Source organism: Pseudomonas sp. (assembly GCF_048269965.1).
Classification (GTDB): domain Bacteria; phylum Pseudomonadota; class Gammaproteobacteria; order Pseudomonadales; family Pseudomonadaceae; genus Aquipseudomonas.
In genome coordinates this window covers 223,920-281,590 of the sequence record NZ_JBLWTV010000004.1, presented here as the reverse complement: position 1 = coordinate 281,590, position 57,671 = coordinate 223,920, and the positions used below count along the sequence as shown (strand labels likewise).

The following is a 57,671-nucleotide window of genomic DNA, read 5'->3' as shown; positions in this document are numbered from 1 at the left end:
TCATCTAACAGCTGGGCGCGGTCGTACTCTTCTCGCATTGCAGACGCCTCCATCCCAGAATAGAAACGGCACTACAGCGGGTGAAAGCCCCTGACGTATCCGGTGCCGTCATACAGTACGGGTCGCGCGCATATGCATGGCTGCTTAAAGGCTCTTGACCATTTTCAGCAAATGCAGCCCATGCAACTGCTCATCCCACAAATAGCCTGCTAGCTTTGAGATGCTAGCGAACCACTCTCCGCGCTCACCCTCAATCAGCAACATAACCCGCCGATTGCTGACAAAGTCCCCGTCCCAGGTCATCGAGTACGTGTCGATCTGGAGCTTTTGACCGGGCCCAATGACTGCGTCCGCAGCAACACCATCGACAAACGCACTCCCTGCTGCTCGGTATTCATCAACGCCATCGTCTGTACTCGCAAAGGCGTAAAGGGATTGCCGGACGTAGGTAATTCGCTGCGCTGTTCGATTCATCAGCCAAACAGGTTGCTTGTCAGAACACCGAGCGAAGTACGGTATAGCGACATAGATCCCTTCCTCGGCCTCTTGCTCAAAAGCTTCAAGATTGGCCTGAGCAATCACGTCGGCAATCTGACTACGCCGTTGAGCGAGTAGGTAGAAGACGTCTTCGTCCGCTGGAGGACGAATGCCGTCGAACGTCTCTAATGCGTCGCATGCGGATGTTAATCGCGCATAGCGAGCCAACTCATCAGCGTGCCTTTCTGCCACCGCAGGATGGCATTTTTCTCCCAAACGCTGGGCTCGACGCATGACTTCATCGCGGATGGGCTGATTCAACATCAGATCCTCACTGTAGACGTTGTGGCGCCGGGTGAACGCCCTGTTCACGAAGCTTGAGAAACGCCTCAAGTGACTGCCACCCCCCGTGCGGATGAAAGCTGACAATCACATAAAAGCTCCCGCTGAGCGTTCGAAGAATCCAGTACGGCCCCAGCTGCTCCGCTTTAAGAATGTCCGACGTTCTCAGCCGGTGGCCATCTTGAAACCGACCAGACAGCTCGGCTTTAACATGCCGATGCATCACGCCGAAACCACAGCAAGACACAATCACCGCGTCGGTAAGGTATGCCGTTACAGGCTCACCGAATGGGTAGTTGAACGCTTCTGCCAGAGACCCAGAGTATGTGCTCACGGTGATCGCTCCCATGACTACAGCGTTAACACCAGGTTGGCGTTGAAGCCCGTGTCTTCGCCGGGGTATCCCCTGGGGTTACACACCACGCGAGTGCCCGCCACTTCATAGTCGACTGCCGTGTGCGAATGACCGTGAACCCACAATGCCACCTGATCGCTTCCCATCAGGTCTTCCCAACGATTGGCATACGCAGCATCCATGTGGCCCCCAGCATGGGGGTTGTCCTGGAGCGAGCGCAGGGTAGGAGCGTGATGGGTGATCACCACGGTGCGTCCATCAAAAGGTTCAGCCATTTTGGTGCGCAGCCAATCGCGGGTTTTCACAGACTGCTCTACCAAGTCAGCGGGCCGGATGCGCCGATAGTTGTCCGTGCGAATCTGCCGGAAATCGTTCATGGCATTTTGCGCACTGAGGGAGGCAATGGGTGGATTGCCGGTCGCGGCAAAGTCCGTCCACATCGTGGCGCCGAGAAACCTCACCCCCGCGATGATGACCGCGTCGCGATCCAGTACCCGAGTCCGATCATCCTGAGCCGCGCGCATCTTCGCCAAGGTGTGAGTGAGATGGCCGCCATAAAATTCGTGGTTGCCGGGGACATACAGCACCGGGCCAGAAAATGCGCGCTTGGCCCAGGCCACACCCCGCGCTTTGACATCGATATCGCCAGCCAGAATCACCACGTCAGCATCAAGCACCTGTGGGTCAAAAACTCTGAATTCGTTGTGCAAATCGGACAGCAGGTGAATACGCATCATCATGACCATGGCGTGAAAGTAAGTTATGACTCACCGAAAAAGTCATCGTGTGCGACCCGGCCAAACATCAGGTCATCTTTTGGTTGGTCATCATCAAAAATCGTGTGAATGCGGCGCTGTTCGCGCAGATAAGCCAGCGTTTGGAAGAAACAGGACTCACACAGCTCAAGCCTGTAATGTTCACCATCGTGAGCAGCACCATAGCCCCATCTAGCGGACAAGCTTCCGAACTGGCAGCCGTACCCGACCATACGGGTGTTGCTTGCACACACGGTGCAGTGGATGTCGGAATCGCTCTGGCCTTGCTCGCTCATCATGATCACTCCTCATGTCCTGAACGTATTCGGCAGCCCTGGGTCGTACCGCCCTTTAACGGATTCGGTCTTATGCGAAGCGCGGTTCGAATCCCTCAGGAAATCCGCCCGACCATCTCCAGGGCCACACGTTTGCGCTGCCCCTCACCGAGCAACACGTAGAGCGTGCTCCAGGTCTGGAACAGACCCTCACCATGCAAAACGTGTAACGGCGATGTCCGCACAAAGTCCCCCACGTCCCAGCGCCTGGCACTGTCGTAAACGACGCCATGCGCATACACCAGCACCGGCTGACGCCCCGTTCTGCTCAGCTGCTCGCGCTCGGCTGGCGTGACCACTAAATCCAGCCACAGCCAATCGCGTACAAGACAGAACTCGGTAAAGGGAAAGCGCTGACGCACCATGGCCATGGCTTCATCGTCAGTCAGGGATAAGCCCGACATGGGCGTGCCAGGGCCATACAACAGGTCGGTCACCGCACTCAGCTCGTCCATATCTACCCCTGCTACTGAAGGCACCAGCGCGACTGCGCCATCCGCGCCGTCTCATAGAGATCAATCAGATGGCGCAGTGACTGAAGTCCACCCGGCGCAAAATTCACAATCACGAAACAGTCGAAATCTTCTGTGTGGATCAACCAGCGCGCCCCATAGCGCACCACCTGCGAGATCTCACCCGAGGTGAGCACGGCATGCTCCGGATAGCGGCGTACTCTGTAGGCATGCCCCTGCACACAGTTGCAGCTGACAGTGGCATTCACCAGGTAGCCGGTGATGATCTCGTCGGGGTAATGCTCCAGCAACGCTTCGAGTAAAAGGCGTTGCGTCCGCGCCGGCAGACGGGAGCTGATTCGGTCAGGCACAGTGCACCTCCGACGCTTGGCAAAACTGATCCACTACCGCCTTTAGTTCATGGTTTTGGCTCGTGCGGGCGCGAGGTTTGGATGGCCGTGACCAGGTCGGAGCTCGATCAGAAGCGATGTTCACTAATGCATCGACCGAGAGCAAAGGCCCGCTCTCAAGCTCTTTCCGGGGGCTCGTCACCAGTGCGCCTAGCTTCCTCATTGGCTCTGTAAGCCAAACTGACTGGCTGCCGAGTCGAGCTGCCGCATCTGCTAACACCGCATAGGTGGAAAGGAATGCAATCAGGTCGGCCAAACTGATGAATGTCCGATATTTCTTGCCAGGTTCAGCACGTGCCCGCAGGTAGCCGGCATCAATCCAACCTTTGATGGTCTGGTGCTTCCACTTCGTAATTTTGGTCAGGTCAGTGATGGTGAACTCAATGCCAGTGGAATGCTGAGCCGACACGTCCGCCAGCGTTTCTTCGTCAAAGCGAAACGCTGCGAACCCCTGGATGCCACGCACACGGCCTAGCGGTTGAAGATCACCCGCGAATACTCGCTTAAGCAGGTCATTGGCTTGCGCGTTGGAAAAGCGCTTACCACTGATATCCGCAAATGACAGGCTGCGCTTGGGCTCATCGATCTCGCCGCTGCTCTCGGTCAGCCGCTCAAGCAGTGCCAGCGCTTCACTTTTGCGATAGTCCCCCCGTGCAAACAGCGGGCGCTGCATCTCCGACACCGGGCTCAAGAGCCCAGTTTCCGCAAAGCGGTCTCGGGTACGTCGACTGATGCCGAGAAGTTTGAGCAAATCCTTGCCGTAGAGGAAATCCGCAGCCGCTTGCTGGTGTGCCTCAACCTCTGTGCGCTTAACCAAGCAAAATTCACTGGTCGCGCCCTGCAAGATGGTTCCACCCAACGCCCCCGACTTCACCAGAGCCACAATGCGATCTGCGGAGCTCTTCAAGGTACGCGCGGCCTCGGCAGCCGTGAGAGTCGCTTTCAACCCAAGCAGCTCGGCGCCGAGCTGTTTCATCTTGCGATTGATCGGAGCATTGGCCCGCTCAAGAATCAGCCGGTGGGCAATCTCGCGGAGGGGGGCATACACCTCACCCGCAAATTCTGTGTTCAGCTCGCGGTACCAGGAGCCCAGGTTGAGCATGAATCGGCTGGACGCCATTTGATTGGCCGCTTCAATCTTGGCTTCGACGAAGTCCCTGAAGCGAGGCAGTAAATTGCTGCCGATTTGATGACTGGCTTGGCACACCGCCAAGGCTTTGTCCGTATCGATGGGCGCATTTTTCCGATGCGGTTCCGCCAACGTCAGATTCGCCAGAAACAATAAAAAGGCATCAACGTCTTGGGGCAGCGCCTCCAGTCCCGGCAGCGAAATGCCACTGGCAGGCCACAAGAGGCTGGCCACCCAGAGGCTCGCGGGATCTGCTGGCGCGACATGCGCAGTGGTCAGGTCGTGCCCACACCGGCAGGTTGTAATCGAGTGGCGCTTGAGGTCTAGCGGTGCCGAACACTCGGGGCAGGCCTGCAACAGTGAGATTTGGTGTTCAGGGCATGCCATGAACAACTGGTGATGCCAGGCTTGGCGGATGTAAGCGGATGCACGCAAACAATCCACACAGACCGGAACCGCTGCGGTGCGGAGAAAGCGCCCTTGGCTGAGTGAACCCGATACCCGTGGGAAATGGCCGATCAGTTGGATCGCAGAGTCCTCCAGGCCCAGCGTCTCGCTGATGGCATTGAGCTCAGTCTCACTGTAACGGGCTTTGAGTCGAACCCCTGCCTCGCGGAGCAGGCCGGTAGAGGAGTCCATGAAGTTCTCCTCAGCCAACCGCAGGAGGTAGCCGTTTACGCTTTCATCAGCGAGGGGAGTCAAGGGGAATGCCAACATGCTGAGTCCTCACACCTTCACGCCAGCTTCGGCCATGACCTTGGTGTACACCAAGGCCATGTGCTCGATCTGTACCGTGATCCGCATGTCAAACGGATTGAAGTCGATCAGGCGTCCGATGACTGCCGCCTCATAGGCGTTGGCAAACTCGGGGTACAGCGCGTCGCCGACCTGCAAACAGGCCTCCACTTCGCGAACGAGCTTGACGATCAGGCCAAAACGCCCCGCACACGCGATGTACATGCGCTTGGCAAACTCGGCATCCTTGAGATGGAACGTGCGCCAACCGTTGCTCGCCAGGTATTGCAGCGCTGTCGCCAACGCCGCCCGAAAATGCGTGTAGTCCGGGCCCTGCCAGCCATACGGATAAAATTGGAATGGTCGCCTGACGCGATCCGCCAATTGCTCATTGTCCTGGAACAGTTGATTAAGCGATGGCAGACCGGCCAGGACGATACTGGCCTTCAGTGTTCCATCGAAAAGCTTAAAAAAGTCAGCTGCCGCCCGCACTGTGGTGCTACTGCCACGCTCTAGCATGTGTTGGCACTCATCAAAGATGATGAGCTCTGTGTTCCGCTTATTGGCTGCTTTGATAAAAGCCTCAGTCGCTGCCACATGGTTCTTAAAGCCCGCGGTGCTCATACCAATACTGCTCAGGCAAGCATCTGGCAGGGCTCGTGCCGTCAGATGCTTGGGACTGACCACCGAGATAACGCTCTGCGATCCGAAAGCGGAGGTGCGCACAACCTCTTGGATTGCACGAGCCAACACCCTCGTCTTCCCCACGCGTGTGGGCCCGACGACCGGCTGAATTTGATAATCCTCATCACGCGCACGCTCTACCGCAGCCAAAATCACAGCAAGGGCGGATGAGAACCGCTCATGCTGAACAAGCTGATCGTAAATACAGCTCATGGCTGGATGACCTCGGCAGGTGCCGGCACAAAGTCATTATCCGGCTCGACCGGCATGACAGCACGTGCGACAGGAGCAGCCGCATACTGGTCAAGCTGCGCTTGTACGTCACGGTGATAGCCCTCACGGGCTTTTTTCTGACCTGCACGGTTATGGTCGGAAATCTTTGAGCGACGCCGGGTGCTGTCCGTCGTCCACTTGTTCAGCAAGCGCGCATACACACGATGGTAGTCATGACCAGTCATGGTCTGCGGGTCACGCTCATACTGCTTACGAACCTCTTTGATGACCTCGAACGAGGCATTTGGAACGTCGCGCATCTTGCAATCGAGCTTGATCAACTCGCCGCTACGCGGATCAACGGCATAAATCGCCGCGCATTCGGCAGGGTTAAACAGAATCGTCACTGGCTTCTGAAGATAATCCCGCGTCACGTCCCGAAAGGCATAGCTGTTGTACTGAAAGCCCTCGAAATCAATCCCGTAATGCTGAACAATTCGAGTCTCCTTATTTTTATGCAAAATCAGACGCTGAACTTGTTCAAGGGATGGTGGCGGTGGCGGCATAAATCTCTTGAGCTCTTCATCCAACGCCTGCTTAATGGTCATATTCTTTCCATGGCGAAATCCGAGCTTCACGACAGGCTCATGGACGTAGTAGTCCCCAATGAAATTAACAACATCTTTGTACACTTGTTCGACGGTGTAGCAAGCCTCGTTCTCTGCTCGTTCATGTCGATTCTTGATTCCTTTCTCAGCACTTTTCTTAGAACCTGGCATCCGGTGAAATACCATTTTATCCAGGGTATTAAATAGTGATTCAACATGAGGCTTATCGTCACCGCGATAAGCGCGGGCATAATGGATATCAATCCCAAGATCTCGAACGAGCTCTAATGACACACCCGCCGCATTTTCAGACGCGTTATCCAATAAAACTTTATTCAAGCCGCAGGGTGCAGGCCAATCTGAAATCAATTCAAAGCGCTCTTTGAATTTCTCGTCTTTCGGGGAAAAGAAAAACTCAAAAAGCTTGAGCAATGAGTATTCACTAGGTGTCCCGGCTGTCACATAAATGCCCACGGGAAAGCCTGTCCGGCTACACACCATTGAGTACAAGGTGATTTTTGAAAATCGCCGACCGAACTCATCGACAACATACATATCAATCGTCTTGGCGTCGATTTGCACCAGTTCAAGGGCATGCTCAACGTAAAACTCATTTACCGCTTGCCGCGACAGTAGACGATAAGTTCTAGGATCAATTCGCCCATTTAAGACGATATCCCGAGGCATTTCTTGAAGCACTCGGGACACCAGTTTCACGCTGATTGGCTGGTTACCCTGAACCTGGCAATCTGAGCCTTTCAGGCGGTCATTCACAATCCGCGCTGTTGCTGCCAGGTTCAGCTTGTCATCCTTGGCATAGGTCTCCAGGATAGCTGCTCGGACGAGCTCTTTAGCTGCCGCCTTTACCCTCCAACCTTTACCGCCTCGCGCGCGGTAGTTCGGAATCAGGGCTTCAAAAGCTCCTTTTGCATATTTTTTCTGGTACTGCCTGATGGTTTTTGGACACGGCACCTTTTTTTCGTGCTCAAGTCCAACTTTAACCAGTAGCTCATTTTTTTCGCTTTGCGCTGCTCGCCGATATTGTTCGCTATCAACTAACTTGATGATGTCTCTGCGGAAAATAGCTTCCGCATATTCTGAAGGCTCCCAAGTCTTACCTTGGCGCTCAGTCGCATATCCTGGGATCTTGATGACTCCAGTTGCCAGTTCATTATAGAACTGCTGAAAGTCCATAACCCGCTCAATGCCACCCTTGCCGCGCAGGACAATATCTTTCAAATCAACTTGCAGCGACTTGATAATGAAGGGTTGCCCGGAAATATTCACAACCCCGTTTTCTCGGATTGGATTATTCACTGATATGAACCTCAAGCAGGGCCAAGTCTCCATTCCCTGGGTACACGTCAAAATCCATAGATTGAATTAGCGCTTTATTTAGATCCATCCTCAAAACGCCGCTCAGCAGACCTGCCAGCAAAAAGTGATTTTTCGGCTCCAATCCACAGAATACGTCTCTGACGTGCCCCGTCTTATTTTTAATCTGGCTGACTTGCTGCGCCCAAGCTGGCAGTTGTTGAGTGCATTGCCTAGCGAATTGATGAAGCACACTCACATTGGTCAAGAACGCTTCGGTGAAGTCCTCTTTGCACAACACTCTGAACTTCATACCGTTGCGTAAACAAAAATCGCTCACTCGATCAAATAGCCCTTTATGCTGTGAGCAGTAGCGCTTCGGCTTCACCTCGAAAATATGCTCAATGCCATCAATCACATCCGAAAGATCGGGTGTGTAGTACTGACTATCTCTGTGCTTGGCGGTGGGTAGGGCGGTCAGCACCTCGCCCCGAACCAGGTCAAAGGTCATTGCCTGAGCCCGCAACCGGCTGCCTCTCGGATCCAGATCCAGGACTTTCGCCAGCGCCAGCTCGTCGCGCGATTCCAAGCGAATTTCCAGGCCGCTTTTCAGCGACTTCATTACATACGCCTTGCGGCCACGGTTATTGCGACGCGCAACGTCGCGGGTCACAGAGTGGCTTTGGGAATCTCTCTTCATAATGTACAGCGTACCCATTAGGTAGATGTCATATCTATAGCGATGGTCATGGAGCCCGTCAAGAATTTTTTGGGTACAGCGTTACTATGATGCTAGTGTAGCCTAGGAATTTCACAAGGAAAGCAGGTATGCCGCGCAAGGCCCAAACGCACTGGTTCGGCCTCTATCGAACCCTACGCCCGAAAATCGACGCTCACGAAGGTGACGAGAGCATCCATCAACTCATTCGCCGTGAAGCCGAAGCCGCAAACTACGACGAAAAAGTCCTCAAACGTATGCTCAACGCGGGGGCATTTCTTGATCGCATATCTGAAACCCCGCTCTTGGTGGAACAGGTCAAGTGTGGGTTCGCCCATGTCGAGTTACTAGAGCGCCTTTACAAGCTGAACGCACCGGACGCTCAAGCTCGCATCACCGCAATCCTGAACAACCAGGTGACGCAGAAGCAAATCCGCGAAGCCCTAGACTCCATGGCCGCAGAATCCGGGCATGCGCAACTCACAGCGCGCTCCCGCGCACGCCAACGTGTAGCTGAACATCAGCGCCTGTGCCTTCAACTCGCCCAGCGAACAGGGCCAAGCTTTTTTGGAAGCCCTGACGGCGAAATGGTGCTGGTGAAGCGCTTCCGAACACTCAGCCATTTCATTCTGATCAACGACCCTGATCAGCCAATTGCTGTTATTCCGCGTCTGGGTGATAGCTCGATGAAAGAGGGGCCCGCCGCTGAAGAACTGCTCACGCTAGCCATGTCGGTGAAACGCTATTTCCAGCGTATCTGGTTGCTGCTGCCATCGAACTCAACCCTGGCCCAAGAGCTGGTTGCGCGTGCCGAGCAGATCGGTGCGTTCGAAAGCTGGCTGTATCTGGCAACGCCTGACGAGGATTCATCGGCATTAGTCCCCTATCGCAATCGACGACGCGCCCTAGAAAAAGATTTGCGGGGAGACGATGACTGCGCGTGGGAAGGGGTTTCGCTACGTGATGGCCGAAAATTATCCGGCAGCCTCGACCCCATAGAGAAAAGTTGACCATTTGCGCGCGGGCCTTCTGCCAAGCGTCTCCGTACCGTAGGCCCTGTAGCGATTCCGCTACTCACACTGGAGATGCAGCATGACTCGTCACACGCTCAAACCAACCGCACATATGGCCAAAAGCAGTAGCGGAAAAGCCTCTGGCACAGCAGGGAAAGGGACTTCCCAACCAGCGACCAGCAATCCGTTCCCCGGTGGAAACTTGCCCAGCAAAGTACACGGCCACAAATCTGGTGGGAACCGTGGGCAGGGGCCCAAAGCCTGATCGCCAGGGTAATGTCCGCTGCTAGCAGCGGACAGTTAACACGGATGGAGAGAGTACAGCTGCAATGCCGAAAGCAGAAAACACCCTACTGCCGCCTTACCCTCGCTTAGGTGAATGCTACCGTCTTCTCGCCAAGGCCCTCGATACCAAAGCGAGTAACCGCCATGTCGATCAGTTGGCCAGGAAAGGTGATTTTGACTGGCAGTTGATCACGCAATTGCGCCATGAGCTGATCGAGGCGCCCCTGCTGGCCAGGAGCAATCAAGACTTCACTGAGTTCGTAATGACCTCGGTGGACACCTTTTACCAAGGCTATATAAAGCTGATCAAAACCGTTCAACTGGATGCCCTTACCCGCCAGCAAAGCCTACCCGCCCTCATTACCCATTTGTTTGCCCCTTTTGCTGCATCCTTCTTGCTGAAAATGCAAAGAGCAGTCGCGAGTCCCCCTATCGCCATGCTGCTCGACGATCAGCAACATCCGGTGGCGGTCATCTTTTCATGGTTGGAGCATGAGCTCGGAGTTGAACCCCATCGATTGGGTCATCAGCTGTATCCAGACGCCAGTGGTGAGAATAAGAACGGACGGGAACTGATGCAGCGGTGGCGTCAGGGGAAACAGTTACCCACGCTGCAACGCATCAGCCTGTTACAGAAAACGCTGCTGGGCGTATTCCCCGTCCGAGAGCGCCTAATCAAGGCATTCACTGAGTGGCTCATCATTGCGCGAGCCCTATCGGTGTTCGACGAGGCCGCTGCCGCGCACCTGAAACTGCGCGACTGCATCCTGCGTGAAGTACTCAGCGATGTGCCGCCCGACGATATCGGGGCAAAGCTGGCAGCACTGAATGTTCAAGCCTCGGCACTCAAGCAGGACATGGTCTGCCAGGGCCTGGTACTAGACGATCAGTTGAAACGCACCACCCATAAATCCGCCGGCCAACAAGCTCGAACGCGCTACGCCCTGGATCAATTCCGGCACCAGACAGCAATCCACGAGCCAGAACCGGTCAGCACTTACTTTCTCGAATTTCTGGAGGGTCGCTGGCACGTGCTGGCCGGCCAGCTAGAGACGGCGCTAGGCCATTACGAGCAGGCTGCTGACCTGGCGCTGTATCGTTCTGGCGAAACACAAAAAACCATCCTCAGGGAAGCTTTACTGCTTGCGGCCTATCAGGGAGATCTGCCGCTCTACAAGCGCTTGAAGCATCGCGCCTTGGTCATGGGTTTCAGCTTTCTACCGGCCTGGGACAAAGCGGTGGCCACCACCCAAGAGCTGAAGATGATTCGAGGCAACTTCGAAGAGCGATTTCCTGAGCATGGGCGCTTCCTAGAAGCGCGGATTAGCGTCCACTAATCCCAGGTCTGCGAGCAGGGGATCCCCGTCTGCCTGGCGATGCACCTGCCCCCCCCAGTCTCGCCAAAGGCTCACGGATCGACGAGCTGAATCACGGCCAAGCATCCGTGCACAGAAGAATCCAATCGGCACTGACCACTTAACAGCAACCAATAAAGTTGCAACTTTTGTTGCCAAGTATCAACCTAAAAGCTATCCTGCCGCTACCGCCACCAGCCCAGGAGTCACCATGCTTCCTTACCCAGCATCCCCCGAATTCCCAGCGGCCCTGAAAGCCCGTCGGGAGTCCCTCGGCTTGAGCCGTTCCGCCTTGGCGCGGGCAGCCAATATTCATGGGGTAATGCCCCGACGCTACGAAGAGCCCGATTGCAGGGAGTTCGCGAAGCCTCGCGCTGACACCTGGATTGCGCTGAATAAGGCGCTTGGGTATGACGTTCCTGACGAAACTCTGGCAGCGCTGGCACAGGAAGAGCCTACGAACTCAACCGACATGGATACACCATCAACGGTTTCAGGGGTTATCAAAGCATTGACCTTAGCGGAGGCAAAAGCCGGCCTAGCGATTACTTTCGGAGTAAACATCGACCAAATCGAAATCACCATCCGTGGCTAGTTCATGCCAATCCACCATCACCAGAACCAAAAAGGTTATGACTTTTAAGGAACTTTAGAATGCACCATATGCAAACGTCGGATTGGGACAGGGCTTCGGACACACTGAAGAGAAATATTTCTGCAATGCCGCTCGGCCAAGCGAGCAAGATTCGCGACATCATTGGGGAAGTGGCCTGGGCTCCGCTGCAACGGACAACACGCCACCGCTTCGGTAAGCACGTGCGAGCCAACCTTGAGCACTACGGATTGGTATTTGCGGGCGTGGCCGGGCGTATTGCCGTTTATAAAAAGTCGGCCATTTGAGATCGTCAATCTGGGCTCAGAGCATCTCAGACAATGGGGTTGAGCTCATTCGCGACCGCGATTCTTTTGTCGTAATGCAGATTGCCTGCCCCTGTGCGTAATAGGACGTTTCGTTAAATACACCCCCACAGCTCAACCTGAGTCGGTGACCGCTAGACCGATGGCGGTATCCGGCCTGCTGCCCTGCGCTATACCAGATCCCTGGGTACTGGTTTGACGCGAGAGCAGGGGGCGCCATGAAAACAGCCATCGAGCAGGAGACGTTGCAGGCACTGGTCGAAACCGGCGCCGCGCGGGAATTTCGCGTGCTGCGCGAAGGCGAGGCCTGGCGCCTGGAGCTGCGGCTCGGGGTGAAATGGCTGCCCGTGCGCTCGCGGCGTGAACCGGTGCGGCTGTGGCGTTCACTGACGGCGGTGGGGCGTTTTTGCGCAGGAGTGGGAATCAAGGCTCTGACGGTGGAGCTATAGCTGCTCCCTTTGCTTTCATCTCGTTAATGTACTCAGTGAGTTTTGCCAAAGAAGACTCAACATAGCCACGAGACAATCCACCTACTGCACGTTCCTCACTAGCAAATGAGAGCATATAAGCAGACATGCCTCGAAGCTCATCAGCTCGTGTGGCATATTGCTCAGGGTTTATTTTTGCCTGGTGCAGTTCTGCTCGAAGCTTTCGCCTTTTCTCCCTTGAGGGCTGAGCCCACTCATTAACAACCACCCCGGTTACAACCTGTCGGGATGATGGGCCAAATACTCTAGTTTTATCCTTATTGACCTTTAGCTTTAGCTTGGCAAGAAGACTTTTTGACTTCTCGACAGCGTTGCATACCGCATCCTTATCACTACCACTGAACGTAATATCATCCGCATAGCGCGTATAACTGACGCCAACTGCCTTGCAGTAATCTGAGATTGCTTTATCAAATGGATAAAGAACCACATTCGACAAATGCGCGCTAGTGGGTGCTCCCTGCGGCAGCCCTCCCTGATAGGAAGTGATCCGTGCGATTAAATACGCTGTTTTATCCTCCAAACCACCCATGACAAGGGCCCTGTGGACTAGCGGCGACTTTATTGATGGAAAGAAATCTTCCACATCAATGTTTGCCACATACCTTTTGCCCACATGAGGTATCGCATTGGCCTTGACCGTGCAACCACGACTATATGCAGTTGCAGAAACATGCACAGGGAGATTATATAGAAGATAATCCAACAAAAAATATTGAACCACTTTCATCATGGTTCGAGGTGATTGAATTGCTCTTACCTTTCCATTTGCTTTGGGTATTTCAAATGTTCGGTAATGCCGCTCTGGCCTGTGAATGAGTAACCCAATGAGCTGGGGGCTTATTCCAATTGCTAAGGAAATCTCGCCGAGACCTATGCCATCTTGCGGAATTTCAGCTGAACCATTGGCCTGAGCGCAAGCCTTGATGGTTGGAAAAGATAGAAAGCGGAAAAAGGGGCCAGAAGCGCGGGAGGAAGAGCCAACAAAAAGTTGCTTTGCGAGTAGCGGCCAACAGGCGCGGGCCGTACGACGAGCTACGCGAGGCGGGCGGCCCGCGCCTGTTGGCCGCTCGCTCTCTTGTAGTGGATGGTCAACAATTACGGCTGACGAAGCATCAGCCTTCTCTGGTTCACCGGCTTCTGGCAGGTTCAGCTTAGCGCTTCGTAGCTCCTTCAGCAAGAATAGACGCGTACGATCACGCAGCCTACGCTCTTCTCGATTTAATAGTGAATCACCATGCCTTGTCAGAGTGTAAAGTTTAGATTTTTTGTGGACACAGGCTACCTCACCGTCAGCAGACCATTGATCAAAAATATCCTGAACGGAATTCTCAGAAATTAAATTCGCATCGTATTTAAAAGCTTTCATTAAGAAAGCTTTTACGGCGCTTGCATCAGCAGGTTGTATACAGCCCAAAGCCAACCTGACTATTCTGCTGTTTATAGTGATAGCCATAATCAGGCTCCCTCTGCCGGTCGGCCACGACCGCTACTGAAGTAGCTTGACCTCCGGCCTCGGAGACGACTCAGAACAGGTTCAGTATTAAAACTTTTGAAATCGACATAAAGGGTTTTTCCAAAGTGATCGGCAGCTTTCGCAGGCCCCTCATTGAAATAAGACTTATCATCTTTAAATTTTTCATCAACAAGGAGGATCAAATCGCAGCCATGATTATTTTGTACCCAATGTACAAAAAGCCCTAACTCACAAAAGGAACCAACACTTCCGGCTACTAGAACAATCGCGCCACATTCACTTTTTATAAATTCAAGCTCATTGTCATGGGCATACCCCTTAGTAAATTGCTGGCGCAAATTTTCAAGGCCATCATCTTCACCCAATACAACTTCGAAACCATCCTGAGTCAGCTCGTCCATAAGCTGCTTTCGCAGAGCAGCAGCAGGGTTCGTTAAGTCACTCAGGGTAGGGCCGCAAAGAAATACAACCATCCGATTGCTGCTATATAAGTCCATAGCTGCCTTTGCGAACCGCTCTACAGATGGTAATAGCGCCATTTGCCTTTATCCCAAAATTTTAATAATTCTTCTACACTCAAAGATATATCCTAATCGTTCAAACCGCATCCCCAAACACCGCCCGCTCCAAGACCTCATGCTGCCTCCGCCAATCCGGCATATGGCTGGCCACCAGCGCCCAAAAGGCCTTGGTATGGTTCTTTTCCACCGTATGGCAAAGCTCATGGACGATGACGTAGTCCTGCACGCTTGCCGGTAGCTCCATTACCCGAGGATGAAACTCCAGGATGTGGTTCGCATCGCAGCTCGCCCAACGGCTTTGGAAATGACGAATACGCACACCCGCAGCCAGCAGCCCGGTCTCACGCTGCCAGTGGCGAACACGTAGCGGCAGCTTCTCATGAGCCCGATCCCTGTAAAACTGCTCCAGCATGGGCATCAGGGCATCGGGATGAATACTCAAACCTTCAGGGTTATCAACGATGAAGCGTGACGCAGTGAATGCCAACCGAGGTTTGAGGGCGTCTGGCACGTGACGAACTTCGGTGTAATAGGTGCGCCCTGCATAGCGCAGGCGACTGCCCGTCACGATGGGTTCGCAGGCAAGGGGCTGATTCACCTGGGCCAGTTTTTCACGAATCCAGCGCGCACGACGCAGCACCAAAGCCTCTTGCTTAAGCTCATCCACCTGCGGCCCACGCAATAGAACAGGCCGACCCCGTTCTACGGTCACGTAATGGCGCTTAAGTTTGCTATCGAGCTGGAAGTACCACTCGATAGACGTTTGGCCGTAATTCAATACTGGCATGGATGGCGCCGCTTCAGTTTTTCAGCAGGATATCGAAGATTCGCTTGGCGTGATCGCGCGCCACTGAACGCTCCCAGCCTGCCAGGGGCATCAAGACTCTGCGAAGGTGGTCTCTAAAATCAGGGTGCGTATCCGGCATTTTCTTCCAGTTTTCAGTCGTCAGCGCACGGTTCAGCATTTCATCTTCGAACAGCTTGGTCGTTGCCACTCTTGCCGTGTCCTCAGCCAGTTGGGCGGCAAGGTAGTGGTAAACGGCTGAGTGCGCTGGCTTATGAAAACCGGTGTTGTCCTTGTCCTGAATACGCTGGCTGAACAGCTCCAGTTGCTCCAAAAACTTGGCTTGGGTAATGCGACCCGCCTTTTCCTCTTCCAGCAGCTTTTCCAGCTCCTCGGCGATCTTGTCGAAGAATGCTGGATCCTTGTCCTTACCGGTGACGATGGTCTGCTTCAGCTGGTTTTTCATTACCAGGGCGCGACTACCGGGGCTCGCCAGTTTCTTCAAACGCTCCATATCACTGGCATCTAGAATCGACACCTCATGACCCAGCAGGCTCTTCGCCGGGCTGGCCGCGATGTACTCATCCAGCAGCTGTTGCAGCAGCGCGGACTCCAGCTTGGTGATGCGCTCCTTGTAGGTACTGCCCGGCAGTTTGTCGCGCAACATCAGGCGAATCTCACCTAGCAGGGTGAAATAGGGCTTGAACGGTACGCCACGTACGTCCGGCAGGATGATGTCCACTGAGCGGTTGAACTGCTTCACCAAATCGAGGAACTCTTCGACCATGTCCAGCCGGGTGGCAGGATCAAGGAAGCGCTCGGCGTCGTCTTTGTAGGCATCGCGCTGTGCCACCGGGTCATTCTTTTTCGGCAGCAACTTGAGGATACGGTCGAGCGTGGCTTGCAGCTTAGGCAGTTCGGTTTCAACACCTTCCCAGACCTGCGAAGGCTTCACCTCGCCGCCGTATATTTTCAGGGCGTGATCAAGGTGATCGACCACTCCGTGGTAATCCACGATGTAGCCAGCATTCTTGCCAGGCAGGGTGCGGTTCACCCGTGCGATAGCCTGCAACAGAGTGTGTTCTTTTAACGGCTTGTCGAGGTACATGGTGCCGACAATCGGGGCATCCCACCCAGTCAGCAACATGTCAGAGACGATGATCAGCCCGACGTTGTTCGCCTTCGGCTTACCATCAAGCCCCTTAGTCTCGTCGCCGTAGGGCAGGGGAAACAGCTTGCTGACAAAGTTGCCGATCTGCTCGGAAGGCATGGCCACCGGAGTTTTTCCGGCTTTCAACTCGGCCTTAATCCGCTCCTCGATGCTGCGAATCTTGTCGGCCTCTACTTCATACTCTGCTGCCTCTTCCATGGCGGAAGCGCCCGTACGGGAAGAGGTGATGCTGGCCAGAGATATCACCACCTTGCTGTCAAAAGTGGGCAGCCCTTTGTTCGCCCGCTCTAACATGATCGCATCGAGCAAATCTTTGTAGCGTACCGCCATGTCGCGGCCATCGCACACCAGCATGGCCTTCAAACCTTTGGCTTTCACGTTGCTGAGGAAGTGCTCGACCAGATGCTCCGCAACCTGCTTCATACGGTCACCGGCCTGACGCCAGCGGCGCAGCAGCTCACGCTTCAACTCGTGCTGGCGCACCTCACTCTGGTCGGCGAACTGCTCTTTGAACGCGGCATCCAGCTCCGTATTGGCCGACAGCGCCACCCAAGCATCCTGGTATTTGATTGGCAGGGTTGCGCCATCTGCCACCGCTTCATGCAGGCGGTATTCGTCGATGTAATCTCCACCGCCAAACTCGCCCAGCGTGTGTTTGTCCTCTTGCAGTAGCGGCGTACCGGTGAAGGCGATGAATTTGGCGTTGGGCAAACTGGCGCGCATAAAGGCCGCTAGGAAGTCGTACTGGCTACGGTGAGCCTCATCGACCAGCACGTAGAAGTTAGGCTTGGTGCTCAGCACTCGGAAGTGCACCTTCTCCCGGCTGATCTCTTTCCACTTGGCCTTTATCGGTGCACCGTTCTCATCCACCGCTAGGTGGTGGACATTGCGCTCATGCACGATGAAGAAGTCCTTTTCCTCACGAATCCGCCGGTGGCGGATCGCTTGTAGGGCATCATCTTCTTCGTCAGGCGTCTCGGCAGCCTGATCAGAGGGCTGATCGTTCTCCTGGAACTTCTGCACCGTGCTGGTAAACACGCTGCCGTAGTCGTTGGACAACATCTTCAACAACCCATCAACCGACACAGCCTGAGCTGCCGTGATACCTACTGCATGGAAGGTATCTAAAATCTGTTTGTCGAGGTCTTTACGGTCGGTCAGTACCAGCACAGTAGGATTGTTCAAACCCGTGCTATCGGCCCTCAGCATGCGCGCGAGCAGGGCCATGGTCAGTGACTTGCCGCTACCCTGGGTATGCCAAACAACACCTCCCATGGGTTTCGGCGCGCACAGCCGGTCTACCGTTTTGCGAACGGCCCTCCATTGCTGATAGCGCGGCAGCTTCTTCACGGTCTTGCCGTCGCGGGTTTCGAACAGAACAAAATGGGTGATCAGTTGCAGGAAGCGGCTCGGCTCGAACAATGCCCACAGGAGACTGTCCTGCTCACTTGGAGCTTCTCCTAACAGGGCGATAACAGCGGAAGTCTCCAGCGCCTGCAACCGATAGCGGGCGTAATAGGCAGGCTTGGTCAGGATCGCCCCATACAGCCCTTCACGTCGATTAAGCCCAACACAGACCTGGTTGAATACAAACTGGGTAGGGAAGGTGCTTTGGTAGCCATCCAACTGGCCTAGGGCTTCATCCAGGCGGTGATGGCTGGCTTTGCACTCGATGATGGCCAGCGGCAAGCCATTCACAAACAACAACAGGTCAGGGCGGAAAACTTCCCCGTCTGCATTGCGCCCCACGTACTGGTCGACCACATGGAAGTCGTTGTTGCTGGCATCACTGGCATCGAAGAAACGCACGCTGCGCGGCTTGCCCTCGACATCCTTCACCTGAATATCCGAACGTTGAACCACCTGTTCCCAGAACGCTTTGTTGGCAGGCAACAGCTCATCATTGACGCGCTTGCGTAGCTCGATCAGTGCCGCGCTGATACCACCGTGGGCGCTCGCCAGCCATGGGTTGAGGATGAGCAGCCGAGCCTGCAACACATCATCCAGCACCGGAGCCAGGTGGCGATGCTCAACTTGTACCAGGGTACCAGGCAGATGGATGTAGCCCAACTTGATCAGCCAGTTGATAGCGGGCAGCTCGACCCCGACCTTCTCTGGTGACTGGCTCATTGCTTACTCCTGTTCCTTGGAGGTTTCCCTCGGGCGACTGCGATACCAAACCACCGTGGGGCCATTATCGGCTTGGCTTTGTTTACGAATTTCGAACTGCTGCGACGTATGGATGACATGACGCCAGCTGCCGCAGCCATAGCGCTTGGGCGTCTGCTCGGGGTAGGTCTTGGCTATCCAGTGAATGGCTTCGAAAAGTGGCGTCCATCCTGCCTGAGCCAGCTTGGTTTCCGCTTCACGCAAGCAATTAGTTATACCGCTGCTAGCCCATTGTACGGCGCCATCCGGCCCAATACCGTTGATAACAAAATCCCTGTACTCCGGGGTCTGCATAAAAGACACCATGAGCTGTCGAGCCTCATCCATGGATTTGGCCCAATCGCGCAGCGTCAGGTAATGGCCGTCAATGGTTTCGTTACTTTCATCGAGATAAGACTCGGCGGCTATACAGCCATCGACACTCCAAAGGTCGAAGCGCTGAAGAAAGTGGTGCACCAACTCGTTACGCAGGTCAACCAGCTCCTTGAGCGCAGCCTTGGTCTCGACGTAGCGCTCCTCGGGTAACTCCATCTGACAGCGGAAGCTGATCCATATCTGATCAATAGGCTCCGCCTGCTCTGGCTCATCAGTTAAGTCCGGCAGCTTCAGATAGCTCTCGGTCAGCATCCCCACCAAGGTGCCCAGGGTCTTTTTATGGGCACAGACAACTTTCTCGTCGTGAATCGACTGAAGCCGTTCCGGAGGGCCACTCAATTCGCTGTGGGCAACCATGGTTTTGAGCAGCCGCTCGTACTGCTGCAACTGCAACATGCAGCGTCCGAGCTTACGCTGCACAGTGCGCTGAAGGTCAGACACAGGATCCGGGAGCAGTTGGGGGATTTCGTCCATGAATAGAAACTCAGGCTGTGCCGGTAGGGCTGTCGAGCTTGACCCGCCACTCGCCGGTTAGCAGCTTCTGCATCAGGCCGCGTTTGAGGGATTTAACAGCTGATTGCTTCGATTCTAGCAACTTAAGTTTGTCCTCAACGCCATCGAGAATCTGACTAATCTTCTGCTGCTCAGCTAGAGGAGGCAGTGGAATGGAGATGTTGGCCAACGCACTTAAACCAAGGGTTTTGTTTCGACCCGCACCACCTGGAGAGGCCAATGAAAGCGAGGCGATCCCAGCAGGTGTGATCAAGTATCTATAGATGTAGGTAGTATCGGCCCGAGACTTGTCCACAGTACATGTGATGTACCTATGCGACCCATAGCGACCATCATCTTCGGGCTTTGCTACTGCTACGGCACCTTCCCAAGCAAACACATTTGAAAATAGGAGATCTCCAGCTTTGATTTCGAATAGCCGTTTGTTTCCAACCTCACATCCGAGAAGTGCTGGCTTATGGAATGTCCCCTTTCCATAAGAGCGGAGGCCAAGCTCGGGATACGTCGCATCGGGACGAATTTCTACTGGCCGGCGAATTAGCGGGGCAATATCGCCGAGCCGTACTACATCCCATGAGGCAGGTATATCCAGCGACAGCACTGATTTCATTTCCGCATGAAGTACCCACCGGCCACTGGCATCTTGGGTGCCCACGCCCCGACTGAACAGGGTTTGCATCAGGCCCTGCTTGAGGATCTGTGTGCTTTCAATCTGGCGAGCTATCACGTCCAATTTTTCGTCCACCGCAGTGAGGATAGCGGCGATTTTCTGTTGTTCTGGAGGCGAGGGAAATGCTATCGAAAACGATGATACATCCTTAAGGCTGATATTCGCCTGCGCTGAACTCACGCTAATTTGCGAAATATGACTTAGTTGAGCCTCGCTCGACAGAACAAAACGGAGATAGGGGGTATGTATTAGATCTCTTGGTCTAACTATAGCAAGAGCTTGATTTGTATTTGCCGGTAGATGCTGTGCTTGAACTATTGCTGTTCTACCAATTGCGCCTGCAATTGAATATAGAATATCTCCTTCACGCAACTTTGAGCGATTGAGTGCGTCGTGGGCCTCTTCAGAAATATACGCAACCTTTTTCAGGTCTATATTTCCAATACCATCAATTGACTCAACTTTTACGAAATTGATACCTGTTGGTTGGTAGGAAAAACCAACTGTAGTAGGAGTAGTACCTTTCGTAATGAGGGAGCAGAGGTCACCAAGCCGTTTTACATTCCAATCCCATGGAATCCATCCGACAGCGGTTTCCTGATATCCCGGCCTCCCCGCCAAACTCATGCCTCAGTCTCCAGCAGCCCCAACTCGGCTAGATAGCCCCTTAAACGCCTATCAATCTTAGCCTCGTCCTCGGACAGAGCCCCTAGCTGCGCCAAGGTTGCAACCAGATCGACGGTATCTTCAGTCTCGCCGTTGTCTATATATCGGGCGATGTTGAGGTTACCGTCGTTGCTGCGAATTTCGTCTAGCGTGACGACACGGCAGTAGCCTTCCACCTCAGACTGCTGCTCGAACGCGGCCTTGTGAGTGCTAACGATACGGGAGACGTCTTTAGCGCGCAGACTATTCTGCACCTTGTCACTACTAAAGTCGGCGCTCGCATCAATGATGATTACCTTGCCCTTGAGCGCCTTCGGCTTCTGCTTGTTCAGAACTAATATGCATGCCGGAATAGGAGTGTTGTAAAACAATGCAGGAGGTAGCCCGACGATTGCTTCAATCAGGTCTCCCGGCTGATTGCCGCTGGCGGTGTCAGTGCCGAAAAGTAACCCCTCACGAATCTTGCCTTCCTCGCCACTGCGGAACAGCACGCCATGGGGCAGGATGACACCCATGCGACCGTCAGCCTTGAGGCTAGCCAGCATATGCTGGGCAAAGGCGAGGTCGGCATAACCCCGTGGAGGGATGCCATAGACCAGCCGACCATAGGGATCGCTAACCTGCTTGTAGTTGGGTGCTTTGAGCTTTTTTCCGCTGTCCTGCTCGTTCTCGTTGCTCAACTCCAGCGGAGTCCACCAGGACTTGGCCGAGAACGGCGGGTTGGCAATCACCCGGTCAAAGGTCTTCAGGAAGTCACCATCGAGGTGCTTGGGCTCTACCAGCGTGTCGCCACGCTCAATGGCTGCATGCATGTTGTGCAGGTAAAGGTTGAGCTTGGCGATGGCCCAAGTGCCCAAGTTCTTTTCCTGCCCGTACAGCAGCACATTAGGCTTGCCCATCAGGGTGCCGTTGGGCAAACCGGATACATGGTGGGCGCTCTCTACCAGCATGCCGCCACTGCCGCAGGTGGGGTCATACACGCTGTGGCCGGGCTGCGGGTCGATTAACTCAACCACCAATTGCACGACAGCCTTGGGCGTATAGAACTCGCCGCCTTTTTTACCGGCGTCGTCGGCAAACTGCTTGATCAGATACTCGTAGGCATCGCCCAGCATGTCGGCCTTGTACAGGTCGTCATTGCCCAGCTTGTACTGGTTAAAGTGACGCAGCAGACGCTGCAAGGTAGCATCCGCCAGCACCCGCTTATCGCCGTACTGCGTAGCGGTCAACACATGTTGCAGTTCAGGATTGTTGGCCTCGATGGTCGCAAACGCCTTGTCGAGGGCTTCGCCGATATTCTCGGTGCGCGAAATCAGATCGAACCAGCGGGCGCTGATCGGAAACTTGCCATATTTGTCCTCGATCTCATCCTGAGCATCGCCAAAGCTCAGGCCTTCGTCCTTCATCAGCTTAGCAATGCGCTCTTCGAACACATCGTTGTAACGCTTGAGGAAGAGCAAGCCAAAGATGTAGTTCTTGAAATCGGAGGAGTCGATGGAACCACGCAGAATATTGGCGGATTCCCAGAGCCAGGACTCCAGCGTTTCGAGTGACAGCTTGTCAGCCATGGGTAAATCAATCCCTATAAAAAGCACGACGCCCAGCACCTGGCGATTGCTGCCATGCCGCCTAGGCGCATCAGAAAAAATGTGGGCTCGATTCTACAAGTCGACGCCACTTGAAGCCCGAAAAATCAATTCCCCCTGAACGACAAAACCCCGGCAGACCTTTCAGTCAACCGGGGTTTCCAGGAGGAGGGCAGCAGGCAATTAACTTTGGCCTAACCCTCTAACTTTGGCCGAATGGGCAAATAACTTTGTCTACCTACAGAGGGCATCAGAAGTCCAGGTTCGACACCGCCAGGGCATTGGACTCGATGAAGTCGCGGCGCGGCTCCACGGCGTCGCCCATCAGGGTATTGAAGATCTGGTCGGCGGCGATGGCATCTTCGATGGTCACCTTGAGCATGCGGCGCACTTCCGGGTCCATAGTGGTTTCCCACAGCTGATCCGGGTTCATCTCGCCGAGACCTTTGTATCGCTGGATGCTGTGACGCTTGGTGCTTTCGGTCATCAGCCAGTCCAGCGCTTCCTTGAAGGTGCTGACCGGTTTCTTGCGCTCGCCACGCTGCACGTAGGCGCCTTCTTCCAGCAGGTTGTTCAGCTGATCACCCAGGGTGGTGACCGTCTTGTAATCGTTGCTGGCGAAGAAGTCGCGGTTGAAGGTGGTGTAGCTGGAAAGCCCGTGAGATTTCACTTCCACTTCCGGCAGCCACAGGTGGCGTTCATGATCTTCGCGAAGACTGGCACTGTAGGTCTGGCCAGACTTCTCGGTAGTCTTCAGACGTGCCGCAAAGCCTTCCAGCCAGTTCTGCATGAAGACCTGGTCAGCGAGCTGCTCCACCGAAATACGGGGCAGATAGACGAAGTGTTCGGTGATGTCCTTGGGATAAACACGCGACAGGCGGTCCAGGGTCTTCATCACGCCACGGTATTCGCCGACCAGCTTCTCCAACGAGCTGCCAGAAAGACCTGGGGCGTTCTCGTTGACGTGCAGGCTGGCGTCTTCCAGGGCCGACTGGGTCATGTATTCATCCATGGCCTCGTCGTCCTTGATGTACTGCTCCTGCTTGCCTTTCTTCACCTTGTACAGCGGCGGCTGAGCGATATAGATGTAGCCACGCTCGACCAGCTCCGGCAGCTGGCGGAAGAAGAAGGTCAGCAGCAGGGTACGGATGTGCGAACCGTCGACGTCAGCATCGGTCATGATGATGATGTTGTGGTAACGCAGCTTGTCGATGTTGTATTCATCACGACCGATACCGCAGCCGAGCGCGGTGATCAGCGTGCCAACTTCCTGAGAGGAAATCATGCGGTCGAAGCGCGCGCGTTCGACGTTGAGGATCTTGCCCTTGAGCGGCAGGATGGCCTGGGTCTTGCGGTTACGGCCCTGCTTGGCAGAACCGCCCGCGGAGTCACCCTCCACGATGTAGAGTTCGGACAGTGCCGGGTCTTTTTCCTGGCAGTCGGCCAGCTTGCCGGGGAGGCCGGCGATGTCCAGCGCACCTTTGCGACGAGTCATCTCACGCGCTTTACGGGCCGCTTCACGGGCACGAGCGGCATCGATCATCTTGCCGACCACGGCCTTGGCTTCGTTGGGGTTCTCCAACAGGAAGTCGGAGAAGTACTTGCCCATTTCCTGCTCGACCGCGGTTTTCACCTCGCTCGATACCAGCTTGTCCTTGGTCTGCGAGCTGAACTTCGGGTCCGGCACCTTGACCGAGATGATCGCAGTCAAGCCTTCGCGGGCATCGTCACCGGTGGTGGCAACCTTGAACTTCTTCGCCAGGCCTTCGGACTCGATGTAGTTGTTCAGGTGACGGGTGAGGGCGGAACGGAAACCAGCCAGGTGCGTGCCACCGTCTCGCTGCGGAATGTTGTTGGTGAAGCAGAGCAGGTTCTCGTTGAAGCTGTCGTTCCACTGCAGGGCCACTTCGACACCAACGCCGTCTTCTTCGCGCTGGATGTTGAAATGGAATACCTGGTTGACCACCGTCTTGTTGGTGTTCAGGTATTCGACGAAGGCTTTCAGGCCACCCTCGTACTTGAACAGCTCTTCCTTGCCGGTGCGTTCGTCGCGCAGCAGGATGCCCACACCAGAGTTGAGGAAGGACAGTTCGCGCAGACGCTTGGCCAGGATGTCCCAGCTGAAGTGGATATTGGCGAAGGTCTCTTCGGACGGTTTGAAGTGGATCTGCGTGCCGGTACCGTCGGTGTCACCCACAGCGGCCAGAGGCGCTTGCGGTACACCGTGGACGTAGGTCTGTTCCCAGATCTTGCCGCTACGGCGGATGGTCAGCACCAGCTCCTTGGAGAGGGCGTTCACCACCGACACACCCACGCCGTGCAGGCCGCCGGATACCTTGTAGCTGTTGTCGTCGAACTTTCCGCCAGCGTGCAGCACGGTCATGATGACCTCGGCCGCCGAAACGCCTTCTTCCTTGTGCATGTCGACCGGAATACCACGGCCATTGTCACGCACGCTGATCGACTCATCCGGGTGGATGGTGATGGTGATTTCGCTGCAATAGCCTGCCAGCGCTTCGTCGATCGAGTTGTCGACCACCTCGAACACCATGTGGTGCAGACCACTACCATCGTCAGTGTCACCGATGTACATCCCGGGACGTTTGCGTACGGCGTCCAGTCCTTTCAGCACCTTGATGCTGGAGGAGTCGTACGTTTGGTTCTCGCTCATGCCTTCACTCCCGATGGTCTTGGGTCTGGGTGATACGGCCATGTTCCACGTGGAACATGGCAACCGGCGTATCCGTCTGCCAGCCTTCCCTCAACAATTCATGATCCACACAGGTGATGAACACCTGGCAGCGCAAATCTTCCAGCAGCCGGCACAATGCCTGGCGATGCTGCTCATCCAGCTCCGACGGTAGGTCGTCCACCAGATAGATACACTGACCACGCTTGGCTTCGTTAACCAAGTGGCCTTGGGCGATGCGCAATGCGCACACCACCAGTTTCTGTTGTCCTCGCGACAGAATCTCTGCCGCGTTGTGCCCCGCAAGTCGTAGGCGCAAATCGGCGCGCTGCGGCCCGGCCTGGGTATGCCCAAGCTGCTGATCGCGGAGGAGGGATGTGGCGAGCACGTCGCTCAACTCCCGATCCTTGTCCCACCCACGGTAGTAACTGAGGGTAAGCCCTTCCAACTCCAGCAGCTCGGCCAGGGTCCGTTCGAACACCGGTTTCAACGCCTGTATGTAGGCCCGTCGGTAGGTGTCGATTTCCTCGCTGGCACTGCACAGCTCGCGGTCCCATGCGGCCTGCGAAGCACCGTCAAGTGTACCATGGCGCAGCCACGAGTTCCGCTGCCGCAGGGCTTTCTGCAGGCGTTGCCAGGCGCCGAGAAAGCGATGTTCCACGTGGAACACGCCCCAATCGAGAAACTGCCGGCGAATCTTAGGAGCCCCCTCCAGCAGGCGGAAGCTGTCCGGGTTGATCAACTGCAAGGGCAACAGATCGGCTAGCTGTGCAGCACTCCGCGCGTTCTGCCCATCGATACGAATCTGCAACTCACCCTGACGATCGCGAGAGATACCCAGATTGCTGGAACCGCCTTCGGCCAACTGCACCTGGCCGAAAATGGTGCAGGCGGGTTGTTCGTAATGGATGACTGGCTGCAGACGTGTGCTGCGGAAGGAGCGGGCGAGGCCGAGCAGATGGATCGCCTCAAGCACGCTGGTCTTGCCGCTGCCGTTGGCGCCGTGGAGGATGTTGATGCGGGAGGAGGGGGAGAGGGTCACCGGGTGCAGATTGCGCACCGCGGTGACCGTGATACGGCTTAGGGACATTAAAGACGCATCGGCATGACAACGTAGGCAGAATCGTCGTTGTCGGCTTCCTGCAGCAGGGCACTGCTGTTGGAATCGGAAAGGATCAGGCGTACCTGCTCGGTGCCCATCACGCCCAGCACGTCCAGCAGATAGCTGACGTTGAAACCGATCTCCAGGCCGCTGCCTGCATAGTCGACAACGATCTCTTCCTCGGCCTCTTCCTGCTCCGGGTTGTTGGCCTGAATCTTCAGCAGACCAGACGCCAGGGTCAGGCGAATACCACGGTACTTCTCGTTGGACAGAATCGCGGTGCGGCTGAACGCTTCACGCAGGCCCTGACGATCCGCCAGCACCAGCTTGTCGCCACCACGCGGCAGCACGCGCTCGTAATCCGGGAACTTGCCATCCACCAGTTTCGAGGTGAAGGTGAACTCGCCGGTGTTGGCACGGATGTGGTGCTGACCGAGAACGATGGCCACTTCGGCGTCCTGCTCGGTGAGCAGACGAGCCAGTTCGAGAATACCCTTGCGCGGCACGATGACCTGATGCTTGCCTTCCTGCTGGATGATCGCTTCCATCGAGCACATGGCCAGACGGTGACCGTCGGTGGCGACCGCACGCAGCAGGCCGCTCTGTACTTCCAGGAGCATGCCGTTGAGGTAGTAGCGCACGTCCTGCTGGGCCATGGCGAAGCTGGTGCGCTCGATCAGGCGGCGCAGCTTGGCTTGCGGCAGGTTGAAGGTCAGCGACCCCGGACCTTCCTCGACGGTGGGGAAGTCGTTGGCCGGCAGAGTCGACAGGGTGAAACGGCTGCGACCGGCCTTGACCAACAACTTCTGATCATCGACACGAATGTCGATCAGCGCGTCGCTCGGCAGGCTCTTGCAGATGTCCATCAGCTTGCGTGCCGGCACGGTGATTTCACCGGGTTCGGCGGCATCTTCAAGCGTGACCCGGCCAACCAGCTCGACCTCGAGGTCGGTACCGGTAAGCGACAGCTGCTGGCCTTCGACCACCAGCAGGACGTTGGATAGTACCGGCAGCGTCTGGCGTCGTTCCACGACACCGGCGACCAGTTGCAGGGGTTTCAACAGGGCTTCGCGTTGAATGGTGAAATGCATGGTCTAGTCCCTTGCCTCGTGGATATGCGTAATTAGAACCTGTAAAAAGTCTCGCGAGCTAGAGCCATGCAAGGCGAAAACAGGGGAGGAAGCGGAGTGTACTTTTGTACATGAGCATTCCTAGCCTGTTTTCAACGCAGCAGAGCCGACGCGCAGCAGACTTTAACTGGTTCAGGTAGTCAGGGTGCGCAGCAGGTTCTTGTAGTCCTCGCGGATGTCCGCGTCGGATCCCCTAAGTTCAGCAATCTTACGACATGCGTGCAACACCGTGGTGTGATCGCGACCGCCGAAGGCCACGCCGATTTCCGGCAGGCTGTGATTGGTCAATTCCTTCGACAATGCCATGGCCACCTGACGCGGCCGGGCGATCGAGCGCGACCGACGCTTGGAAAGCAGATCGGTGATCTTGATCTTGTAGTACTCGGCGGTGGTGCGCTGAATATTGTCGATGCTGACCAGTTTGTCCTGCAGGGCCAGCAGATCCTTGAGCGATTCGCGGATCAGTTCGATGGTGATGTCTCGGCCCATGAAGTGCGAGTGAGCGATCACACGTTTCAGCGCGCCTTCCAGCTCACGCACGTTGGAGCGAATACGCTGGGCAATGAAGAACGCGGCATCGTGCGGCAGATCGACCTTGGCCTGGTCGGCCTTCTTCATCAGGATTGCCACGCGAGTTTCCAGTTCGGGCGGTTCGACCGCCACGGTCAGCCCCCAGCCGAAGCGCGACTTCAAGCGCTCCTCCAAACCTTCGATCTCTTTCGGGTAGCGGTCGCTGGTGAGGATCACCTGCTGACCCCCTTCGAGCAGCGCGTTGAAGGTGTGGAAGAACTCCTCCTGGGAGCGCTCCTTCTTGGCGAAGAACTGGATGTCATCGATCAGCAGCGCATCGACCGAACGGTAGAAGCGCTTGAATTCGTTGATGGCGTTGAGCTGCAACGCCTTGACCATGTCGGCGACGAAGCGCTCGGAATGCAGGTACACCACCTTGGCGTTAGGGTTCTTCGCCAGCAGGTGATTCCCCACGGCATGCATCAGGTGAGTCTTGCCCAGGCCGACGCCGCCATACAGGAACAGCGGGTTGTAACCGTGCTTGGGGTTGTCCGCCACCTGCCAGGCGGCAGCACGTGCCAACTGGTTCGACTTGCCCTCGACGAAATTATCGAAGGTGAAAGTACGATTGAGGTAGCTGGTGTGCTTCAGGCCACCTTCGACCTGTACGGTACGTTCGGTGCGTGGCGCAACGGCTGGGGTCGGCGGTTGCGGCGTGGAACCTGCCATGGAGTCGAAGCTGGCACGCGACGGCTCTTGCTGCGCTGGCGGCGGCACTGGCTTGCTGACGGCTGCTGCTGCCTGCACCTGAGCGGCACGCGCAGCAGCAGGCAACGGGGCCGTTGGCGCAACACGGGCAGTGGCGGCGCGCTTGCTGCCTATTAATAAGGAAAGCGCAGGCACCAGACCGCCGGCACGCTCACCGAGCAACTCAAGCAAACGGCTCAGGTATTTCTCGTTGACCCAGTCGAGTACGAAACGATTCGGCGCATACACGCGCAGCTCGTCGCCTTCGGCTTCGACCTGCAGAGGACGGATCCAGGTGTTGAATTGCTGGGCCGGCAACTCGTCGCGCAAAAGCTCGACGCATTGCTGCCATAGTTCCACTGACACTGACTATCCCCTATCCAGGCGGCGATGCAAAAAACAGCAGCCATTGTAACGGCCAACGACCGAGTTATCCACATAGCAGGGGCTAGATGGCCAAGTAAAATCAAAGCCTTAGTCCCATTCATCAGACTTATCAGATACCCCATGAGCCTTGTGGATAAGCACCCGATAAGCTTCTGCAAAAGCCTGGGGATGAACGGCCGGATAACCCGGCTGTGGGTAACCCGGCATTCTATCCTCAGGCTGTATGCAGGACACGCACAGAAGAACCACGCCTTTTGGACAGACTTATCATCGCCGCATGAGCAAGCAGAGCGCTGCTGTCAGCGGGTTGTCCACAGACATTGGCAGCACCATTCAACATAAACATAGAAAGAGAGCTTTAAACCCTTTTCCTTCTTTCTATTTCTATCTGGCGAATAAGGCTGGTTGGAAATTGACCTACCGCGCGGCTTTCTCTAGAATTGCCGGTCTCTTAAAACCGGGGTCATACCGACCCTAGTCGATCACCCAGGTAACGCACCATGAAACGCACTTTCCAACCCAGCACCATCAAGCGCGCTCGCACCCACGGTTTCCGTGCCCGTATGGCCACCAAGAACGGCCGTGCCGTCCTTTCGCGTCGTCGCGCCAAGGGCCGCAAGCGTCTTGCTGTCTAATTGATCCAGACAGGTGGTGAGTCGAGGCTTCGGCCGGGAAAAGCGACTGCTGACTCCCCGGCAATTCAAGGCAGTCTTCGACTCCCCAAGCGGTAAAGCTCCGGGCAAAAGTGTCCTGCTGCTAGCGCGCGATAACCAGCTTGATCATCCCCGCCTAGGTTTGGTGATCGGCAAGAAGAGCGTCAAGCTCGCCGTCGAGCGCAACCGCATCAAGCGTCAAATCCGCGAGTCCTTTCGCCTCAATCAGGACAACCTGACAGGCTGGGACATCGTGGTGGTCGCCCGCAAAGGGCTAGGTGATCTGGAGAATGGCGAGCTCGCTCAGCAGTTCGGCAAACTCTGGAAACGCTTGGCCCGAAGCCGGCCCAGTCGCGACGCAGACTTATCCCCCGGGACAAGCGACAATCCCCATGCGTAAAGCGGCTCTAGCCTGTATCCAGGTTTATCGCTACGCCATCAGTCCGCTGATGGCCAGTCATTGTCGCTTCTACCCCAGCTGCTCCTGCTATGCCTACGAAGCCATCGAGCAACATGGCTTCCTGCGTGGTGGCTGGCTGGCAGCACGCCGTCTCGGTCGCTGCCACCCCTGGAATGCCGGCGGTTTCGATCCGGTTCCACCCGTTAAAACATCCCGTTCCCCTTCGATGGCCGAATAATCATGGATATCCAACGTTCGATCCTGATCGTCGCCCTGGCAGTCGTGTCCTACCTCATGGTCCTGCAATGGAACGAGGACTATGGCCAGGCTGCCTTGCCAGCCGAGGTTAGTACCTCGACCGCTGCGACGCCTGCCCTGCCCGACACACCTGCTGCAACCGCCAGCGCCGGCGGCGACGACATCCCAACTGCCGTGGCCGAGCCGACTGCAGCTGCCGTTGCGCCTACCGCTGCTGCCAGCGACGAGCTGATTCGCGTCAAGACCGATGTGCTGGACCTGGCCATCGACCCGCGTGGTGGTGATGTCGTGCAACTGCGTCTACCGCAGTACCCGCGTCGTCAGGATCGCCCGGACGTGCCGTTCCAGCTGTTCGACAACGGCAACGAGCGTACCTACCTGGCGCAGAGCGGCCTGATCGGCCAGAACGCCCCGGACAAATCCAGCGGTCGCTCCCTGTGGAGCAGCGAGAAGCAGAGCTACGAACTGGCCGAAGGCCAGGACAGCCTGGTGGTCGATCTCACGTTCAGCGAGAACGGCGTCAACTACATCAAGCGCTACAGCTTCAAGCGCGGCCTCAATCCGCAATGCTCGACGCGTGAGCAACAACTGAAGAAGCCTGGCTGCATCGATCCGTCCGCCTATCAGGTCGACGTGCGTTATCTGATCGACAACCAGAGCGAGCAAGCCTGGAGCGGCAACCTGTTCGCCCAGCTCAAACGCGACAACAGCGGCGACCCGTCCTCGACCACCGCAACCGGCACCGCCACCTACCTCGGCGCCGCACTGTGGACCACCGAAGAGCCGTACAAGAAGGTGTCGATGAAGGACATCGACAAGCAGTCCTTCAAGGAAACCGTGCAGGGTGGCTGGGTCGCCTGGCTGCAGCACTACTTCGTCACCGCCTGGGTGCCGAACAAGGACAGCACCAATCTGGTACAGACTCGCAAGGACAGCCAGGGCAACTACATCGTCGGCTTCACTGGCCCGTCCATACAGGTCGCGGCCGGCGCTCAGGGCGAAACTGGCGCGATCCTCTACGCCGGTCCCAAGCTGCAGGAGCACCTGGGCACCCTGTCTCCGGGCCTGGAGCTGACCGTCGACTACGGCTTCCTGTGGTTCCTCGCGCAGCCGATCTTCTGGCTGCTGCAAGTGATCCATGGTGTGCTCGGCAACTGGGGCTGGTCGATCATCTTCCTGACCATCATCATCAAGCTGATCTTCTTCCCGCTGTCTGCCGCCAGTTACCGCTCGATGGCGCGCATGCGTGCCGTATCACCGAAACTGCAAGCGCTGAAAGAGCAGCACGGTGACGATCGCCAGAAGATGTCCCAGGCGATGATGGAGCTGTACAAGAAAGAGAAGATCAACCCGCTGGGCGGCTGCCTGCCGATCCTGGTGCAGATGCCGGTCTTCCTCGCCCTGTACTGGGTGCTGCTGGAATCGGTCGAGATGCGTCAGGCGCCCTGGCTGCTGTGGATCACCGACCTGTCGATCAAGGATCCGTTCTTCATCCTGCCGATCATCATGGGCGCGACCATGTTCATCCAGCAGCAGCTCAACCCGACGCCGCCGGACCCCATGCAGGCCCGCGTGCTGAAGCTGATGCCGATCATCTTCACCTTCTTCTTCCTGTGGTTCCCTGCAGGTCTGGTGCTGTACTGGGTGGTCAACAACTGCCTGTCCATCGCCCAGCAGTGGTACATTACGCGCAAGATCGAAGCGGCAGCGAAACCGGCCAACGCCTGATTCGCCAAGGCTTCCAAGCATCAAGCAAACGCCCCATGATTGGGGCGTTTTGCTATCCAGGCATTTGTCGTAGGAGCGAGCTCTGCTCGCGAATCTCTGTATCCACAGGCTTTGCGAGCAGAGAACCAGGCTTGCCCTCGCTCCTATATTCAGTCGTACGCATCGAGTAAACCGCCATGAACCACGCCCGAGATACCATCGCAGCCGTCGCCACCGCCCAGGGTCGGGGTGGAGTGGGCATCGTGCGGGTATCCGGCCCTCTTGCGGGTCAATTGGCTCAGGCCATCTGCAGGCGCGAGTTGAAGCCACGCTTCGCTCACCACGGGCCCTTCTATGGCGAGAGCGAGCTGACACTGGACGAAGGCCTGGCCATCTACTTTCCCGGCCCCAATTCCTTCACCGGTGAGGACGTGCTGGAGCTACAGGGCCATGGTGGCCCGGTGGTGCTCGATCTGCTGCTACGCCGCTGCATGGCGTTGGGTGCACGCCTGGCACGCCCAGGTGAGTTCAGCGAGCGCGCCTTCCTCAACGACAAGCTCGACCTGGCTCAAGCCGAGGCGATTGCCGATCTGATCGAGGCCAGCTCCGAACAGGCTGCGCGCAATGCGCTGCGTTCGCTGCAGGGCGAGTTCTCCAGACGGGTGCATGCACTGACCGAGTCGCTGATCCAGCTGCGCATCTACGTCGAAGCCGCCATCGACTTCCCCGAGGAGGAGATCGACTTTCTCGCCGATGGCCATGTGCTGAACCAGCTCGACGGCGTGCGCGCAGACTTATCCACAGTATTGCGCGAAGCCGGCCAGGGCGCCTTGCTGCGCGACGGCATGACCGTGGTCATCGCCGGCCGGCCCAATGCCGGCAAATCCAGCCTGCTCAATGCTCTGGCCGGGCGTGAAGCCGCCATCGTCACCGATATCGCCGGCACCACCCGCGACGTGCTGCGCGAACATATCCACATCGACGGCATGCCCCTGCACGTGGTCGACACCGCAGGCCTGCGTGACACCGACGACCAGGTCGAGCGCATCGGCGTGGAGCGCGCGCTCAAGGCCATCGGCGAGGCTGATCGCGTGCTGCTGATGGTGGACTCCACCGCGCCGGAAGCGGCTGATCCTTTCGCCCTGTGGCCGGAGTTTCTCGAGCAGCGCCCGGACCCGGCCCGCGTCACCCTGATCCGTAACAAGGCCGACCTTTCCGGCGAAGCGGTCGCGCTGCAAACCAGCGCCGATGGCCATGTCACCCTCAGCCTGTCGGCCAAATCCGCAGACGGCCTGGAACTGCTGCGCGAACACCTGAAAGCCTGCATGGGTTATCAACAGACCGCCGAAAGCGGCTTCAGCGCGCGGCGCCGTCACCTCGAAGCGCTGCATCAGGCCGAGCAGTACATCGAGCACGGCCGCAACCAGCTCACCCTGATGGGCGCGGGCGAGTTGCTGGCAGAGGATCTGCGCATGGCCCAGCAAGCGCTGGGGGAGATCACTGGCGCCTTCAGCAGCGACGACCTGCTGGGGCGCATCTTCTCCAGCTTCTGCATCGGCAAGTAAAAACACACACGCTGCCGCTCTGCACCGCCCTCTTATCCACAGCTAGCCTGTAGGAGCGGATTTATCCGCGAAAAGAGCCTAGGTGGTCCGCCCGGCAATCTTCCCCCTCCTTGTCATTCCCCGGATTTCATCCGGGCTACAAACGGGTGCGCGTCGTATTTCTTCGCGGCGGGCGGATTTTCCCTGCAAACGAGCAGGGGGATCACCAATGAATAAGCTGCTGCCGCACATTGACTGAGTTATTCAGAGCCAGATAAACCCTGTGGAAAACCGCACCTGAACCCTGCCCATAACCCTATGACAAAGCTGGGCGTAACTACCCCTGTGGGTAACTGGCACTTTCATCCACAGTGGTTCAGCAGCTTTCTCAGTGGAACCGAGCAGGAATGACACAGGCTTATCATTCGCTGTACACCAGTAGCCGCATGGCTTAGAAAGCTTTATCCACAGAAAAGGCTCTCTCTATACATAAACATAAAGAACAAGCTTTATAAAAATTCTCTCTTTTCTATTCTTTATAAGCCTGAGCGCACTTTTCATCAGGAGAGGGTCATCAGGTAAAGGCTCAAGCAGAGAAGAACATCGCCAACCAGCTGGCTATTTTTTGTGCAGAAGGCTTCATTCAGCAGGCTGAAGCCCCTATACTTGCCGCCTTTCTGATCGGGCATGGCGCAAGCGCCCCCGAACGATGGAAGCCTTCGCAGCATGCCCGCCCTCATCCGGCGCTACGCGCCACCTTCTCCCCAGGGAGAAGGACATCATGGAGGGCGTCGCTACGCGACTTTCACGCTACAAAAGACCCCTTTCTCAACAGGCACGAGGTGCGTGGTGGATTTCCCTTCCCGTTTTGACGTGATCGTGATCGGCGGCGGTCATGCCGGTACCGAAGCAGCTCTGGCTGCAGCACGCATGGGCGTGAAGACCCTGCTGCTCACTCACAATGTCGAGACCCTCGGCCAGATGAGCTGCAACCCTGCCATCGGCGGGATCGGCAAGAGTCACCTGGTCAAGGAAATCGACGCCCTTGGCGGCGCCATGGCCATCGCTACCGACAAGGGCGGTATCCAGTTCCGTATTCTCAACAGCCGCAAAGGCCCAGCCGTACGTGCGACCCGCGCGCAGGCCGACCGCGTGCTGTACAAGGCCGCAGTACGCGAGATTCTGGAAAACCAGGCCAACCTGTGGATTTTTCAACAGGCTGCTGATGACCTGATTGTGGAAAACGCTCAGGTCAAGGGCGTGGTCACCCAGATGGGCCTCAGGTTCCACGCGGATTCCGTGGTGTTGACCACAGGCACGTTCCTCGGCGGACTTATCCACATCGGTCTGCAGAATTACTCTGGCGGCCGTGCCGGTGATCCACCTTCCATCGCCCTGGCACATCGTCTGCGTGAGTTGCCTCTGCGCGTGGGTCGCCTGAAGACCGGTACGCCGCCACGCATCGACGGTCGTTCTGTGGATTTCTCGGTGATGACCGAGCAGCCAGGCGACACTCCGACGCCGCTGATGTCCTTCCTCGGCAAGCGCGAACATCAGCCGAAGCAGATCAGTTGCTGGATCACCCATACCAACGCGCGTACCCACGAGATCATTGCCGCCAACCTCGACCGCTCGCCGATGTACTCCGGTGTGATCGAAGGTGTCGGCCCGCGTTATTGCCCGTCGATCGAAGACAAGATTCACCGCTTCGCCGACAAGGACAGCCACCAGGTGTTCATCGAGCCGGAAGGCCTGACCACCCATGAGCTGTATCCCAATGGCATCTCCACCTCGCTGCCGTTCGACGTGCAACTGGAGATCGTGCGCAGCATCCGTGGCATGGAAAACGCCCACATCGTGCGCCCTGGATATGCCATCGAATACGACTACTTCGATCCGCGTGATCTCAAGTACAGCCTGGAAACCAAGGTCATCGGCGGGCTGTTCTTCGCTGGCCAGATCAACGGTACCACCGGCTACGAAGAAGCCGGCGCTCAGGGCCTGCTTGCCGGCTGCAACGCCGCGCTGCGCGCGCAGGGCAAGGAAGCCTGGTGCCCGCGTCGTGACGAAGCCTACATCGGCGTACTGGTCGATGACCTGATCACCCTGGGCACCCAGGAGCCTTACCGCATGTTCACCTCGCGTGCCGAATACCGGCTGATCCTGCGCGAGGACAACGCCGACCTGCGCCTGACCGAGAAAGGCCGCGAGCTGGGTCTGATTGACGACGAGCGTTGGGCGGCCTTCGAGGCCAAGCGTGAAGGTATCGTGCAGGAAGAGCAGCGCCTGAAGAGCACCTGGGTGCGCCCGGGCACGCCGCAAGGCGATGCCATCGCCGCGCGTTTCGGTACGCCGCTGGCCCACGAATACAACCTGCTCAACCTGCTGGCTCGTCCGGAGATCGATTACGCCACGCTGGTCGAACTGACCGACGCGCCGGTTGTGGATAACCAGGTGGCCGAGCAGGTCGAGATCAAGACCAAGTACGCCGGCTACATCGACCGCCAGCAGTACGAGATCGCCAAGCTGCGGGCCAGTGAGGACACCAAGCTGCCAGATGACCTGGACTATGCCTCGATCTCCGGGCTGTCCAAGGAAATCCAGTTCAAGCTCGGCAGCTCCCGCCCGGCCACGCTTGGCCAGGCTTCACGGATCCCCGGGGTCACCCCGGCGGCGATTTCCCTGCTGCTGATCCACCTGAAAAAACGCAGCGCCGGCCAGAAGCTGGAGCAGAGCGCCTGATGTCGGTCACTCAGCGTCACGCCGAAGAACTGCTCCAGGGTGCCCGCGAGCTTGGTATCGAACTCAGCGCGCAGCAGCAGGAACAACTGCTCGCCTACCTGGGCCTGCTGATCAAGTGGAACAAGGCTTACAACCTCACCGCCGTGCGCGACCCCGACGAGATGGTTTCGCGCCATCTGCTCGACAGCCTGTCGGTGGTGCCGTTCGTGGCCGAGCTTGGGGATAACTGGCTGGACGTCGGCAGCGGCGGCGGCATGCCCGGTGTTCCGCTGGCAATCATGTTCCCCGAGCGGCGTTTTACCCTGCTCGACTCCAACGGCAAGAAAACCCGTTTTCTGGTGCAGGTGAAACTGGAGCTGAAACTCGCCAACCTCGAGGTTGTCCACAACCGGGTCGAAGCGTATCGCCCCGAGCAGCCGTTCGACGGCATCAGCTCACGGGCGTTCAGCAGCCTGGAAGACTTCAGCAACTGGACGCGTCACCTCGGCAGCGTCGACACCCAGTGGCTGGCGATGAAAGGCGTGCACCCGGATGACGAATTGCAGGCCCTGCCGACGGACTTCCGTCTCAGCGCCACGCATGTGTTGCGGGTTCCCGGTTGCCAAGGTCAACGCCATCTGTTGATACTGCGTCGCTCGGTCTAAGGGGAAAGAAGATGGCCAAGGTATTCGCGATCGCCAATCAGAAAGGCGGCGTGGGCAAAACCACGACGTGCATCAACCTGGCCGCTTCTCTGGTAGCGACCAAGCGCCGTGTGCTGCTCATCGACCTTGACCCTCAGGGTAACGCGACCATGGGCAGCGGTGTCGACAAGCACGGCCTCGAGCACTCGATCTACGACGTGCTGATCGGCGAATGCGACCTGGGCCAGGCCATGCAGTTCTCCGAGCACGGCGGCTACCAGCTGCTGCCGGCCAACCGCGACCTGACCGCCGCCGAAGTCGCCCTGCTGGAAATGAAGATGAAGGAGAGCCGCCTGCGTTATGCCCTGGCGCCGATCCGCGAGAACTACGACTACATCCTCATCGACTGCCCGCCATCGCTGAACATGCTGACCATCAACGCCCTGGTCGCTGCCGATGGCGTGATCATCCCCATGCAGTGCGAGTACTACGCACTCGAGGGTTTGTCTGACCTGGTCAACAGCATCCAGCGCATCGCCCAGTTGCTCAATCCCAAGCTGCAGATCGAAGGTCTGCTGCGCACCATGTACGACCCGCGCATCAGCCTGACCAACGACGTCACGGCTCAGCTCAAGCAGCATTTCGGCGACAAGCTGTACGACGCCGTGATCCCGCGCAACGTGCGCCTGGCCGAGGCGCCTAGCTTTGGCATGCCGGCGCTGGTCTACGACAAACAATCCCGTGGTGCCATCGCCTACCTGGCCTTGGCCGGCGAGCTGGTGCGCCGTCAGCGCGCCGCCGCGAAAACCGCTACCGCTTAAGGAACATCCGCATGGCTGCGAAGAAACGAGGTCTGGGTCGAGGTCTGGACGCACTGCTCGGCGGCAACACCGTCAATGCATTGCAGGAAGAGGCCGCTCAGGTCGACACGCGTGAGCTGCAATACGTGCCGCTGGAGCTGATCCAGCGCGGCAAGTACCAGCCGCGTCGTGACATGGATCAGACCGCTCTGGAAGAGCTCGCCGCCTCCATTCGTGCCCAGGGCGTGATGCAACCCATCGTCCTGCGCCCCATCGGTGGTGGACGTTTCGAGATCGTCGCCGGTGAACGCCGCTGGCGTGCCAGCCAGCTGGCCGGTCAGGACAAGATTCCGGCCATGGTCCGTGAACTGCCGGATGAAGCCGCCATCGCCATGGCGCTGATCGAGAACATCCAGCGCGAAGACCTCAACCCGATCGAGGAAGCCGTGGCCCTGCAGCGGCTGCAGCAGGAATTCGAGCTGACCCAGCAACAGGTCGCCGATGCGGTGGGTAAATCCCGCGTCACCATCACCAACCTGCTGCGCCTGATCGCCCTGCCGGAAGAGATCAAGACCCTGCTGTCCCACGGCGACCTGGAGATGGGGCATGCCCGTGCACTGCTCGGTTTACCCCTCGAACAGCAGGTCGAAGCGGCGCGACATGTTGTCGCACGTGGTCTGACCGTTCGTCAGACCGAGGCCCTGGTACGCCAGTGGCTCAGCGCCAAACCAGCCCCGGTCAAGGCCAAGGCCGACCCGGACATCAGTCGCCTGGAGCAGAAGCTCGCAGAGCGTCTGGGCTCGCCCGTGCAGATCAAGCACGGCAGCAAGGGCAAGGGGCAGTTGGTGATTCGCTACAACTCCCTCGACGAATTGCAGGGTGTACTGGCGCACATTCGTTGAAACAATTCAGTCTGTAGTCCTACTTCTCTCCTACTACAGCACGGTTGATCAGGCGCAGGCTGAACCCTATACTCCCCGCGCAATTTTGTCGGCTACGGGCCGAGATTCGGCGCCTTGCAGGGAGAGGTCGATGGGCATCCCCAGTAAGGTCCCGTTTCATCGTCAGCCAGGTTTTCCGATCCTGATTCTTCAGGCCATCGTGACGGCTGTGATCGCAGTTATTTTTGCCGTCAGTGGTGGATGGGTCGCGGCCTATTCGGCACTGCTGGGAGGGCTGATAGCCCTGCTGGCCAACGCGTATTTTGCATTCAAGGCCTTTCGTTATTTTGGCGCGCGTTCGGCCCGAGCCATCGTCCAGTCGATCTGGGCCGGGGCCATGGGTAAATGGATTATCACGGCAGTGCTGTTTGCACTGGCGTTCGTAGGGGTAGAACCACTTGCACCGATGCAGCTGTTCATCGGTTATCTGTTAGGCCTTCTGGCTGCAGCCTGTGCCCCCCTACTCATGAAAGTTTTCTGAAGCATTGGACCGTTTGAGGCGTTTATGGCTGATACCCCAGCAGAATATATCCAGCATCACCTGCAGAACCTGGTCTACGGCTCTCACCCGGATAAGGGCTGGATTATTGCCCAGACCCCGGAAGAGGTTAAAGCGATGGGCTTCTGGGCTGTCCATGTGGACACTCTGGGCTGGTCGCTGTTCATGGGCCTGATCTTCATCACCCTGTTCCGCATCGCCGCCAAGCGAGCGGTTACCGGCGTGCCGACCGGCCTGCAGAACATGGCCGAGATGTGCATCGAGTTCGTCGAGGGCATCGTCAAAGACACCTTCCATGGCAAGAACCCGCTGGTTGCGCCGCTGGCCCTGACCATCTTCGTCTGGGTGTTTTTGATGAACAGCCTGAAGTGGATCCCGGTCGACTACATTCCCGGCCTGGCTTCGCTTCTGGGCCTGCCGTACTTCAAGATCGTCCCCACCGCCGACCCCAACGGTACCTTCGGTATCTCCCTGGGCGTGTTCCTGCTGATCATCTTCTACAGCATCAAGGTCAAGGGCATCGGTGGCTTTACCAAGGAACTGTCGTTCACCCCGTTCAATCACTGGGCGCTGATTCCTTTCAACCTGTTCCTGGAAATCATCGGCCTGCTGACCAAGCCGCTGAGCCTGGCCCTGCGTCTGTTCGGCAACATGTATGCCGGTGAAGTGGTGTTTATCCTGATCGCGCTGCTGCCCTTCTACGTCCAGTGGGGTCTCAACGTGCCATGGGCTATCTTCCACATCCTGGTCATTCCGCTGCAGGCGTTCATTTTCATGGTGCTGACCGTGGTTTATCTGAGTGCTGCGCACGAAGATCACCACTGATCGACATCGAAAAACCCGAAAACCCCTAACTCGTAACCTTAACCTCTAAAAACTCTGGAGCTAACTATGGAACTCGTCTACATCGCCGCTGCCATCATGATCGGTCTGGGTGCCCTGGGTACCGGTATCGGCTTCGCCCTGCTGGGCGGCAAGCTGCTGGAATCCACCGCTCGCCAGCCTGAGCTGGGCCCGCAGCTGCAAACCAAGACCTTCCTGATGGCCGGTCTGCTCGACGCCGTTCCGATGATCGGTGTGGGTATCGCGATGTACCTGATCTTCGTTGTCGCGGGTTAAGAGTTCCTGAGTTCGAGGCAGCATGATGAGTGCTGCCTCTTCAGGCTTTTCTTCCCTGAACACGAGATAGCACGAGGTAAATCGCTGTGAACATTAACCTGACCCTGTTCGGTCAAACGATTGCCTTCGCTATTTTCGTCTGGTTCTGCATGAAGTTCGTATGGCCGCCGCTGACGCTGGCCATGCAGGAACGCCAGAAGAAAATCGCAGAAGGTCTGGATGCTGCCGGGCGCGCTGAGCGCGATCTGCAGTTGGCCCAGGAACGCGCTGCCCAGATGCTTCGTGAAACCAAAGAGCAAGCTGCCGAGATTCTCGATCGGGCGAACAAGACCGCCAACGCAATCGTCGAAGAAGCCAAGGCCCAGGCCCGCTCTGAAGGTGAAAAGCTGATTGTTGGCGCCAAAGCCGAAATCGATCTGGAAGTGAATCGTGCCAAGGAACAACTGCGTGCACAGGTAGCAGCTCTGGCTGTGACCGGCGCCGAGAAGATCCTGCAGTCCTCCGTGGACGGCGCTGCGCACAACGATCTGGTCGCAAAACTGGCCTCTCAACTCTAAGCGAGGCTCGCGATGATCAATACCAACACGCTCGCTCGGCCCTACGCGAAAGCTGCGTTTGAGTTTGCCAGTGCTGCACAGCAGGCCGATGCCTGGTTGAACATGCTGTCGCTGTCCGCGGCCGCGGTTCAAGCGCCGGCCATGGCTCAGCAGTTGGTCAACCCGGCGTTGACCGATGAGCAGAAAGTCAATGTACTGGCGCAGCTCTGTGCCGGTCACATCGACGCTTCGTTCAGCAACTTCCTGCGCTCGCTGGGCAGTAACGACCGACTGTCGCTGCTCCCGGTGGTACGCGAACAATTCGCTGTGCTGAAGGCTGAAGCTGAACGCGCCCTCGATGTCGAGGTCGAGTCGGCTTTCGAACTCAGTGCCGAGCAATTGCAAACTCTGGCTGCCGCCCTTTCCAAGCGGCTCGATCGCACCGTCCAGCCCACGCCCGTGGTCAATCCCGCCCTGATCGGCGGTGTTGTCATTCGTGCAGGTGACCTGGTCATCGACGGTTCGGTCCGCGGCAAGCTGAACAAGCTGGCCGAAGCGTTGAAATCCTGATTTGAGGGAACTGGCATGCAGCAATTGAATCCTTCCGAAATTAGCGAAATCATCAAGCAGCGCATTGAGTCGCTTGATGTATCCGCTCAAGCCCGTAATGAAGGCACCATCGTCAGCGTTTCCGACGGTATCGTGCGCATCTACGGCCTCGCCGACGTCATGTACGGTGAGATGATCGAATTCCCTGGTGGCGTGTACGGCATGGCCCTGAACCTGGAGCAAGACTCCGTAGGTGCCGTAGTACTGGGTGGTTACCTGACCCTCGCCGAAGGCATGAGCGCCAAGTGCACCGGTCGCATCCTGGAAGTTCCGGTTGGTCCGGAGCTGCTGGGTCGTGTGGTTGACGCACTGGGCAACCCGATCGATGGCAAAGGCCCGATCAACGCCGCCGCTACTGACGCCGTTGAAAAGGTTGCGCCGGGCGTGATCTGGCGTAAGTCGGTCGACCAGCCGGTGCAGACCGGTTACAAGTCGGTCGATGCCATGATCCCGGTAGGCCGTGGCCAGCGCGAGCTGATCATCGGTGACCGTCAGATCGGCAAGACTGCCCTGGCCGTCGACGCCATCATCAACCAGAAAGACAGCGGCATCCGTTGCGTCTACGTCGCCATTGGTCAGAAGCAATCGACCATCGCCAACGTGGTCCGCAAGCTGGAAGAAGCTGGTGCCCTGGCCAACACCATCGTGGTTGCAGCTTCGGCTTCCGAATCCGCTGCGCTGCAGTTCCTGGCGCCGTACTCCGGCTGCACCATGGGCGAATACTTCCGCGACCGCGGTGAAGATGCCCTGATCGTGTACGACGACCTGTCCAAGCAGGCCGTTGCCTACCGTCAGATCTCCCTGCTGCTGCGCCGTCCACCAGGCCGTGAAGCCTACCCGGGCGACGTGTTCTATCTCCACAGCCGTCTGCTGGAGCGCGCTTCCCGCGTTTCCGAAGAGTACGTCGAGAAGTTCACCAATGGCGCCGTGAAGGGCAAGACCGGTTCCCTGACCGCTCTGCCGATCATCGAAACCCAGGCCGGTGACGTTTCCGCGTTCGTTCCGACCAACGTGATCTCCATCACCGACGGTCAGATCTTCCTGGAATCGGCCATGTTCAACTCGGGTATCCGTCCGGCCGTCAACGCCGGTATCTCGGTATCCCGTGTCGGTGGCGCAGCTCAGACCAAGATCATCAAGAAGCTTTCCGGTGGTATCCGTACCGCTCTGGCTCAGTACCGTGAACTGGCGGCATTCGCCCAGTTCGCTTCTGACCTGGACGAAGCCACCCGCAAGCAGCTCGAGCATGGTCAGCGCGTAACCGAGCTGATGAAGCAGAAGCAGTATGCGCCGATGTCCATTGCCGAAATGTCGGTGTCCCTGTACGCAGCCGAGCGCGGCTTCCTGCAGGACGTCGAAGTCGCCAAGATCATCAGCTTCGAGCAGGCCCTGATCGCCTTCTTCAAGCGTGATCACGCCGACCTGATGGCGAAGATCAACGAGAAGGGTGACTTCAACGACGAAATCGACGCTGGCCTGAAAGCCGGTATCGAGAAGTTCAAGGCCACCCAAACCTGGTAACCGCAGCGGGGGCTTCGGCCCCCGCCTGCTTGAACCAAAAGGTGTGAAATGGCAGGCGCAAAAGAGATTCGCAGCAAGATTGCGAGCATCAAAAGCACGCAAAAGATCACCAGCGCCATGGAAAAAGTGGCGGTCAGCAAAATGCGCAAGGCTCAACAGCGCATGGCTGCCGGTCGCCCCTACGCCGAGCGTATTCGTCAGGTGATTGGTCACCTGGCCAAGGCGAACCCGGAATACCGCCACTCGTTCATGGTGGAGCGTGATGTAAAGCGCGTCGGTTATATCGTGGTGACCTCGGACCGTGGTCTGTGTGGTGGCTTGAACATCAACCTGTTCAAGGCGCTGCTCAGAAGCCTGAAGGAATGGCGCGACCAGAAGGTCGAGGCTGATTTCTGCGTGGTGGGCAGCAAGGGCGCGAGCTTCTTCCGCAGCAACGGGGGCAACGTGGTTGCCGCCATCAGCAAGCTGGGTGAAGAGCCGTCCATCAACGACCTGATCGGTAGCGTCAAGGTCGTGCTGGATGCCTATGCCGAGGGCCGTATCGACCGTCTGTATCTGGTGTCGAACAAGTTCGTCAACACCATGACGCAGAAGCCGGAAGTGCAGCAGCTGCTGCCGCTGGCCGCGAGCGATGCGCAAGGCGTGCAGAAAGGCCTGTGGGACTACGTGTACGAGCCGGACGCCCAGCAACTGCTGGATGCGCTGCTGGTACGCTACGTCGAGTCGCAGGTCTATCAGTCCGTGGTCGAGAACAGCGCGTGCGAACAGGCTGCGCGGATGATCGCGATGAAGAACGCAACCGACAACGCCGGTGATCTCATCAAAGACCTGCAGCTGGTTTACAACAAGGCACGTCAGGCAGCGATCACCCAGGAAATTTCGGAAATCGTCGGCGGCGCTGCCGCGGTTTAAGAACGGTTCAAATATTCAGAGGAACCAAAGATGAGTAGCGGACGTATCGTTCAAATCATCGGCGCCGTCATCGACGTGGAATTTCCGCGTGACAAGGTGCCGAGTGTTTATGAAGCGCTGAAAGTAGTTGGCGCCGAAACCACCCTGGAAGTTCAGCAGCAGCTGGGCGACGGTGTGGTACGTACCATTGCGATGGGTTCGACCGAAGGCCTCAAGCGTGGCCTGGACGTCAACAGCTCTGGCAAGGCCATCTCCGTACCGGTCGGTAAAGCGACCCTGGGCCGGATCATGGACGTGCTGGGCAACCCGATCGACGAAGCCGGCCCCATCGGTGAAGAAGAGCAGTGGGAAATCCACCGCCCTGCGCCGAGCTATGCCGAACAGGCTGGCTCCAACGAGCTGCTGGAAACCGGCATCAAGGTTATCGACCTGGTCTGCCCGTTCGCCAAGGGCGGTAAAGTCGGTCTGTTCGGTGGTGCCGGTGTCGGCAAGACCGTGAACATGATGGAACTGATCCGTAACATCGCCATCGAGCACAGCGGTTATTCCGTGTTCGCCGGTGTGGGTGAGCGTACTCGTGAGGGTAACGACTTCTACCACGAGATGAAGGACTCCAACGTTCTCGACAAGGTAGCCCTGGTCTACGGTCAGATGAACGAGCCACCAGGCAACCGTCTGCGCGTAGCGCTGACCGGCCTGACCATGGCCGAGAAGTTCCGTGACGAAGGTCGTGACGTTCTGCTGTTCGTCGACAACATCTACCGTTACACCCTCGCCGGTACCGAAGTATCCGCACTGCTCGGCCGTATGCCGTCGGCAGTAGGTTACCAGCCGACTCTGGCCGAGGAGATGGGCGTTCTGCAGGAGCGTATTACCTCCACCAAGAAAGGCTCGATCACCTCGATCCAGGCTGTATACGTACCTGCGGACGACCTGACCGACCCGAGCCCGGCGACCACCTTCGCCCACTTGGACGCCACCGTCGTTCTGTCCCGTGACATCGCTTCCCTGGGTATCTACCCGGCCGTTGACCCGCTGGACTCCACCAGCCGTCAGCTGGACCCGAACGTGATCGGCCAGGAGCACTACGAGACCGCTCGTGGCGTTCAGTATGTTCTGCAGCGCTACAAGGAGCTGAAGGACATCATCGCGATCCTGGGTATGGACGAACTGTCCGAAGACGACAAGCAGCTGGTATCGCGCGCTCGTAAGATCCAGCGCTTCCTGTCCCAGCCGTTCTTCGTGGCTGAAGTCTTCACCGGTGCCCCGGGCAAGTACGTGTCTCTGAAGGACACCATTGCCGGCTTCAGCGGCATTCTCAAAGGCGACTACGACCATCTGCCGGAACAAGCGTTCTACATGGTAGGCGGCATCGACGAAGCCATCGAGAAAGCCAAGAAACTGTAAGTAACGGGTGCGCCCCCCAGGGGGCGTCCGGGCCGGAGCGGGCAGCAGCCCGATCCGGCCTCTCAACCGAGGCATTGTTATGGCTATGTCAGTCCACTGCGATATCGTCAGTGCGGAAGAAGAGCTGTTCTCGGGGCTGGTGGAAATGGTCATCGCCCACGGTCACCTTGGTGACCTGGGTATCCTGCCGGGCCACACCCCGCTGCTGACCGATCTCAAGCCGGGTCCGGTGCGAGTGATCAAGCAGGGTGGCACCGAGGAGGTGTTCTACATCTCCGGTGGCTTCCTGGAAGTTCAGCCGAGCATGGTGAAGGTTCTTGCCGACACCGCCGTTCGTGCCGGCGACCTGGATGAAGCCGCTGCCATCGAGGCGCGCAAGGCTGCCGAGAAGGCGCTGAGCGAGAAGGGCACCGAGTTCGACTACGGCAGTGCTTCGGCACGCCTGGCCGAGGCAGCTGCCCAGCTGCGCACCATCGACGAGATGCGCAAGAAGTTCGGCGGCCGCAGCCGCTGATCGCGTATCGCGGTATCACGCAAAGGGGCGACTTAGGTCGCCCCTTTGCGTTTCTGGCAAAATAGCGTTTTCTTCGCGCGGCTCTCTGGCCGCGGCCAACTCTTGCCCAGCAAGGAGCTTTCTATGAGTCTGGATATCGTCATTCTTGCCGCTGGCCAGGGCACGCGAATGCGTTCCGCTTTGCCCAAGGTGCTGCACCCGGTCGCCGACAAACCCATGCTGGGTCATGTCATCGACACTGCACGCAGCCTGCAGCCGCAGAGCATCCAGGTGGTGATCGGGCATGGCGCCGACACCGTGCGCGAGCGCCTGGCCGCCGCCGACCTGAATTTCGTCATCCAGGCCGAGCAGCTCGGCACCGGCCACGCCGTGGCTCAGGCTCTGCCGCAGCTCAACGCCGATACCGTACTGATTCTCTACGGCGACGTACCGCTGATCGAAACGGCCACCCTGCAGCGGCTGATGGCCCTGGTCAGCGATGATCAGCTGGGCTTGCTAACCGTCGAGCTGGCCGACCCGACGGGCTACGGCCGCATCGTGCGTGACGCCGATGGTGTGGTGCAGGCCATCGTCGAGCACAAGGATGCCAGCGAGGTGCAGCGACAGATCCGCGAGGGCAACACCGGCATCCTCGCCGTACCGGGCAAGCGTCTCGCCGACTGGCTGGGGCGTCTGTCCAACAGCAATGCCCAGGGCGAGTACTACCTGACCGACGTGATCGCCATGGCGGTGGCCGACGGCCTGACCGTGGCCACCGAGCGCGCCGCCGACGAGATGGAAGTGCTGGGCGCCAACGACCGCATCCAGTTGTCGCAGCTCGAATGCCACTACCAGCAGCGCATGGCCCGCCGCCTCATGGCCCAGGGCGTCACCCTGCGCGATCCGCATCGTTTCGATGTGCGTGGCGACGTCAGCGTCGGCCGCGACGTGACCATCGACATCAACGTCATCCTCGAAGGCCGCGTGATCATCGAGGATGATGTGCAGATCGGCCCGAACTGCGTGATCAAGGACTCGGTGCTGCGCAGGGGCGCCATCGTCAAGGCCAACAGCCACCTGGACGGAGCCGAGATGGGCGAGGGCGCCGATTGCGGCCCGTTCGCTCGCCTGCGGCCGGGCACCAGACTGGGCGCCAAGGCCCATGTGGGCAACTTCGTCGAACTGAAGAACGCCGTGCTGGGCGACGGTGCCAAGGCCGGCCACCTGAGCTACCTGGGCGATGCCGAGATCGGCGCGCGGACGAATATCGGTGCCGGCACCATCACCTGCAACTACGACGGTGCCAACAAATTTCGCACGGTGATGGGCGAGGACGTGTTCATCGGTTCCAACAGTGCGCTGGTCGCACCGGTAACGCTGGGCGACCGCGCGACGACTGGCGCCGGTTCTGTGGTGACCAGCGATGTGCCGGCCGATACGCTGGCAGTAGGCCGTGCCAAGCAGCGCAATATCGAAGGCTGGAAGCGCCCCACCAAGAAGTGAACCCGCTCTGGCCTGGGTGACCAGGCCTGTGGATAACCTGCCGGAGGCAGTCCTGTATGTTCGGTGTGACGGATTACGCCGCCTTCGTGGTGGCCTTCATTATCCTGCTAGCCATTCCCGGGCCGGGTAACCTGGCGTTGATCCTGTCCACGGGCAAGGGCGGGATTCGCGGCGGGCTGGCCTCGACCTTCGGGATCATGCTCGGCGACCAGGTGCTGCTGTGGTTGGCGGTGGCGGGGGTCGCCGCGTTGCTCAAGGCCTATCCGGCAGCCTTCCATGTGGTGCAGTGGCTTGGCGCCGGCTATCTGGTCTACCTCGGCCTGCGCATGATCCTGGCCAAGCCTGGTGCGGCGCCGACGCTGGACATCAAGCCGCGGCGATACCTGTGGCAAACCCTGGTGATCACCGTCTTCAACCCCAAGGCCATCATCTTCTACATGGCCTTCTTCCCTCTGTTCATCGATCCGCAGCGCCATCAGGGGTTGATTACTTTCGGTTTCATGGCCGTGACCATCATGGCACTGACCTTTCTCTACGGCTTGCTGATCGTGCTGCTGACGCACTTTCTCGCCGAGCGCATGCGCGCAAACCCCCGTATCGCGCGTGGTCTGGAGAAACTTGCAGGGCTTTGCCTGATCGGTTTCGGCGTCAAACTGACGCTGAACTGACCGGCGGACGCTTGCGGGCATTTCGATCATATGTTTTGATTCGCGCCATTATCTTTCGAATCGAAACTTAAGCATGTCGAAGCGCAACACGCCGCAACGTCGCCACACCATTCTTGCCTTGCTCGCCGAGCAGGGCGAGGTGTCGGTGGATGCCTTGGCGCAGCACTTCGCCACCAGCGAAGTGACGATTCGCAAGGACCTCGCTGCCCTGGAAAAGAACGGTCTGCTGCTGCGTCGCTATGGCGGCGCGGTACCAGTGCCGCAGGAACTGATCGGTGAGCCGACGCAGCCCATTTCCCCGCACAAGCAGGCGATTGCCCGTGCCGGCGTGGCGCGCATCCGCGAGCACGCGCGCATCATCATCGACAGCGGCACCACCACGGCGGCGATGATCCCGCTGCTTGGCCACAAGCCTGGCCTGGTGGTGATGACCAATTCGCTGGGCGTGGCCAATGCCCTGCGCGACATCGAGCACGAGCCGGTGCTGCTGATGACGGGCGGTACCTGGGACCCGCACTCGGAATCCTTCCAGGGCCAGGTGGCCGAGCAGGTGCTGCGTTCCTACGACTTCGATCAACTGTTCATCGGCGCCGACGGCATCGACCTGGAGCGTGGCACCACCACCTTCAACGAACTGCTCGGTCTGTCGCGAGTGATGGCCGAGGTGGCCCGCGAAGTCATCGTCATGGTCGAGAGCGACAAGATCGGCCGGCGTATCCCCAATCTGGAACTGCCCTGGGGCAGCCTCCATACCCTGATCACCGACGAGCGCCTGGATGCCCAGGCTGCCGAACAGATACGCGTGCGCGGCATCCAATTGATCCTCGCGCCGCTGGAAAACTAAAGGAGAGCACCCATGTGTGGAATCGTAGGCGCCATCGCTGAGCGCAATATCACCGCTGTCCTGGTAGAAGGCCTCAAGCGCCTGGAATACCGTGGCTACGACAGCGCCGGTGTCGCACTGCTGACCGAGCAGGGCACGCTTGATCGCCGCCGCCGCGTGGGCAAGGTCAGCGAACTGCAGGCCGCGCTGCAGGCCGAGCCGCTGGCGGGGCGCCTAGGCATTGCCCACACCCGTTGGGCCACCCACGGTGCGCCGAGCGAGCGCAACGCTCACCCACACTTCTCCGGTCATGAGTTGGCCGTGGTGCACAACGGCATCATCGAGAACCACGAAGAGCTGCGCGAGCGCCTCAAGGGCCTGGGCTACGTCTTCACCTCCGATACCGACACCGAAACCATCGTCCACCTGCTCGAGCACAAGCTGCGAGCGCTCGGCGATCTCGCTGCCGCGCTCAAGGCCGCGATTCCCGAGTTGCATGGCGCCTATGGCCTGGCGGTGATCAGCGCCAAGCAGCCGGATCGCCTGCTCGCCGCCCGCAGTGGTAGCCCGCTGGTGATCGGCCTCGGCCTGGGTGAGAACTTCCTCGCCTCCGACCAGTTGGCCCTGCGCCAGGTCACCGACCGCTTCATGTACCTGGAAGAAGGCGATATCGCCGAGATTCGCCGCGACGGCGTGCAGATCTGGGACGCCGCCGGCAACCCGGTACAGCGCGAAGCCGTGCAGTACCACGAAGGTGCCGAGGCCGCCGACAAGGGCGAGTACCGCCACTTCATGCTCAAGGAAATCCACGAGCAGCCCAAGGTGGTGCAACGCACCCTGGAAGGCCGTCTGGGCAGCGATCACGTACTGGTGCAGGCCTTTGGCCCACAGGCTGCCGAGCTGTTCGCCAAGGTGAAGAACGTACAAATCGTCGCCTGCGGCACCAGCTACCACGCCGGCATGGTTGCCCGTTACTGGCTGGAAGAGCTGGCCGGCATTCCCTGCCAGGTCGAGGTGGCCAGCGAGTTCCGCTACCGCAAGGTGGTGGTGCAGCCTGATACCCTGTTCGTCAGCGTCTCGCAGTCCGGTGAAACCGCTGACACCCTGGCCGCGCTGCGCAACGCCAAGGAGAAGGCACCGGGGCAGGGCGGCTACCTGGCCAGCCTGGTGATCTGCAACGTCGGCACCAGCTCGCTGGTGCGCGAATCCGACCTGTGCCTGCTGACTCAGGCCGGCCCGGAAATCGGTGTGGCCTCGACCAAGGCCTTCACCACCCAGCTGGTCGGCCTGATGCTGCTGACCCTGGCCCTCGGCCAGGTGCACGGCAGCCTCGACAAGGCGCTGGCCGCCGAACTGGTGGAAGAATTGCGTCGCCTGCCGACCCGTCTGGGCGAAGCGCTGGCCATGGACAAGACCGTGGAGAAGATCGCCGAACTGTTCGCCGAGAAGCACCACAGCCTGTTCCTCGGCCGTGGCGCGCAGTATCCAGTGGCCATGGAAGGCGCGCTCAAGCTCAAGGAAATCTCCTACATCCATGCCGAGGCCTACCCGGCCGGTGAGCTCAAGCACGGCCCGTTGGCGCTGGTGGACGCCGACATGCCGGTGGTCACCGTGGCGCCGAACAACGAGCTGCTGGAAAAGCTCAAGTCCAACCTGCAGGAAGTCCGCGCCCGTGGCGGCGAGCTGATCGTCTTCGCCGACCAGCAGGCTGGCATGAGCAATGGCGAGGGCACTCATGTGGTGGCCATGCCGCATATCCATGACCTGCTCGCACCGATCCTCTACACCGTGCCGCTGCAACTGCTGTCGTACTACGTCGCCGTGCTCAAGGGTACCGACGTCGATCAGCCGCGTAATCTGGCCAAAAGCGTCACGGTCGAATAAGGCCGCTGGCGAAGAAAAGCCCGTCTGTGGGATGAAAATAAAGATTCATCCATAATAATAAAGTGTCATCCATTAAAATAAAGTTTCATCCAAAACCGGCATGCGCTATGTTGAAATCATCGATGCGGATGCTGGTTTGCTTATGGCTGGGACATTTAAGGGCCTGACTCAGGCCCAAATCGACAAAAGGTTCAAGGAAGGTCGTGGTCAAGGCCAGGGGGCAGACTACAAACCGTTCATCTACACCAGGGATGTGTCCTCGCTGGGGCGCTCCCATCGCCTGCTCGGCAGCAAATCTCGCCGTCTGCACCATTTCCTCTCTGATCTTGAGCTGGCAATTTTCCTGACTTTTGACTGGTCTCCCCGTGTCACCGATATCCGGGAGCAATTTCCGATGATGGTCGTGGACACTGTTCGAATCGCCGAGGAGATCGGTCTTGCCCATGGTCGCTACCAAGGCATTCCACAAGTGCTGACCAGTGACTTCCTTGTGGATTTCGATGACCAACAACGGCCGACAGTTGCGATTCAGGCCAAGTACAGCGCCGACCTGCAGAAGCCTGAAGTCATCGAGAGACTTGAGCTAGAACGACGCTACTGGCTCGAGAAAGGTATTCCTTGGGTCATCGTCACGGAACGAGAGGTGCCAAAGGAGGCAATTGCCAATATTCAATGGCTCTACCCTGCCCAATCAGAAGACGATATTTCTGCGGATGAACTTGAACACTACCGGCAACTGTTCCTGTATGAATTTCGGCGTGATCCTGATCGGAGGCTGACGGCCATTGCTCAAGGACTGGATGTGTCTGGCGAACTGGAGCCGGGCCAGGCGCTTTATTGGCTTCGCCAATTGCTGGCCAGGCACTGTTTCCTGTTCGACATTGGTAAACCTTACCGGGAACTAAGTACGAAAGACCTTGCAGTCAATCCTCACTACGAGTTGCAGGGGCTGAGCAGTGCTGCCCGTTAACCAGGTTTTTAGCATGGGGGAGTTGCGCAAGCGCCTGATTTGGTCGGATGCCGCGATGGCCGTCTGGATCGACATTGATGCGGACACTGCTTTGCCCGAACCGATAAAGGTTGTAGAGCTGGAGCGTCTGCTGATGGACGGGGAACTAGTGTGTATCGTTGACCCATTCGAGGAGGCGGTTCTGCGGGAGGTGGAGGAAGGCTCTCTTGATCAGCAGAAGCGCGATGCTGCCTGGGAAATGCTTGCGGATGTCGCTCAAGACCCTGGGTTGTTCATTCGCAAATCAAGAGGGCAAATCCTCATAGGTATCATGGAACGCCATGGTGTTACTAAGCAGACGGCATACAGGTTGTTGAGGCGCTATTGGCAGCGGGGTATGTGCAGGAACGCTCTATTGCCGGACTACGTCAATTCGGGCGCGCTCGGAAAACGACGAAAACCAAGCCAAGCCAAGCTGGGCAGACCCAGGGTTGTGAGAGAGGGGAGGGGGAGCAACGTCACACCGGACGTGGAACGTATTTTCCGTCGAGTCATCGATGAGCGCTTACTAAAGCAAAAACATCCGTCCATCCCAGACGCTTACGCATCCGGGTTGAATCTGCTCCACGCAGTCTTACCGATGCGGTCTGTCGCCGAGCTGCCGACTTTGGAGCAGTTCCGCTACTTCTACAAACGTGAATACCACTTCACGGAAACGTTACCAAACAGGATGTCCGCCGTTGATTTCGCCAAGGACATCCGTCCGATCACAAGTACATCGACGGCCGAAGTTCTGGGCCCTGGGTACCGCTATCAGATCGACGCCACCGTAGCTGACATCTATCTGATTTCAGAGCAGGATCGCAGCCGCATCGTCGGTAGGCCCGTCGTGTATATGGTGATCGACGTGTTCAGCCGCATGGTTGTTGGCATGTACGTCGGTTTCGAGGGACCTTCCTGGGTTAGTGCAATGGTGGCTTTGGCCAACACGGTCACCGACAAGGTCGAGTACTGCCGCCAGTATGGCGTGGATATCGATGTTGGCGATTGGCCGGTTAAGGGCTTGCCGGATGCGCTTCTGGCCGACAAGGGCGAACTAAACGGCACCAAGGTCGAAGCATTTTCCAAAGCTTTCGGTGTTCGTATCGAGAATGCGCCGGCCAGGCGCGGGGATGCCAAGGGTATCGTCGAGCGCTATTTCCGGACGGTACAGGAGAATTTCAAGCCCTATGCCAGCGGCGTGGTCGGAGATACCACAAGTCGGAAAAGAGGTGGCCACGACTACAGGCTCGATGCCAGTCTGACGCTAGGCGAGTTCACTCGAATCATCATCGCAGGCGTACTCTGGCATAACAACTTTCATACGCTGGGCAAGTACGACAGAGCTGCTGGTATGCCGGGCGGTCTGCCGGCTATACCTGCCATGCTGTGGAGTTGGGGGCTGGCCAACCTAACTGGTCGGTTGCGCACTGCACCTGAAGATCTGGTCCGGATCAACCTTTTACCTCATGATCAGGCCACGATTTCGGAGCTGGGAATCAGGCTGTTCGGCTGCTTCTACACCTGCCAGGAAGCAATCAAGGAGGGTTGGTTTCACCGAGGCCAGGGGCGTAGGCCGACAGGGGTGACGGTCGCATACGATCCGCGTAGCGCCGACCACATCTATCTGCGGCCATCTAATAGCCTCAAGGACTACTGGATTTGCGATCTTGCTGACCGTAGTCGACGTTTCAGGGGGTTGACCTTCTGGGATGTCTGGCTGTTGTCCAGAGAGGAACGTCGTAGCGATGCCAACGCGGCGGCGGAGGCCTTAATGGAGAGAGGCAAGCTTCTGGAGCGGATCGAGTCCATTGTTGCCCAGGCAGAGGATGCTAGTCCGGTCAAAACGGGTGTGACCAAGAAGGATCTGGGAACCCAGATCCGTGAGAACAAGCAGCAGGAAAAGCGTCAGGAACGCCAGAAAACAGCATTCAAACCGGCGAAAGTGCTGCAAGAAATACCTGCCGAAGTTATCCCGCTGCGAGGCGAAAAGCAGGAAGACTATGCCTTCCCAGATCTCAGTGACCTGATATTCAAGGAGGAAGGCGATGACTGAAGAAATCCGGCGCGGAGTTATCCCCCCGGCTCGTTACCATGAGCAGCAGCTTCCCGAGTATCAGGAAAATCCACTCATCAGCGCATTGCCCCCGATACCTGATCTGCAGGAGGTGGTCGGCTTGTTGCAGAAGCTTCCCAGTTTCGAGTCGCAGGAGGTACTCCTGGATGGTAGGCTCAGGGCTCATGCAATCGCCCGGCTGTTGCACGGCTTCTTCCAGCCGCTCAGCCACCACTTGGAGCTGGAGAGCAAGATCAGCCTGATGATCCGTCAGGGCTACATCGGTCGGAATCCGGCCTGCGGCGCTTGGTATGCTCACTTGCAGAATGGCTATCGCCGGATCGAGGAGGAGAGTCTGGATGCGGTGGTTTACCAGAGTGTCTCCTCCACAGCCAATAGCTTGTCGCTATTCGGCTGCTCAGGTTGCGGGAAAACGCGCACTCTTGAGCGGATTCTGGGCATGTACCCCCAGGCTCTTCATCACCCAGATTACAACATCACCCAGCTGGTCTACCTGAAGGTCGACTGTCCCATCGACGGTGACCTGGATGAGTTGTGCCTGAGTTTCTTCAACGAGGTAGACAAGATTCTTGGTACGACCTATAGCCGCAGCCATGGTCGCAAGAAACTGGGCACCAAGCGCTTGATGGCATCCATGTGCCAGGTAGCCAACCTGCACGCGCTTGGTGTGCTGATCATCGACGAGGTTCAGAACCTCAACGAGGCCCGCTCCGGTGGTGCCGAGAAAATGCACAATTTCTTCGTGTCGCTAGTGAATACCATCGGCGTTCCGATCATTCAAGTCGGTACCCACCGAGCCAGTAAGTTCTTTCAGCGCACATTTCGAGCCGCGCGTCGGGTCTCCGGGTTGGGCAGCATTCGCTGGGACAGGTTACCTCGGGATGAGCACTGGAAGCGCCTTTTGAAGCGGCTCTGGAAGTACCAGTGGCTGCGAAATGCGACGCCGCTGGACGACGAGTTGGAATCGACTATGTACGACCTCACACAGGGGGTTATGGACATTGTCATCAAGCTGTTCGCGCTGGCGCAGATCCGGGCGATAGTGACTAGCGTCGAATGCATCAAGCCACTGTTACTACGCAAGGTTTTCGAGGACGAGTTCAAACCAGTTCATCCGATGCTGGCCGCCTTACGGAGCGGTAGACCCGAACTGATCGCTAAATATGACGACCTGCTGATGCCTGAGATCGAGGGACGGTTGCTGACATTGACGCGCTCTCTGGATAACGTCGCCCAACCGAAACCGCCGACACCTTCGGCTGATGACAAAGCGAAGCGACTGGCCGCCCTGCTCGAAGATATGGATATCCCTATGGATATCGCTATTCCCATGGCTGACGAATTATTGGCAAAGAATCCGGGTATCCCGATGGCGGCCCTGATACACAAGGCTACGGCCTACCTCGTGCAGGAGATCCCCAAGAAGCCCAGTATTTCCAGGTTAAAGCGGACAGATTGGGGATGCCTATCCGAGGAGGATTTGCGCAGGCGTTATGCTGACGGGCCTGAGAGTGAGGTCTATGACAGATTTAAACAGGCCGGCCTTATCCTCGATCTACGGCCTTTATTGAAGGCGAGCTAACATGTATTTCCCCAGGCTTTATCCGGACGAGCTGCTCTACAGCGGCATAGCTCGGTGCCGGGTACATCTGGGGATAGGTAGTCATAAAACGCTGCTGCACATGCTGTTCGGCGACAGTAAGGTAGCCGCTATAACCGACCTGCCCACGCACTTGGCCGTTCTGGCGAACAATACTGGGTTGGATACGGCGAACGTGATCATGCATCACACGCTGTTTCCGCTCTATGCCCCCTTCATTCCACAGGCCCGTCGTACTGACCTTTTTCAGGCCATGCTCGCTGCCGGTCGGCCGACCATCGGTCTTGCTGGGGCTTCGATGGCCTTGGTCAAGTGGCCCGAGTGGCTGCGTTACTGCCCTTTCTGTTTCGAGGACATGGCCGACTATTTCGGTGAGCCCTATTGGCGGCGAAGCTGGCAGATGCAAGGAATTGACGTTTGTCCTGAGCATGGCTGTCAGCTCTTGGATTCACCCATTCCGTTCCGTCGAGCGCAGCGACACGAGTTTCACCCAGCCTCTCCACTATTTTTGTCCCGTAATGTTAGCGCTAGCCGCGCAAGCGAAGAGGCAATCAGACTCGCCATGGCCGCTACGCAACTACTGGAGCTCGAAGAGGCGCAATCGCCTGGCTACGCGCACTGGACTAACTTTTACCGGTACTTGGCAGAAGAGTGCGGTGCCAGGCGCGGCCGACAGGTCAGAGCCGAGGTCTTATGGGAGAAGATCCTTGCATCTCACCATCGGGATTGGCTTGTTGCGAACGGTTTGCTGGCAACCGGGGAGCCTCCGCCCTGGCTATTGGCAATGTTCAGGAAGCATCGCAAGGGATTTAGTGCGCTGCAGCATCTGATCATTTGGACCAGCCTGCGCCCTGATCATCATGCTCGCGATCTTATCGACGAGGCGAAGACTCGCCAGGTTGATCTTTCCACCGAACATTCAGTGCAGTTGCTTTCTGACGAGTTTGAGCAAAAGCAGCAGTACCGAGCTGTTTGGCTGCAGGCACTGGATCGGAACGCTGGAGCCAAGGCCGCTAGAGAACACGGAGGGAAGGCATGTTACGCCTGGCTCTATCGTCATGACCGACGTTGGTTGATAGCCTCGAACAAGTCTAGGCAGCGTCGACAGGGCAATAACAGGCACATAGACTGGCTAGCACGCGATAGGAAGTTGGTGCGCCTGCTGATCCGGATTGTCAGAAACAGCGAAGAAAATCTGAGTCTTCCACGCAGGAGCCGCAATTGGTTCCTGCAGCAGTTACCCCATCGGGCATCAGTCGAGCATCATCTCGATCAATTGCCTACGTGCCGCACCTTCCTAGATCGCTATGCCGAATCCGTCGGTGAGTATCAGATCCGTCGCCTGACTGTAGCCGTACAGGAGGATGTAATGGATGGTATGCCTATGCCGTCCAGGCGCTGGAAGCTAGAAAAGCGTTGTGGGTTGGAAAAAAGTAGGGAGTCACCGCTGACTACTGAGTTCATTCGATTGATAGGAAGATGGATTGAATAGGATCTTATTCCGTCAGATTCAGGCCGGATCTAAGCTGCGGGCTATTGGAAATTTCTACAGAGCATCCTTTTCGGAGGCTCGGTGGCGTATGTCGGCACTGTTTGAGTGCGATGGCCAGCCGCAGTTCAAGCCGCTCCCATTGGAAGTGTCCTGTGTTCTCGCGACTGGTCGCGAGTTTCTTGGGGAAGACGGGGTTCCTTTCCGCTCCAGTGGTTTCAAGAAAGCGGTTGTGCTGCCTGCAATAGATACCTGGCGGGAAAAACAGTTGGGCGAGTGTCCACGCCTGGCCAGATGGCTGGCAGCAAATCCTGAGATATCCGCACAGCGCTGCTTTGTATTCGAGGTTGATGGCCTGACAGTCTGGTTACCGAAATTTGAGCTTGCGCGAAAACTATTCTTTCACGCGGCTTTTATAGCCCGTGCAGCCTTTGTACCGAATGGCCTAGACATGGCCTTCACGATCTATAACGAGGGCGATGTTGTTCATATTCATACGCCCCCTAAGACAGGCGCGCCAAGTCGGCTCCTCAAAATCAAGGGGTACAGAGACTTTTTAAGTTGGCTGCTGCTGACTCAGGATGTGAAGCAATCCTTCGAGTCAATCTGGAAAAGCCTCAACCAAGCGCAAGAGCAGGTATCACAAAAATCGGCTTATGCCAGGTGGCAGTTCGACTTCCAGGCACCTCCTTCTATCGCAGGTACCATGATGGATGTGCGAGGCCCCTTTGATCCAGAAAGCAACGAGTTGCTGGTCTGGGAGATCGAAGCGCTCCAGGGACTCCAGTTTAG

53 protein-coding genes (2 of these 53 cut by a window edge) are annotated in these 57,671 nt (G+C 57.7%); 32 read left to right on the top strand and 21 right to left on the bottom strand.

The window, feature by feature from the left end:
* The 10 genes from ACN0X6_RS07285 to ACN0X6_RS07240 all read right to left on the bottom strand — a co-directional run.
* A protein-coding gene (locus ACN0X6_RS07285; RefSeq protein ID WP_417702923.1) for a hypothetical protein crosses the window boundary here: on the bottom strand, positions 1 to 38 show its start. Its footprint begins 1,105 nt before the window's first position; 38 of the gene's 1,143 nt are visible here — the first part of the coding sequence; the start codon lies at positions 36 to 38; the stop codon falls past the left edge of the window.
* Between the two features lie 106 nt (positions 39 to 144).
* Positions 145 to 801, bottom strand: a complete 657-nt coding sequence (locus ACN0X6_RS07280) for a hypothetical protein (RefSeq protein WP_417702922.1) — start codon at positions 799 to 801, stop codon at positions 145 to 147.
* 369 nt (positions 802 to 1,170) lie between these two features.
* On the bottom strand, positions 1,171 to 1,908 hold the full coding sequence (locus tag ACN0X6_RS07275; RefSeq protein WP_417702921.1) for a metallophosphoesterase: 738 nt from the start codon (positions 1,906 to 1,908) through the stop codon (positions 1,171 to 1,173).
* Between the two features lie 26 nt (positions 1,909 to 1,934).
* Positions 1,935 to 2,228, bottom strand: a complete 294-nt coding sequence (locus tag ACN0X6_RS07270; RefSeq protein ID WP_417702920.1) for a hypothetical protein — start codon at positions 2,226 to 2,228, stop codon at positions 1,935 to 1,937.
* Positions 2,229 to 2,320: 92 nt separating this feature from the next.
* Positions 2,321 to 2,719 (bottom strand): DUF6957 family protein, encoded by a 399-nt coding sequence (locus ACN0X6_RS07265; RefSeq protein ID WP_417702919.1) that lies wholly within the window; start codon positions 2,717 to 2,719, stop codon positions 2,321 to 2,323.
* Positions 2,720 to 2,730: 11 nt separating this feature from the next.
* Entirely contained in the window at positions 2,731 to 3,087 is a 357-nt protein-coding gene (locus ACN0X6_RS07260) for a hypothetical protein (RefSeq protein ID WP_417702918.1), read from the bottom strand.
* A complete protein-coding gene (locus ACN0X6_RS07255; RefSeq protein WP_417702917.1) occupies positions 3,080 to 4,972 on the bottom strand; it encodes a TniQ family protein in 1,893 nt (630 codons plus the stop codon). The genes ACN0X6_RS07260 and ACN0X6_RS07255 overlap by 8 nt, the downstream gene beginning before the upstream one ends.
* Before the next feature lie 9 nt (positions 4,973 to 4,981).
* Entirely contained in the window at positions 4,982 to 5,887 is a 906-nt protein-coding gene (locus ACN0X6_RS07250; RefSeq protein ID WP_417702916.1) for a TniB family NTP-binding protein, read from the bottom strand.
* Complete coding sequence (locus ACN0X6_RS07245) at positions 5,884 to 7,812, bottom strand: Mu transposase C-terminal domain-containing protein (protein ID WP_417702915.1); 1,929 nt, start codon at positions 7,810 to 7,812, stop codon at positions 5,884 to 5,886. Before ACN0X6_RS07245 ends, ACN0X6_RS07250 begins: the two co-directional genes overlap by 4 nt.
* Positions 7,805 to 8,431, bottom strand: a complete 627-nt coding sequence (locus tag ACN0X6_RS07240; protein WP_417702914.1) for a hypothetical protein — start codon at positions 8,429 to 8,431, stop codon at positions 7,805 to 7,807. Before ACN0X6_RS07240 ends, ACN0X6_RS07245 begins: the two co-directional genes overlap by 8 nt.
* Positions 8,432 to 8,637: 206 nt before the next feature.
* Between ACN0X6_RS07240 and ACN0X6_RS07235 the strand changes: the two genes are divergently transcribed.
* The 5 genes from ACN0X6_RS07235 (at position 8,638) to ACN0X6_RS07215 (ending at position 12,547) form a co-directional block, all read left to right on the top strand.
* Complete coding sequence (locus ACN0X6_RS07235) at positions 8,638 to 9,537, top strand: hypothetical protein (protein ID WP_417702913.1); 900 nt, start codon at positions 8,638 to 8,640, stop codon at positions 9,535 to 9,537.
* A gap of 332 nt (positions 9,538 to 9,869) precedes the next feature.
* The gene (locus ACN0X6_RS07230; protein ID WP_417702912.1) at positions 9,870 to 11,162 is read left to right on the top strand and encodes a hypothetical protein; all 1,293 of its coding nucleotides are present in this window, start codon (positions 9,870 to 9,872) and stop codon (positions 11,160 to 11,162) included.
* Between the two features lie 295 nt (positions 11,163 to 11,457).
* Positions 11,458 to 11,775 carry a hypothetical protein gene (locus ACN0X6_RS07225; protein WP_417702911.1) on the top strand — a complete coding sequence of 106 codons (318 nt, stop codon included), beginning with the start codon at positions 11,458 to 11,460 and terminating at the stop codon, positions 11,773 to 11,775.
* Positions 11,776 to 11,834: 59 nt separating this feature from the next.
* Entirely contained in the window at positions 11,835 to 12,080 is a 246-nt protein-coding gene (locus ACN0X6_RS07220) for a hypothetical protein (protein WP_417702910.1), read from the top strand.
* A 236-nt stretch (positions 12,081 to 12,316) separates the two neighbouring features.
* The gene (locus ACN0X6_RS07215) at positions 12,317 to 12,547 is read left to right on the top strand and encodes a hypothetical protein (protein ID WP_417702909.1); all 231 of its coding nucleotides are present in this window, start codon (positions 12,317 to 12,319) and stop codon (positions 12,545 to 12,547) included.
* Here ACN0X6_RS07215 and ACN0X6_RS07210 read toward each other — a convergent pair.
* The 11 genes from ACN0X6_RS07210 to dnaA all read right to left on the bottom strand — a co-directional run bounded on the left by ACN0X6_RS07210 (position 12,522) and on the right by dnaA (position 29,062).
* Positions 12,522 to 14,042 (bottom strand): retron St85 family RNA-directed DNA polymerase, encoded by a 1,521-nt coding sequence (locus ACN0X6_RS07210; RefSeq protein WP_417702908.1) that lies wholly within the window; start codon positions 14,040 to 14,042, stop codon positions 12,522 to 12,524. The two genes, ACN0X6_RS07215 and ACN0X6_RS07210, sit on opposite strands and share 26 nt — an antisense overlap.
* A gap of 2 nt (positions 14,043 to 14,044) precedes the next feature.
* Positions 14,045 to 14,464: a hypothetical protein gene (locus ACN0X6_RS07205; RefSeq protein ID WP_322942033.1), complete on the bottom strand. Its 420-nt coding sequence runs from the start codon at positions 14,462 to 14,464 to the stop codon at positions 14,045 to 14,047.
* A 196-nt stretch (positions 14,465 to 14,660) separates the two neighbouring features.
* Entirely contained in the window at positions 14,661 to 15,371 is a 711-nt protein-coding gene (locus ACN0X6_RS07200) for a SprT family zinc-dependent metalloprotease (protein WP_417702907.1), read from the bottom strand.
* Between the two features lie 13 nt (positions 15,372 to 15,384).
* Positions 15,385 to 18,669, bottom strand: a complete 3,285-nt coding sequence (locus tag ACN0X6_RS07195; protein WP_417702906.1) for a type I restriction endonuclease subunit R — start codon at positions 18,667 to 18,669, stop codon at positions 15,385 to 15,387.
* A 3-nt stretch (positions 18,670 to 18,672) separates the two neighbouring features.
* Positions 18,673 to 19,557, bottom strand: a complete 885-nt coding sequence (locus ACN0X6_RS07190; RefSeq protein WP_417702905.1) for an OST-HTH/LOTUS domain-containing protein — start codon at positions 19,555 to 19,557, stop codon at positions 18,673 to 18,675.
* A 10-nt stretch (positions 19,558 to 19,567) separates the two neighbouring features.
* Positions 19,568 to 20,893, bottom strand: a complete 1,326-nt coding sequence (locus ACN0X6_RS07185; RefSeq protein ID WP_417702904.1) for a restriction endonuclease subunit S — start codon at positions 20,891 to 20,893, stop codon at positions 19,568 to 19,570.
* On the bottom strand, positions 20,890 to 22,500 hold the full coding sequence (locus tag ACN0X6_RS07180) for an N-6 DNA methylase (protein WP_417702903.1): 1,611 nt from the start codon (positions 22,498 to 22,500) through the stop codon (positions 20,890 to 20,892). The genes ACN0X6_RS07185 and ACN0X6_RS07180 overlap by 4 nt, the downstream gene beginning before the upstream one ends.
* Before the next feature lie 268 nt (positions 22,501 to 22,768).
* Entirely contained in the window at positions 22,769 to 25,189 is a 2,421-nt protein-coding gene (gene gyrB, locus ACN0X6_RS07175) for a DNA topoisomerase (ATP-hydrolyzing) subunit B (RefSeq protein ID WP_417702902.1), read from the bottom strand.
* A gap of 4 nt (positions 25,190 to 25,193) precedes the next feature.
* On the bottom strand, positions 25,194 to 26,297 hold the full coding sequence (gene recF, locus ACN0X6_RS07170; RefSeq protein ID WP_417702901.1) for a DNA replication/repair protein RecF: 1,104 nt from the start codon (positions 26,295 to 26,297) through the stop codon (positions 25,194 to 25,196).
* Positions 26,297 to 27,400, bottom strand: coding sequence for a DNA polymerase III subunit beta (gene dnaN, locus ACN0X6_RS07165; RefSeq protein ID WP_160018690.1), 1,104 nt, complete (start codon positions 27,398 to 27,400; stop codon positions 26,297 to 26,299). The genes recF and dnaN overlap by 1 nt, the downstream gene beginning before the upstream one ends.
* A 171-nt stretch (positions 27,401 to 27,571) precedes the next feature.
* Positions 27,572 to 29,062 (bottom strand): chromosomal replication initiator protein DnaA, encoded by a 1,491-nt coding sequence (dnaA, locus tag ACN0X6_RS07160; RefSeq protein WP_417702900.1) that lies wholly within the window; start codon positions 29,060 to 29,062, stop codon positions 27,572 to 27,574.
* A 521-nt stretch (positions 29,063 to 29,583) separates the two neighbouring features.
* Here dnaA and rpmH point away from each other — a divergent pair.
* The 27 genes from rpmH to ACN0X6_RS07025 all read left to right on the top strand — a co-directional run.
* Positions 29,584 to 29,718 carry a 50S ribosomal protein L34 gene (gene rpmH, locus ACN0X6_RS07155; RefSeq protein ID WP_002551315.1) on the top strand — a complete coding sequence of 45 codons (135 nt, stop codon included), beginning with the start codon at positions 29,584 to 29,586 and terminating at the stop codon, positions 29,716 to 29,718.
* 13 nt (positions 29,719 to 29,731) lie between these two features.
* Positions 29,732 to 30,136, top strand: coding sequence for a ribonuclease P protein component (gene rnpA, locus ACN0X6_RS07150; RefSeq protein WP_036994791.1), 405 nt, complete (start codon positions 29,732 to 29,734; stop codon positions 30,134 to 30,136).
* Complete coding sequence (yidD, locus tag ACN0X6_RS07145; RefSeq protein WP_013717990.1) at positions 30,129 to 30,374, top strand: membrane protein insertion efficiency factor YidD; 246 nt, start codon at positions 30,129 to 30,131, stop codon at positions 30,372 to 30,374. Before rnpA ends, yidD begins: the two co-directional genes overlap by 8 nt.
* Positions 30,375 to 30,376: 2 nt before the next feature.
* Positions 30,377 to 32,122, top strand: coding sequence for a membrane protein insertase YidC (gene yidC / locus ACN0X6_RS07140; RefSeq protein ID WP_417702899.1), 1,746 nt, complete (start codon positions 30,377 to 30,379; stop codon positions 32,120 to 32,122).
* A gap of 176 nt (positions 32,123 to 32,298) precedes the next feature.
* Positions 32,299 to 33,666 (top strand): tRNA uridine-5-carboxymethylaminomethyl(34) synthesis GTPase MnmE, encoded by a 1,368-nt coding sequence (gene mnmE / locus ACN0X6_RS07135; protein ID WP_417702898.1) that lies wholly within the window; start codon positions 32,299 to 32,301, stop codon positions 33,664 to 33,666.
* A gap of 828 nt (positions 33,667 to 34,494) precedes the next feature.
* Entirely contained in the window at positions 34,495 to 36,387 is a 1,893-nt protein-coding gene (gene mnmG / locus ACN0X6_RS07130; protein WP_417702897.1) for a tRNA uridine-5-carboxymethylaminomethyl(34) synthesis enzyme MnmG, read from the top strand.
* Positions 36,384 to 37,031, top strand: coding sequence for a 16S rRNA (guanine(527)-N(7))-methyltransferase RsmG (gene rsmG, locus ACN0X6_RS07125; RefSeq protein ID WP_417702957.1), 648 nt, complete (start codon positions 36,384 to 36,386; stop codon positions 37,029 to 37,031). Before mnmG ends, rsmG begins: the two co-directional genes overlap by 4 nt.
* 11 nt (positions 37,032 to 37,042) lie before the next feature.
* Positions 37,043 to 37,831 carry a ParA family protein gene (locus ACN0X6_RS07120; RefSeq protein ID WP_417702896.1) on the top strand — a complete coding sequence of 263 codons (789 nt, stop codon included), beginning with the start codon at positions 37,043 to 37,045 and terminating at the stop codon, positions 37,829 to 37,831.
* Between the two features lie 11 nt (positions 37,832 to 37,842).
* Positions 37,843 to 38,712, top strand: coding sequence for a ParB/RepB/Spo0J family partition protein (locus tag ACN0X6_RS07115; RefSeq protein ID WP_160018695.1), 870 nt, complete (start codon positions 37,843 to 37,845; stop codon positions 38,710 to 38,712).
* A 130-nt stretch (positions 38,713 to 38,842) separates the two neighbouring features.
* Positions 38,843 to 39,232 carry a F0F1 ATP synthase subunit I gene (locus tag ACN0X6_RS07110; RefSeq protein ID WP_045733559.1) on the top strand — a complete coding sequence of 130 codons (390 nt, stop codon included), beginning with the start codon at positions 38,843 to 38,845 and terminating at the stop codon, positions 39,230 to 39,232.
* Positions 39,233 to 39,256: 24 nt separating this feature from the next.
* Positions 39,257 to 40,075: a F0F1 ATP synthase subunit A gene (gene atpB / locus ACN0X6_RS07105; protein ID WP_417702895.1), complete on the top strand. Its 819-nt coding sequence runs from the start codon at positions 39,257 to 39,259 to the stop codon at positions 40,073 to 40,075.
* Between the two features lie 66 nt (positions 40,076 to 40,141).
* Positions 40,142 to 40,369 (top strand): F0F1 ATP synthase subunit C, encoded by a 228-nt coding sequence (gene atpE, locus ACN0X6_RS07100; RefSeq protein ID WP_003241387.1) that lies wholly within the window; start codon positions 40,142 to 40,144, stop codon positions 40,367 to 40,369.
* An 86-nt stretch (positions 40,370 to 40,455) separates the two neighbouring features.
* Positions 40,456 to 40,926 (top strand): F0F1 ATP synthase subunit B, encoded by a 471-nt coding sequence (locus ACN0X6_RS07095; RefSeq protein ID WP_192984198.1) that lies wholly within the window; start codon positions 40,456 to 40,458, stop codon positions 40,924 to 40,926.
* Between the two features lie 12 nt (positions 40,927 to 40,938).
* Positions 40,939 to 41,475 (top strand): F0F1 ATP synthase subunit delta, encoded by a 537-nt coding sequence (locus ACN0X6_RS07090; protein ID WP_074677173.1) that lies wholly within the window; start codon positions 40,939 to 40,941, stop codon positions 41,473 to 41,475.
* A gap of 15 nt (positions 41,476 to 41,490) precedes the next feature.
* The gene (gene atpA, locus ACN0X6_RS07085; RefSeq protein WP_021487437.1) at positions 41,491 to 43,035 is read left to right on the top strand and encodes a F0F1 ATP synthase subunit alpha; all 1,545 of its coding nucleotides are present in this window, start codon (positions 41,491 to 41,493) and stop codon (positions 43,033 to 43,035) included.
* A gap of 48 nt (positions 43,036 to 43,083) precedes the next feature.
* Entirely contained in the window at positions 43,084 to 43,947 is an 864-nt protein-coding gene (gene atpG / locus ACN0X6_RS07080) for a F0F1 ATP synthase subunit gamma (RefSeq protein ID WP_099525062.1), read from the top strand.
* A 30-nt stretch (positions 43,948 to 43,977) separates the two neighbouring features.
* The gene (atpD, locus tag ACN0X6_RS07075; RefSeq protein WP_064493638.1) at positions 43,978 to 45,354 is read left to right on the top strand and encodes a F0F1 ATP synthase subunit beta; all 1,377 of its coding nucleotides are present in this window, start codon (positions 43,978 to 43,980) and stop codon (positions 45,352 to 45,354) included.
* 79 nt (positions 45,355 to 45,433) lie between these two features.
* Positions 45,434 to 45,868 carry a F0F1 ATP synthase subunit epsilon gene (locus tag ACN0X6_RS07070; RefSeq protein WP_160018698.1) on the top strand — a complete coding sequence of 145 codons (435 nt, stop codon included), beginning with the start codon at positions 45,434 to 45,436 and terminating at the stop codon, positions 45,866 to 45,868.
* A 123-nt stretch (positions 45,869 to 45,991) separates the two neighbouring features.
* A complete protein-coding gene (gene glmU / locus ACN0X6_RS07065; RefSeq protein ID WP_417702894.1) occupies positions 45,992 to 47,350 on the top strand; it encodes a bifunctional UDP-N-acetylglucosamine diphosphorylase/glucosamine-1-phosphate N-acetyltransferase GlmU in 1,359 nt (452 codons plus the stop codon).
* A 56-nt stretch (positions 47,351 to 47,406) separates the two neighbouring features.
* Positions 47,407 to 48,018 (top strand): LysE family transporter, encoded by a 612-nt coding sequence (locus ACN0X6_RS07060; RefSeq protein WP_417702893.1) that lies wholly within the window; start codon positions 47,407 to 47,409, stop codon positions 48,016 to 48,018.
* Positions 48,019 to 48,091: 73 nt separating this feature from the next.
* Positions 48,092 to 48,862, top strand: a complete 771-nt coding sequence (locus ACN0X6_RS07055; protein WP_417702892.1) for a DeoR/GlpR family DNA-binding transcription regulator — start codon at positions 48,092 to 48,094, stop codon at positions 48,860 to 48,862.
* A gap of 12 nt (positions 48,863 to 48,874) precedes the next feature.
* Positions 48,875 to 50,725 carry a glutamine--fructose-6-phosphate transaminase (isomerizing) gene (gene glmS / locus ACN0X6_RS07050; protein ID WP_417702891.1) on the top strand — a complete coding sequence of 617 codons (1,851 nt, stop codon included), beginning with the start codon at positions 48,875 to 48,877 and terminating at the stop codon, positions 50,723 to 50,725.
* 142 nt (positions 50,726 to 50,867) lie between these two features.
* Complete coding sequence (locus tag ACN0X6_RS07045) at positions 50,868 to 51,695, top strand: TnsA endonuclease C-terminal domain-containing protein (RefSeq protein ID WP_417702956.1); 828 nt, start codon at positions 50,868 to 50,870, stop codon at positions 51,693 to 51,695.
* 13 nt (positions 51,696 to 51,708) lie between these two features.
* Positions 51,709 to 53,769, top strand: coding sequence for a Mu transposase C-terminal domain-containing protein (locus ACN0X6_RS07040; RefSeq protein ID WP_417702890.1), 2,061 nt, complete (start codon positions 51,709 to 51,711; stop codon positions 53,767 to 53,769).
* Entirely contained in the window at positions 53,762 to 55,372 is a 1,611-nt protein-coding gene (locus ACN0X6_RS07035) for an AAA family ATPase (protein ID WP_417702889.1), read from the top strand. The genes ACN0X6_RS07040 and ACN0X6_RS07035 overlap by 8 nt, the downstream gene beginning before the upstream one ends.
* A 1-nt stretch (position 55,373) precedes the next feature.
* A complete protein-coding gene (locus ACN0X6_RS07030) occupies positions 55,374 to 56,882 on the top strand; it encodes a TnsD family Tn7-like transposition protein (RefSeq protein ID WP_417702888.1) in 1,509 nt (502 codons plus the stop codon).
* Positions 56,875 to 57,671 carry the 5' portion of a Tn7-like element transposition protein TnsE gene (locus tag ACN0X6_RS07025; RefSeq protein WP_417702887.1) on the top strand. It continues 841 nt past the right edge of the window, so only the first 797 of its 1,638 coding nucleotides appear in the window; it begins with the start codon at positions 56,875 to 56,877; its stop codon lies beyond the right edge, outside the window. Before ACN0X6_RS07030 ends, ACN0X6_RS07025 begins: the two co-directional genes overlap by 8 nt.

What these genes read in the sequence shown, in the direction of transcription:
- ACN0X6_RS07120 (WP_417702896.1), top strand. Translation starts at nt 37,043, where the DNA reads ATGGCCAAGGTATTCGCGATCGCCAATCAGAAAGGCGGCGTGGGCAAA.
- ACN0X6_RS07180 (WP_417702903.1), bottom strand. Translation starts at nt 22,500, where the DNA reads ATGGCTGACAAGCTGTCACTCGAAACGCTGGAGTCCTGGCTCTGGGAA.
- recF (WP_417702901.1), bottom strand. Translation starts at nt 26,297, where the DNA reads ATGTCCCTAAGCCGTATCACGGTCACCGCGGTGCGCAATCTGCACCCG.
- mnmE (WP_417702898.1), top strand. Translation starts at nt 32,299, where the DNA reads ATGAACCACGCCCGAGATACCATCGCAGCCGTCGCCACCGCCCAGGGT.
- ACN0X6_RS07265 (WP_417702919.1), bottom strand. Translation starts at nt 2,719, where the DNA reads ATGGACGAGCTGAGTGCGGTGACCGACCTGTTGTATGGCCCTGGCACG.
- ACN0X6_RS07250 (WP_417702916.1), bottom strand. Translation starts at nt 5,887, where the DNA reads ATGAGCTGTATTTACGATCAGCTTGTTCAGCATGAGCGGTTCTCATCC.
- ACN0X6_RS07040 (WP_417702890.1), top strand. Translation starts at nt 51,709, where the DNA reads ATGGGGGAGTTGCGCAAGCGCCTGATTTGGTCGGATGCCGCGATGGCC.
- ACN0X6_RS07110 (WP_045733559.1), top strand. Translation starts at nt 38,843, where the DNA reads ATGGGCATCCCCAGTAAGGTCCCGTTTCATCGTCAGCCAGGTTTTCCG.
- gyrB (WP_417702902.1), bottom strand. Translation starts at nt 25,189, where the DNA reads ATGAGCGAGAACCAAACGTACGACTCCTCCAGCATCAAGGTGCTGAAA.
- ACN0X6_RS07275 (WP_417702921.1), bottom strand. Translation starts at nt 1,908, where the DNA reads ATGCGTATTCACCTGCTGTCCGATTTGCACAACGAATTCAGAGTTTTT.
- ACN0X6_RS07115 (WP_160018695.1), top strand. Translation starts at nt 37,843, where the DNA reads ATGGCTGCGAAGAAACGAGGTCTGGGTCGAGGTCTGGACGCACTGCTC.
- ACN0X6_RS07195 (WP_417702906.1), bottom strand. Translation starts at nt 18,669, where the DNA reads ATGAGCCAGTCACCAGAGAAGGTCGGGGTCGAGCTGCCCGCTATCAAC.
- ACN0X6_RS07200 (WP_417702907.1), bottom strand. Translation starts at nt 15,371, where the DNA reads ATGCCAGTATTGAATTACGGCCAAACGTCTATCGAGTGGTACTTCCAG.
- atpA (WP_021487437.1), top strand. Translation starts at nt 41,491, where the DNA reads ATGCAGCAATTGAATCCTTCCGAAATTAGCGAAATCATCAAGCAGCGC.
- rpmH (WP_002551315.1), top strand. Translation starts at nt 29,584, where the DNA reads ATGAAACGCACTTTCCAACCCAGCACCATCAAGCGCGCTCGCACCCAC.
- ACN0X6_RS07185 (WP_417702904.1), bottom strand. Translation starts at nt 20,893, where the DNA reads ATGAGTTTGGCGGGGAGGCCGGGATATCAGGAAACCGCTGTCGGATGG.
- ACN0X6_RS07060 (WP_417702893.1), top strand. Translation starts at nt 47,407, where the DNA reads ATGTTCGGTGTGACGGATTACGCCGCCTTCGTGGTGGCCTTCATTATC.
- atpE (WP_003241387.1), top strand. Translation starts at nt 40,142, where the DNA reads ATGGAACTCGTCTACATCGCCGCTGCCATCATGATCGGTCTGGGTGCC.
- ACN0X6_RS07070 (WP_160018698.1), top strand. Translation starts at nt 45,434, where the DNA reads ATGGCTATGTCAGTCCACTGCGATATCGTCAGTGCGGAAGAAGAGCTG.
- ACN0X6_RS07210 (WP_417702908.1), bottom strand. Translation starts at nt 14,042, where the DNA reads ATGGCTATCACTATAAACAGCAGAATAGTCAGGTTGGCTTTGGGCTGT.
- ACN0X6_RS07190 (WP_417702905.1), bottom strand. Translation starts at nt 19,557, where the DNA reads ATGGACGAAATCCCCCAACTGCTCCCGGATCCTGTGTCTGACCTTCAG.
- ACN0X6_RS07230 (WP_417702912.1), top strand. Translation starts at nt 9,870, where the DNA reads ATGCCGAAAGCAGAAAACACCCTACTGCCGCCTTACCCTCGCTTAGGT.
- dnaN (WP_160018690.1), bottom strand. Translation starts at nt 27,400, where the DNA reads ATGCATTTCACCATTCAACGCGAAGCCCTGTTGAAACCCCTGCAACTG.
- ACN0X6_RS07055 (WP_417702892.1), top strand. Translation starts at nt 48,092, where the DNA reads ATGTCGAAGCGCAACACGCCGCAACGTCGCCACACCATTCTTGCCTTG.
- ACN0X6_RS07205 (WP_322942033.1), bottom strand. Translation starts at nt 14,464, where the DNA reads ATGGACGAGCTGACTCAGGATGGTTTCGAAGTTGTATTGGGTGAAGAT.
- ACN0X6_RS07045 (WP_417702956.1), top strand. Translation starts at nt 50,868, where the DNA reads ATGGCTGGGACATTTAAGGGCCTGACTCAGGCCCAAATCGACAAAAGG.
- ACN0X6_RS07235 (WP_417702913.1), top strand. Translation starts at nt 8,638, where the DNA reads ATGCCGCGCAAGGCCCAAACGCACTGGTTCGGCCTCTATCGAACCCTA.
- ACN0X6_RS07220 (WP_417702910.1), top strand. Translation starts at nt 11,835, where the DNA reads ATGCACCATATGCAAACGTCGGATTGGGACAGGGCTTCGGACACACTG.
- atpD (WP_064493638.1), top strand. Translation starts at nt 43,978, where the DNA reads ATGAGTAGCGGACGTATCGTTCAAATCATCGGCGCCGTCATCGACGTG.
- glmU (WP_417702894.1), top strand. Translation starts at nt 45,992, where the DNA reads ATGAGTCTGGATATCGTCATTCTTGCCGCTGGCCAGGGCACGCGAATG.
- ACN0X6_RS07255 (WP_417702917.1), bottom strand. Translation starts at nt 4,972, where the DNA reads ATGTTGGCATTCCCCTTGACTCCCCTCGCTGATGAAAGCGTAAACGGC.
- ACN0X6_RS07035 (WP_417702889.1), top strand. Translation starts at nt 53,762, where the DNA reads ATGACTGAAGAAATCCGGCGCGGAGTTATCCCCCCGGCTCGTTACCAT.
- ACN0X6_RS07030 (WP_417702888.1), top strand. Translation starts at nt 55,374, where the DNA reads ATGTATTTCCCCAGGCTTTATCCGGACGAGCTGCTCTACAGCGGCATA.
- glmS (WP_417702891.1), top strand. Translation starts at nt 48,875, where the DNA reads ATGTGTGGAATCGTAGGCGCCATCGCTGAGCGCAATATCACCGCTGTC.
- ACN0X6_RS07270 (WP_417702920.1), bottom strand. Translation starts at nt 2,228, where the DNA reads ATGATGAGCGAGCAAGGCCAGAGCGATTCCGACATCCACTGCACCGTG.
- yidC (WP_417702899.1), top strand. Translation starts at nt 30,377, where the DNA reads ATGGATATCCAACGTTCGATCCTGATCGTCGCCCTGGCAGTCGTGTCC.
- ACN0X6_RS07240 (WP_417702914.1), bottom strand. Translation starts at nt 8,431, where the DNA reads ATGAAGTCGCTGAAAAGCGGCCTGGAAATTCGCTTGGAATCGCGCGAC.
- atpB (WP_417702895.1), top strand. Translation starts at nt 39,257, where the DNA reads ATGGCTGATACCCCAGCAGAATATATCCAGCATCACCTGCAGAACCTG.
- atpG (WP_099525062.1), top strand. Translation starts at nt 43,084, where the DNA reads ATGGCAGGCGCAAAAGAGATTCGCAGCAAGATTGCGAGCATCAAAAGC.
- ACN0X6_RS07280 (WP_417702922.1), bottom strand. Translation starts at nt 801, where the DNA reads ATGTTGAATCAGCCCATCCGCGATGAAGTCATGCGTCGAGCCCAGCGT.
- yidD (WP_013717990.1), top strand. Translation starts at nt 30,129, where the DNA reads ATGCGTAAAGCGGCTCTAGCCTGTATCCAGGTTTATCGCTACGCCATC.
- ACN0X6_RS07090 (WP_074677173.1), top strand. Translation starts at nt 40,939, where the DNA reads ATGATCAATACCAACACGCTCGCTCGGCCCTACGCGAAAGCTGCGTTT.
- ACN0X6_RS07215 (WP_417702909.1), top strand. Translation starts at nt 12,317, where the DNA reads ATGAAAACAGCCATCGAGCAGGAGACGTTGCAGGCACTGGTCGAAACC.